Source organism: Chitinophaga sp. NPDC101104 (assembly GCF_050277495.1).
In the GTDB taxonomy this organism is placed as follows: domain Bacteria; phylum Bacteroidota; class Bacteroidia; order Chitinophagales; family Chitinophagaceae; genus Chitinophaga.
Genome location: NZ_JBNNSF010000001.1, coordinates 489,865 through 546,165, shown reverse-complemented (window position 1 = coordinate 546,165; position 56,301 = coordinate 489,865). Strand labels below are relative to the sequence as shown.

The window sequence follows — 56,301 nt, the reverse complement described above, 5'->3', positions numbered from 1 at the left end:
ACCCGCGAACAATTCAAACAACCCATCGCCAACTTCGGCGCCATCAAACATAAACTCGCCGAAATGGCCATCCGCATCTGGGCCTGCGATTCGGCGCTGTACCGCACGGCAGACCTCATCAACCAGCAGGAACATGAATTGCTCGCCGCCGGCAAAACCTTCAGCGAAGCCCTCCTCGGCGCCGCGGAAGAATATGCCGTCGAATGCGCCATCCTGAAGGTACTCGGCTCCGAAGTGCTCGATTTCGTGGTGGACGAAGGCGTACAGATCCACGGCGGGAACGGCTTCAGCGACGAATACGTCATCTCCAAAGCCTACCGCGATTCGCGCATCAACCGCATTTTCGAAGGCACCAACGAGATCAACCGCCTCCTCACGCTCGACATGACGCTCAAACGCGCCATGAAAGGCAAGATCGACCTCATGACACCCGCCATGAACGTGCAGAAGGAACTCATGAGCATCCCCGATTTCGGGAACGACGATGAGAGCGCGTTCGCCGCGGAAAAGAAAGTGATCGCCAACCTGAAAAAAGCCATCCTTCTCGCCGCCGGCGCCGCCGCACAGAAACTCATGATGAAACTGGAATCCGAACAGGAAATCCTCATGAACATCGCAGACATGGCCATCGAAACATTCGCCTGCGAAAGCGCGCTGCTCCGCCTCATCAAACTCACCGAACAAAAAGGCGAAGCCGCCGTTGCACTGCAAACGGATATGGTTAAAACCTATATCACAGACGCGGCAGACCGTGTGCATAAATCCGGCAGGGACGCCATCAATGGCTTCGCCGAAGGTGATGAACAACGGATGATGCTCCTCGGCCTCAAACGCTTCACCAAAACCGCACCGTTCAATACCAAGGACGCCCGCCGCCGTATAGCCGACAAACTTATTAGTGACGGCAGATACACTTTTTGAAGAGCGGCAGGTCATTAACACTTGAAATAGATAACTTTACAAGGAACAGGCACAATACCTGTTCCTTGTTTTTTTGGACAATAACCAGCGCGCTATGTCGAAATGGAAAATCGGGAGCCTGTTGATGGCGGCCTGCATCGCCACCCCATCTCTGGCCCAGGAGAAAAGTTTTTTGCGCCTTACCCAACCAGGCAAACTGAACAACAGCGTATCCACCGCACGGCAGTTTCTCGTGGGCTCCACCTGCAAATCGTGCCAGGTGTTCGTGAACGATGCGCCGCAGAAAGTATATCCCACCGGCGCTTTCGCCATAGAAGTGACACTGACGGAAGGCGGCAACGAATTCGTGGTGAAATCGAAAGGTCCCTCGGGCGACAGCTCCTCGCGTTCCGTCTGGTTTACCTACAACATGCCCCAGGCGCCGCAACCGGTTACCACCGTCAACATAGCGTCCATTCAAACTTTCCCCGAAGGCAACCTCACCGTGGCCCCGGGCGATATCATCCAGATCCGCGTGAAAGCCATCACGGGCGGCACCGTAAAAGTCGGCGACGCGCTCACGCTGCGGGAATTACCTGTTGGCGGCTCCCAGCAAATGCGGGGCATTTACCAGGGAACGTATACCGTGCAATGCGCCGATCCCCTCATCCAGGGCCGACAGTTGCCCGTTACGCTCGAATATGAAGGGCAACAGGTACGCCGGTCTACCCCGAACATCTTCACGCTCCGCGATCCGCAGGCGCAACCGCTCATCGGTAAAACGACCGGCGACGATCCCATTCTCAAATACGGCCTCGGCGCCGACCGTCTCGGCGGCGCGCGCATGGGCAGCCTGGATACCGGCGTGGTGCTCAATATCACCGGAAAGGCCGACGGCGATTACCGCGTTCAGTTGTCCAAAACCCTCAGCGCCTGGATCCCGCAGGAATTCGTGAAACTGCAGCCGCAGGGAACGTTTCCGCCATCGTCGCTCACCGGCTCATGGCGGGTTTGGGGCGATGAGAAATTCGATTACGTGTCGGTTGCCCTGAGCACCAAACTGCCGTACCGCACCATCCAGCAAACCGATCCTTCCCGCATCGTGATCGATATTTTCGGGGCTACGTCCAACACCAACTGGATCACGCAGCTGGAGAATACGAAGGAAATCAAGAACGTTTATTATGAACAGCCGGAAGACGATATGCTCCGGGTTATCATCGAACTGAAACACGCCCAGCACTGGGGGCACCAGGTCTACTATAACGGCAGCATTTTGACGGTAAAGGTGAAACGTCCGCCCGCGAAACCAGGCCTGGGCGATCTGACCATCGCCGTGGATGCCGGTCATGGCGGCAGGAATCTCGGTGCGCAGGGGCCCACGGGCGTCTACGAAAAGGAAATGGCGCTGGCCGTGGCCGTGGCCCTGCAGCAGGCGCTCCAGCGCGAAGGGGCCCGCGTCATCATGACCCGCGTCAATGATTCTTATGTCGACAACGGCTACCGCGTGGTTTCTTACCGCGACAAAGACCCCGACCTCCTCGTGAGTATTCATCTCAATTCATCGTCTGACCCCATCCGGATCCAGGGCACGAGCACCTACTACAAGCATATCGGGTTCCGGCCGCTGAGCCAGCATATCTATAAACGGCTGCTGGAGCTGGGTTTAAAGGAATTCGGGAACGTGGGAAGTTTCAACTTCGCGTTGAACGGGCCTACTGAATACCCAAATGTCCTGGTGGAAACGCTGTTCCTGAGCAATCCCGAAGATGAAATGCGGGTGCTGGACCCGGGGTTCAGGCAGGAAATGGCCGGAAAGATCGTGGCGGGGATCAAGGAATTTGTGGCGGAGGGCTACGCCAAAGCCCAATAAGGCCGGGATGGAACAGAAATGGCTCCCGCAGAGGGAGCCATGTAATACCGGTGAAGGTATTTCCATATCCAGAACGAATCTTTAGCGCGGGTAGCAAGGTGATGTTAACACGTATGCATCCTCGCCGTAAGGCGGTTAATATCTCATGTCTTCGTTAACGGTGAAACCGGGAAATTGGGGCCGAAAACCAGGCCCGGACTGAACCGGCGCCATAGTGCAAAGGTGCCCATTTGACTGCTGGCAGCAAATACCCACAAGTGAGTATTTTTAAAGTTTCCAATACCCTACCATCTTAGTAGATTAATGTTTATCTTTGTCAGACGGCTGACAAGGGGATATTTCGTACCTTTAACGTTATCCGTTGATAAATACAATCTTATGGGCCAACTGGTAGAAGAGTTCGACGCTTACCGGAGCAAAATGAACGAAGTGATCCTGGGAAAACAGAACCTGGTGCTCAACCGGCTGTTCAACCTCGATACGAATACATACGCCGAAGGGGCGCTGTCCGTAAAAACGAAGGAATTGCTGGGGCTGGTGGCCTCCATGGTGCTGCGTTGCGACGATTGCATCAAATATCATCTCGGAAAGTGTCATGAGCAGGGAGTTACCACGCCCGAACTGTATGAAGTTTTCGCGGTGGCCAATATCGTGGGCGGTACCATCGTGATCCCCCACACCCGCCGGGCAGCCGAATATTGGGAAGAACTGATCAATCCGTAACTTTACATTTCTAACTTTATATATATACATCAATGTCAACAGCTACCGCTTCTCCGCAGCCTTTAACGGCCAAAGATTTTGCAACCGACCAGGAAGTCCGCTGGTGCCCGGGTTGCGGAGACTACTCCATATTGAAACAGGTGCAAACCATCATGCCCGGACTTGGCATTCCCCGTGAAAACATCGTGATCGTATCCGGTATCGGATGTTCTTCGCGTTTTCCTTATTACATGAACACGTACGGCATGCACTCGATCCACGGGCGCGCCACGGCCATCGCTTCCGGGTTGAAGGCTACGCGCCCCGAGCTGAGCGTCTGGATCGTAACGGGCGACGGCGACGGGCTTTCCATCGGCGGCAACCATACCATCCACTTGCTGCGCCGTAATTTCGACGTGAATATCATGTTGTTCAACAACCAGATTTATGGTTTGACGAAAGGACAATATTCCCCGACTTCGGAAACCAATAAGGTGACGAAGAGCACGCCCTACGGCAGTATCGACCATCCGTTCAACCCGATGGCGCTGGCCATGGGCGCGGATGCGACGTTCGTAGCGCGCAGCATGGACCGCGATCCCAAGCACCTCCAGGAGATGCTGAAGCGTAGCCATGCGCACAAGGGGGCATCGTTCCTGGAAATTTACCAGAACTGCAACATCTTCAACGATGGCGCGTTCGAGGTATTCACCGAAAAATCGAGCAAGGCCGACAACACGATCTTCGTGGAACAGGGCCAGCCGCTGGTGTTTGGCGCGCAGAAGAACCTGGGTATCCGGTTGGACGGGCATAAGCCGGTGGTGGTGGACCTGAACGATGGTCAGTTCAGTGCTTCCGACCTGTGGATCCACGACGAGCAGGATTTCGGCAAGGCGCAGATCCTCACCCGCATGTTCGACGACGCGCGGATCGAAGGGCACCTGCCCCGTCCGTTCGGCGTGTTCTACCAGATTTTCCGTCCTACCTACGAAGAGATCATGGGCGCCCAGCTGGAAGAAGCGAAGGCGAAACGTGGTCCCGGCAGCCTGGACAAGCTCCTGGCCGGCAACGAGACCTGGACGATCGCATAAGCAACGAACCCGACAACATACGAAGGCCGCATACATTGCGGCCTTTTTTTATATCAGGATTTCCGGTCTACATCAAACTCGATCCCACATTAACTCTCCGCTTATTTCAACTGCTCAAAACCGATTTCCATCTCCGAAAACCCGAGATGCAATTTTAGGTGTATTGATCCCCATCAACGAGATTTGAATCGTTAATTCGATTGCCATTGTTTAAACCTGATTTATGAATCTGGATTCTTATCCGGTGATTTCATCTGATGATTTGTTAACGCACACTTTTGTGAGTGAGGGGCCCAAAGGGAAAATAGAGAAACATATTTCGTTTCAGACTATCGGTAGAAATTGTTTCAACCTTGCCTTTGGAGACTGGATGGATGAGCGAGAATCTATCAATGACAAAAACAGAAGCAACAATCTTGACCGGGAAAAAGTGTTGAGCACGGTGGCTAATACCGTTCAGGCGTTTATGCTACGTTATCCAATGTCGCGGATTTTTGTTCGGGGAAGTACGCAAGCAAGGACCAGGCTATATCAGATGCGGCTATTGTCGTACCTCCATGAAATAAACAAAGATTTTCTATTGGAAGGTTTCCACGAAAATGAATGGGAAACATTTCAACCAAACAATAACTACTCGTCGTTTTCACTAACGAAAAAAATGAAATTACCATGAATAAATGCAGCAGGATTATTAAAACACTCAGGCGCCCCATGGGGAAATGGCTATACAATAAGAAACTGAATTTCCGTTACCGAATTATGCCAAAGCGTTATTTTCGGGGCCTTAAGAATAGGGCATTCTTTAACATGAAATTGGGGGAAGCCAGGGCTTTTCTTGCCAAACATCCGATACCCAAACCGCAAATCAGATAATTACGATTGTCTCGAAGATTCGTCGAATAGGGACTGTTCTTTGCTGGATGTACATTACTACATCAAGCACTAATTCGGATTTAAATCCTTCCTGTGATTAATTTAGCACTTATGCGTGAATGGGTCGGACGGCGAAGGGATGCACATGTTGGTAAAATAACTCAATGCGTAAAATCCCCTCCGCCCAGGAGCACCTGGTACAACAGGGCCAACCCGAAGATGATCATACAAACACCCGCTACCCGGTTCAGCCAAAGCACGTTGGTCAAAGTCAGCTTGTGACGGATCTTATCGGAAACGAAAACCTTGAGGATATCGGCAGACAATACGAACAGCAGGCACACCGAATACATCGTGATGCGATAACTCACATCCAACGGCGCATTCGCCACGCAAACGCCCAGCCAGAAAATAATCACCCCCGGGTTAAGGGTATTCATCAGGAACCCGCCCAGCCAGATCTTCGCATAGTCGCGCGTCCGGAACATTTCCGGACGCTCGTCCCCCGTGGCAATACGCACTTTTTTGAATAACAGGCCGTAAACGCCCATTCCAATCAGCAGAATGCCACCCGAAATCCCGATCAACCGGGTATGAGAACCAAGACTGCCGACGAACGACGATGCCAGGTTCCCCAGCAGCACAAACATGATATCACTCACGGAAACGCCCAGGGCAAAACTAATCCCCGCACGCCAGCCGTTGCTGATGCTATACTTGATAATGGCGAAAATCACCGGTCCCACAGAAACCGATAAAAACACGCCCAATCCCAATCCTGCGATAATGGCGGCAGTCATTCCCGATAAAACACTTAGGCTTTCACGCCTGCTTTGGTGATGAGGAATTGTTCCCAGTCTTTGAGCTTTTCGCCCTTCAATACACGCGGAAACTTGTTCATGGCCCCTTCCTTACCCTTGCAACGCAGGTAATCGAGGAAAACCTGGTTCGGCATGATCTCCACGAAGATCTCCTTCAGCGCCGACGTTCGCTCCACCGCATAATCATCGTTCACATCGCTCAGCGTCTGGTCGATGATCTCCCTGACCTTGGCCGCGTCCACATTGGCAGCATCGGTCCCGATGTACCACCTGTGCGCGAACAGGTTCTCGTACTGGAAACCCGCCACCGTAAACTCACGGATCGTGATCCCCAGCTTCCGCTGCACGGTATCGATCGCCTTGTTCATGTTATCGATGCTCATGTGCTCGCCCGCCAGGCTCAGAAATTGCTTGGTACGGCCCACGATCACGATCTCATGCTCTTTCACCGAGGTGAACTTCACCACGTCGCCGATCAGGTAGCGCCAGGCACCGGAGCAGGTAGACAGCATCACGGCATATTCCTGGTCTTCCACCACTTCGTGGATCATGTATGATTTGGGATTCGGCTTCACTTCGCCGTCCGCGTCGAAATTTTCTTCGTTGAAGGGGATGAATTCATAGAAAATCCCCGTGTTCAGCACCAGTTTGATGCCTTTCACGCCCGGGCGCGCCTGGAAGCCGAAAGACCCTTCCGAAGCCATGTAGGTCTCGATAAAGGTGATGGGCTTGCCCAGCAGACGCTGGAAACTCTCGCGGTAAGGCTCGAAGCTTACGCCGCCGTGAATATAAATGGCCAGGTTGGGCCAGATTTCGTGGATGTGCTTGACGTTGTGGTACTTGATGATTTCCTCCAGCACGATCTGTACCCAGGCGGGTACGCCGCACACGGTGCCCACATCCCACTGCGGCGCCTTGCGCACGATCAGTTTGATACGCTGCTCCCAGTTCGGCTTGCGGGAAATCTGGCTGCCCGGCTTGTAAAACCGGCGGAACCATTTGGGGATGTTCTTGGCCTGGATGCCGCTCATGTCGCCCTCATAGTAATCCCCCTTTTCGAAGAGGGAAGTGGTGCCCCCCAGCATGAGGATGCCTTTGGTGAACGACTTCGGCGGCACATTGAAGTTAGCCATGGAATACAACTGCTTCACACCCACCTTTTTCACGGTACGCAACATGTCTCGCGTAACGGGGATATGCTTGCTGGCGGATTCCGACGTTCCCGAGCTGAGCGCGAAGTACTTGATCTTCTCCGGCCAGCTCACGTTCGCCTCCCCTTCCAGGCACTTATGCCACCACTCCGCGTGCATCTTGTTATAGTTATGCACGGGAACGCTCTGCCGGAAACGGGCTACCCAATTGGGGGCATGTAAAATGTCCTCAAATTGATAGTGTTCGCCGAACTGCGTATGCTTCGCTTTTTCCATCAACCTGCGCAATACCTGCATCTGGTATTGGCGAGGCGTCCCCAGCTTGAATGTGAACTGTTTCCTTATTCGTAGGGATCTGGATATCAGGTTACCAATAATGGCCATTAATCGCGGATTCTTAGTTTAAAAAGCAAAAATAGTTAATTCGTGGTAATAAAGGGGGAAGTTGGCGAAGCTTCGTACATTTGCGCCATGTTGAAAACAACGTTACTCAAAGCTACAGAAGCCGGGGCAAAAGTTCTGCAGGAATATTTTAACGGTACTTTCACGATTTCCCATAAAAGTACGGTCAACGACCTGGTGACCGAAGCCGATAAAAAAGCCGAAGCCGCCATCATAGACGTTATCCGGGCCGATTATCCCGACCATTTCATCCTCAGCGAAGAAGCCGGAGCCCTCGAAACCGCGTCTTCCGTCAAATGGATCATCGATCCCATAGACGGCACCGTGAATTTCGCCCACGGCATCCCCCTCTGCTGCGTGAGCATCGGCGTGGAACAAGACGGTGAAATGATCCTCGGCGCCGTGTACAACCCCATTATGAACGAGTTTTTCTTCGCCCAGAAAGGGTTTGGGGCCACCTTGAACGACCGGAAAATCTCCGTTTCGGCCAAGCCCCACCTCGCCAACGCCTGCCTCGTCACCGGCTTTCCCTACAAATTCGAAAATTCTACCCATAATCCCCTCGCCACCCTCCAGTCTTTCGTGCAGCAAGGCCTCCCCGTTCGCCGGCTCGGCTCCGCCGCCATCGACCTCTGCTGGGTTGCGGCCGGACGGTTCGACGGCTTCTGGGAACACCACCTCAACGCCTGGGACTCCGCAGCAGGATTCCTCATCGTCCAGGAAGCCGGCGGAAAAGTGACCGACTTCAAAGGGAATGCTTATTCCCCTTACCAACCGCACATCCTCGCCACCAACGGCCTCATTCACGACGGCATGCTGGAAGCGATCAACAATATTCAATAAATCATGGAAGAAAGAACTGAAATAAACGACCTCGGAGAGTTTGGCCTCATCGACCGCCTCACGCGCAACTTCGAAATCCAGAACGCCGGCACCGTGCTCGGCGTGGGCGACGATGGCGCCGTGATCGACCATTTCGGCAAACAAACCGTCGTTTCGACCGATATGCTCGTGGAAGGGATCCACTTCGACTTGATGTACACCCCGCTGAAACACTTGGGCTATAAGTCAGTGATTGTCAACCTTTCCGATATATACGCCATGAACGCCGTGCCTACCCAGATCACGATGAGCATCGCGTTTTCCAACCGTTTTTCCCTCGAAGCGCTCGACGAATTCTACGAAGGCGTGTATGCAGCCTGCGAACGCTACAATGTGGACCTCATCGGCGGAGACACCACTTCTTCCCAGAAAGGGTTCATTATCAGCGTAACCGCCATCGGTGAAGTGACGCCCGGCCAGTTCGTGAAACGCTCCACCGCACAGAAAGGCGACCTCCTTTGCGTTTCGGGCGACCTCGGCGCCGCGTACCTCGGGCTCACCCTGCTGGAACGCGAGAAAAAGATCTTCCTGGAAAACCCCAAAATCCAGCCAGACCTTGAAAATCAAACATATATCATCGGCCGGCAGCTGAAACCCGAAGCCCGGAAAGACATTATCGAATTCCTGGCCGAAAAGGAAATCATCCCCACTTCCATGATGGACGTGAGCGATGGCCTCAGCTCCGAAATCCTCCACATCTGCAAGCAAAGCGAAGTGGGCTGCGTCCTCTACGAAGACAAGCTCCCCGTTCATGACGAAGCCCGCCAGATGGCCATGCAATTCGGCCTCGATCCTACTGCCTGCGCACTCAGCGGCGGCGAGGATTATGAGCTGCTTTTCACCATGAAACAGGAAGATTATGATAAAATCGTACTAAATGAGGAAATTGCGGTGATCGGGTACATCACCGGGCCGGAAGAAGGCGCGCATATCATAACCCGCGGTGGAAACAGGCACGAAATCACCGCCCAGGGATGGAACGCGTTCAAATAGTGTAAAATCGCCATAAATAGAAAAACGCCCGGTTCAATGATCGAACCGGGCGTTTTTAGTTTAGAAATCTACTATTTTGAAGACAGGACTGTTGTGGGTTGGATCAAGGCCCGGCACTACGTCAAGTCCCAACTTGATCCGGTTTTTCATCATCCCCGTTTTCGGAATATGGATATCGACCGAATCTTTACCCATCAAATCCCGCAGATACATCCCCGTCTCAAAAACCTCCGGCGGTCCACCGGCTATATCCAGGATGAGGTAACGTAACGCGGGGCCATTCCCGATGACCGGCACCTGGACCCCGTAATGGTTTTTCACCGCAAACCGGTATTTTTCATCGACCGACTGATGAAATTCTTTTCGTGCGGGGATTAGTTGAAGGAGGCTGTAAGCATAGAAATCTGCCTGCGGTTTACCGTAAAACGTGCCCTGCGCCGTTTTTCTGCCTTCCGTCTCCGGGAAATAATTTTGGTCGGAGGACGCCAGCCAGATTTCCTTTCCCCACAATTTTTCCTCCATCGGCCAGAAATTGTACTGGCTGCGGCGGCTGCGGATGGTATTGAGACTGTAGGCAAATTCTCCCTGGTAGAACATGTATTTCGATGGCTGCTGGTAACTGTTGAGGAACACCACCGGCCGGCCGGCCGCCTGTTCCTTCACTACGGCCGTCCATTCGCGGTTGTGGTGGATTTCCGGGCGGATGCGCACGCCCGGCAGAAAATCCCACATCATATACACCCGTACCACCGCCACCAATACCAGCGACGGGATCCAGAGCGCCTTCAACACCTTCACCGAATACCCCTGCCGAACGATCCCCTGGTGGGCCAACACTAACAACGGCGCAAATACCATCACCGTCCAGTTGGCTTCCACGCGCCCTTTGATCGTGCTCAGCGCGAAAAACGCCAGCACCCCGATCAGCGAGAACTTCATCGCCCGCTCAAAACTGTCTTTCACCGGCACGCGGAAAGCGTAATACAGCAGCAGCCATCCCACCAGCGGTCCGAACAGCAGGAGCTGCCCCGCGAGGTAATCGAGCGTATAACTGTAATGGTAAGCCTTGGCGTTCCTTTCGAAAAGATGGTATTGAACAGACGGGAAATCGTGGGTGTATTGCCAGTAAAGGTGCGGGAAGAAGATGGCGGTCGTCACCAAAACCGCCGCCCAGAACCGTGGCAGCTTCAGCAGGTGCGGATTGGAGATCACGGTAAAAAATACCAGCAGTACGCCGTGGTATTTGCTGTAAAACATGAGCGCCATTCCCAAACCCAGTAGCAGCGTGTTTTTCCAGTTTTGCGCGGTGAGGAAGTTGCGATAGAGATAGAAATATAAAGCGGCGAAAAATATCAGCGGAATATCCGGAACCGCCAAAATCCCGCCAAGCTGCATGGCGCCCATTCCCGCCAAAATGAGGTAGAAAACGGTGTTGTTCTTTTCGGAAATGAGCTTGTCGGTCAGGATGAGCGTGCCCACATTCAGGACCACCATGCCCAGCCGAACGCCCAGTTCGTTATGGAAAAGCGCGTATCCCGCCTTGATCAGCAGGGCGATCATGGGCGGATGGTCGAAATAGCCCCAGTCGAGGTGCCGGGAATACACCCAATAGTACGCCTCATCGTCCATCAGCTCGGTAAAACAAGCCTGAACGATCGCCAGGAGGGCCCATAGTGCCAGTACGGTATTTTTGTACTGGTCCTTTGTGAAAAAGCGGATCATAGTGGGGCGAAGTTAGCCAAATCCCACCCGATTTTTTAGAGGATCATGAAACGGTCGGCGTCTTTCATGAAAGGGAATTTCGCGCGCAGTTCGTCGAGGTGCCGACGGCTGAGGGTGTAGGTAAACACATCTTCGTCGTGCTCCTTGCGGTAAATGATCTCGCCGACGGGGTCGATGAGGCTGGTATCTCCGCTGTGGTAGATGTTATTGCCATCGTTGCCGACGCGGTTCACGCCGATCATGTAGCACTGGTTTTCGATGGCGCGCGCCTGCAGGAGGGCTTTCCAGGGCGTACTGCGGCGCTCGGGCCAGTTGGCGACGTTGATGAGCACGTCGTATTCCGGCTGCCCGTCGTCTTTGATGGTGTTGCGGCTCCAAACGGGGAAACGCAGGTCGTAACACACGGTCAGGTTGATTTTCCAGCCTTTTACGGAAGCGATGAGGCGCTTGTCGCCCGCTTCGTAATGATCGTCTTCCCCGGCAAAGCCGAAGCGGTGACGTTTATTGTAGGTGCCGAACTGCCCGTTAGGCAGCATCCAGAGGAGGCGGTTGAAATATTGTCCGTTTTCCTCGATGATGAGGCTCCCGGTGATGATGGCATTCTTTTGCTTCGCTTTCTGCTTCATCCATTGTACGGCAGAGCCGTCCATCGTCTGGGCCAGCTTTTCCGGCGCCATGCTGAAGCCGGTGGAAAACATCTCGGGCAGCACGATCACTTCCGTCCTTTCCTTGATGGCGTCGATTTTTTCATCGAACATGGCCAGGTTGGCCGCAATATCTTCCCAATGCAAATTCGCCTGAACGAGCGAAACGGTTAAATCTGACATACAATTATGATTCTAGCGAAACGACCTCAAATTTACGCAGCAATAACTTAGAAAGTTTTGAAATCATGCAGGATTATTCCGTCTTTTTTGAAATTTCTTCAACCGCTTCGCGGGAAAGATCGGATTCGAAGCCCCTTTGCAGGAGGTACTGCATGGTTTTCCACGTCCGCTTCATCGGTTGTTCTCCCTTCAGGCTGGCGAATTTCCGTTTCGCGAGCTGCTTCAGCACCCGGTCGTAATCTTCCGGGTCGATTTCCGACAATCCTTTCCGGATGCAGTAATCCGACACCTGTTTCTGCTTCAGCATGAGGCTGATCTTCTTCCGCCCCCATTGCCGCATGCGGAACTTTCCGCCGGCGTAGGCGCGGGCGTAGCGTTCCTCGTTCACGAAATTATCCTGCACCAGTTGCGCGATGGCCTCGTCGGCCGCGTCTCCGTAAAGCCCCAGTTCCCGGCATTTCTCTTTCACTTCGGAATGGCACCTTTCCTGGTAAGCGCAATAGGTGCGCAACTTTTCCATATCGCTGCTGCTCATATTCTCAAAAAAAAGACCGGCCGTTGATCGGCCGGCCCGGGTGAGTAATGTTATGAAAAATTACTGCCGAACGATCATGAGTTTGGCGTAATTGAGCATGATCTTCTTTTCGCCGCCCGCCTTGGGGAACATCACCGTGGCGATGCGGTTGTTGGGCGCGCCTTCCATGCTGATGATCTTTCCGAAGCCGAATTTCTGGTGCTCCACGTCCATGCCCACTTCCATATTCGCCGGATCGTCTGCCGTGAAGTTGGCCGACGGCGTATGGTTCGTGGCAGCCGGGGAAGAGATCACGCGGGGCCGCGGCTCCTGCTGTGCAGGGCGGGAAGGCCCTGCCGGTGCGCCCGGCGTCTTGCGCTTGTCGAACATCGTGCCCCAGGAGGCACCGCCGCCGCCACCCATGCTTGCGCTGTTGCGGAGGCCGCCGCCGGCGTAGCTGCGATCGAGGTACTTCTCGGGAATTTCTTCCAGGAAGCGGCTCGGCTCGTTCTGCTGCAACTGTCCGAAACGGTAACGGCTATTGGCGTAAGTGATGAACAGGCGGCTCTTGGCACGCGTCACGGCCACATAGAAAAGCCGGCGCTCTTCTTCCAGCTCCTCGCGGGAGTTGATAGACAATCCACTCGGGAAAAGCCCTTCTTCCAGTCCCACGTTAAATACCACCGGGAATTCGAGGCCTTTGGAAGCGTGGATGGTCATGAGTTTCACCACGTCGCTGTTCTCGTCGTTGGTATTGTCTGCATCGGTGAGCAGGGTGATCTGCTGGAGGTAGATGCCGAGGGATTTATCGTCAAGCAGTTCGCCGTCTTCCGTCGGCGTTTCCGTGAATTCCTTGATGGAGTTCAACAGTTCCTGCACGTTTTCGTAACGGGCGAGGCCTTCGGTGGTTTTGTCGTTGAAGAGCTCCTTCACGATGCCGGTGCTTTTACCCACCTGAACGGCCACTTCGTAGGCGTTATGTTTGTCGAGCATCACGCGGAAGCTCTGGATCATGATCACGAAATTCGCGATGGCTTCGAGCGTACCGCCTTTGAAACCGAATTCGTTCGCTCTTTCCAGCACTTCCCAGAAAGTGATGTTCTGGTCGTTGGCGAGAATAGACACCTTTTCGATGGTGGTTTTACCGATGCCGCGGACGGGGTAGTTGATGATGCGCTTGAGGGCTTCTTCGTCGCGGGAATTGGCGATGATCCGCAGGTACGCGATGAAATCCTTGATCTCTTTGCGCTGGTAGAACGAAAGCCCGCCGAAGATCCGGTAGGGAATGGCCTGCCGGCGAAGGCTTTCCTCGAACGACCGGCTTTGCGCGTTGGTACGGTAGAGGATGCAGAAATCGCGGTTGGAGAAGTGGTTGCGCAGCTTCAGTTCGGCGATGCTGTCGGCCACCATTTTACCTTCTTCGTTATCGGTATTGGTGCGTACCAGCTTGATTTTGTCGCCCTCCACATTGTCCGTCCACAGGTTCTTTTCGATCTGGCCCTTGTTTTTCGAGATCACTTCGTTGGCGACGTGGAGGATGGATTTGGTGGAGCGGTAGTTCTGTTCCAGCTTTACCACCTTCACATCGTCGTAATCTTTCTCGAACTGGAGGATGTTCTGGATGGTGGCGCCGCGGAAGGAGTAAATCGACTGCGCATCGTCTCCCACCACGCAAATATTTTCATGGACGGCACCGAGCAGTTTCACGATTTCGTACTGCGCGGGGTTGGTATCCTGGTACTCATCGATCATGATGTACTTGAACTTGTGCTGGTACTTGGCGAGCACGTCGGGGAAGCCCTTCAGCAGCTGGTACATTTTGAACAGGAGGTCGTCGAAGTCCATGGCGCCGTTCTTGTAGCAGCGCTTCACGTACATGTCGTAGATTTTCCCGGTCAGCGGGCGGCTGGCGCGCTGATCTTCCTGCTGGAGGTAATAATCCACCTGGTACGCTTCCGGCCCGATAAGGCTGTTCTTGGCCGCGGAAATGCGGTTGTATACGAGGTTCGGTTTGTAGTGTTTATCGTCGAGGTTCAGCTCGTTGATGATGGTTTTCACCACGCTCTTGGCGTCGTCTGCGTCGTAAATGGTGAAATCGCTGGGGTAGCCCATCTTCGGGGCATCTGCACGCAGCAGGCGGGCAAACACGGAGTGGAAGGTGCCGATGTAGAGATTGCGGGCCTCGTTGCTGCCGAGGATCTTCTCCACACGTTCCTTCATTTCCTTGGCTGCCTTGTTGGTAAACGTCAGGGAAAGTATATTGAAAGCGTCCACCCCGTTACGCATCAGGTGGGCGATCCTCGTCGTCAGTACCTTGGTTTTGCCCGATCCGGCACCGGCAATGATCATCAGCGGCCCCTGCAGGGTCAATACCGCTTCTCTTTGCCGGTCGTTCAGGCCGTCTAAATAGTTTGCACTCATCACTGAAAAAATTTGCGAGTGGTAAAAGTACGATTTGACGGCCGGATCACGAAATAAGTGGATAAACAACGTGGCGCAAGGGCATAAAAAAAACGGCCCGGAGGCCGCTTTTCAGTTATTTCTCGTTCCTGTCCACCTTCAGCCGGTCTTTCCGGTTGGCGACCTCCCAGGCGGTGTAGAACACCAGTTTGGCGCGTTTCGCCAGGAGGTTGTAGTGGATTTTTTCCGGTTTGTCACCCGGGCGATGGTAATCCTCATGCACCCCGTTAAAATAGAAGATGATGGGAATTTTATGTTGCGCGAACATGTAATGGTCCGAACGGTAGTAGAAACGGTTGGGATCGTTGGGATCGTTGTATTTGTAATCCAGGGTCAGCCCCGTATGCTTGTTGGCGGCTTCGCTGATGGGGCGAAGGTCTGAGCTGAGCTTGTCGTCGCCGATGATGTACACGTAATTCGTGTCCGTCTTGTGATCGTCGTCTATCCGCCCGATCATGTCGATGTTCAGGTCGGTAACGGTTTGGGCGAGGGGATAGATGGGATGGTCGGTATAATACTGCGATCCCAGCAGCCCTTTTTCTTCACCGGAAACGGTCATGAACACGATGCTTCTGCGCGGTCCTTTACCGGCTTTCTTCGCTTTCATGAAAGCGTCTGCCATGGCGATAACGGATACCGTACCGGAACCGTCGTCGTCCGCGCCGTTATGGATCTGTCCGTTGATAATGCCCACGTGGTCGTAGTGCGCCGTCACGAACACGTATTCGTCTTTCAGATCGGTACCGGGCAGGATGCCGAGCACGTTGCTGGATTTTATTTCTTCCGTTCCCTTTTTGAATTCGAGGGCGGTTACCTGTCCGGTGATGGGCGTGGTGCCGGTTTTGGCGGCGGCTACCAGTTCCGGCCATTGTTTTCCGAAGATGGCGCTGGCCACTTCGGGAGACACGAAGTAGGTATTGGGGATGTATTCCATGGTTTTCATCATGGGCCAGTAGAGGCCGGTGCGGCGCATACGGGAGCCGCCGCGGCCGCCGAGGTTGTACCGCTCGCTGACCATGAATACCGCTACGGCGCCGTGCCCGGCTGCGTTGCGGAGTTTATCGGTGATCGCGCCTTTTTTGGCGCCATCTTCTTCTGCCAGTACCACGATCTTTTCGCTGCCGTCCATACCTTTCCAGGGGTCGGCCGTTTCGGTGGCAACGCCGTAACCGGCGAATACGGCGGGCGTGGCGCCAAGTTGCTGGCTAACGGCTTCTTTCACGGAGGCGTAATATTCCTGTCCGAATGAGAAGGTTTTGCCGCCGGCCTGGATGGAGCTTTGTGCCAGGGTGTCTTGCAGGAGCGAGAAAGGCTGTTCCCATTCGCCGTTGCCTGCACCGGGCTCGAGCCCCGCGGCTTTGAACTGTTCGATGATATATTTGGCGGCTTTATACTGGCCGGGGGTGCCGGTTTCGCGGCCTTCCATTTCGTCGCCGGCTACGATAAACAGGTGTTTTTTGAGCTTGGCGGCCGTGATGGTCTCCGCATAGGGCGTGGCGGCGGTGCGCTTCAGGGGCGTGGCGGCCTTCTGTGCGCAGGCGGCGGTCCCGATGGCAAGGAGGCAGGCCAGCATCGATTGTTTCTTCATTCGCAGGTTTTTAATGCGCTAAAATTAAGGTTTACGGCTGTTGCCACCGCTACCATTCAAATAAAAAGAGGCTGTTTGCACAGCCTCTTTGAAAAATATTTGCCGAAAGACCCGGCCCTGCGCGGTCTACATGCAGGCGATCTTCTTTACGCGGTTTTCGTGACGGCCGCCTTCGAAAGGGGTAGACATGAACACGTCCACCATTTCGGTTGCCGTAGGCACGCTTACGAAGCGCGCGGGGATGCAAAGCACATTGGCGTTGTTGTGGCTCCTCGCCAGGCGGGCAAGTTCGTCGCCCCAGCAAATGGCCGCGCGGATGCCCTGGTGCTTGTTGGCCGTGATGGCCACGCCGTTCGCACTGCCGCAGATCAGGATGCCGAAGGCATGTGTCCCGTCTTCCACGGCGCTGGCTACCGGGTGCGCGAAATCGGGGTAATCCACGGAGTCGACAGAATAAGTGCCGAAATCCTTTACCTGTATCCCTTTCCCTTCCAGCCAGGAAATCACTTCTTCCTTGTAATCGAACCCAGCGTGGTCAGACCCGATGGCGATCGGCAGGGAAAGATCGAATGTCGTTTGTTCCATACCCAATGGATTTTTATTTGGTGTTGATGGTAGTTGAATCTGCTGTCTTATCAGGACCACTCTTCGATTTCCGCTTTCTCTTTCTTCGCATACGTTCTGGCCGAGATCAGGATACTCACTTCATACAGCAGGTATAAAGGTACGAAAACGAGCAATTGGTCAAGTACGTCGGGCGGGGTGATGATGGCCGCCAGTACGAGGATAACGACGATCGCATGCCTCCGGTAGTTCCGCATGAAGGTAGGCGTAAGAATGCCCAGCTTGGTGAGGAAATATACGAGGATCGGCATTTCGAACAGTGCGCCCATCCCGAGGATGATCTGCGACATGAGCCCGAAATAATCGTCGATGAAGAAGTCGTTCTTGATCACTTCAGACACGGTGTAGCTGGCGAGGAAGTTGATCATGAACGGGGCGATGAGGAAGTAGCTGAACGCGATGCCCATGAGGAACTGGAGGCTTACCCAAAAAATAACGCCCCTGGAGCCCTTGGCCTCATTGTCTTTCAGGGCAGGGCGAATAAACCGCCACAGTTCCCAGCACACGTACGGGAAAGCGCCGATAACGCCGATGATCATGGCCAGTTTGAACTGGAGCATGATCTGGCCGGCCATTTTGGTATTCTGGAAAACGATGGGCGGCGGTGTGATGCACATTTTATCGCCCAGTCCGAAATAATGGCTGGCGGAGCAAATCCATCTGTAGGTGGGGAAGTCGGCCTGTGTGGGGCCGAAGATCACTTTGGTCAGGATCCAGTCTGTGAACACGAATCCCAGGATGCTCACGATCACGATCGCAGCTGCAGAGCGGACCAGGTGCCACCGGAGCTCTTCCAGGTGGTCGAAAAACGACATCTCTGCTTTTTCCTCGTTACTCGAGAATAACTTCTTTAACATGCGCTATCAGAATCAGGAGCACAAATATAACATGCCCCGAAGAGTTGAATGTGAAAAAAAACGGTGGCTAAGGTAATAAGAAAATTACGAGAAAGTAAGAGGAGATTGATATAGGGCAAAAAAAAGAGCCAGCCCGAGAAGAATCAAGAGCCGGCCTTTCATCCATTGTTTGTTAACCCCAAAAAAGTTGAATTCGAGAATGTCTTTTTCGCTTCTGTTGGATTGAAACTTGCACCCTTTAATGGCAAGCTATTCAGATGTAAGTCGCAATCGTGACTAAAGCATTCAATTTTCTAAAACAAAAATAGAAAGAAATATCGTATTATCAATGTTACAACAAAGTTTTTTACAACCTTTTAACAAAAATCAAATTATTGTGTTACGTATCAGCACCTAAAGGCTTTCCGTTCGTGTTAATTTCCTACCACTCTTGTAAAAAACGATTTTGCAGCCATTATATTATATTAAAAAATAAATATAACTGAAACCGTTTTCTAAATCACTGCCAATCAACCGATACACTTTGTTTTTGATGGAAACGGCGGACTTTCTCCCGTTTCCGGAACAGCTTGAAAATACAGCCATTCCTCTAAATTACAGCAACAATCAGGCCGGATTGCCTAATCCAGGATTTTCATTTTCACCATCTCGATCCGCGTATCCGTCACGTTCAGCACATCAAACTCGTAATTGTCGATAATAATGCGCTCCTTCAACCGCGGGATCGTCTCGTAATGGGAAATGATGTAACCGGAAAGGGTCTCGCTTTCATCTTCCGGGAAATCGAACCCGTACCGCTCGTTCAGGTAATCCAGCTCCAGGCGGCCGGAAAAAATGTATTCCTTCTCCGCTATCTGCTTCTCCACGAACTCCTCCACATCGTGCTCATCCTTGATATCCCCGAAAATCTCCTCCAGCACGTCTTCGATCGTCACGATCCCGGCCGTTCCGCCGAACTCGTCCACCACCCAGGCGATGCTTCTCCGCTCCTTGTTGAATTTCCCCAACAGGTCGATCGCGCTCATGGTTTCGGGCACGGCGAGGATGGGGTGGATGACGGTGCGAATGTCTTTCGGGTTCTTGAACATGTCCAGCTGGTGCACATATCCGAGAATATTGTCAATATTTTGTTCGTAGATGATGACTTTGGACAATTTCGTATCGATGAACTTCTTCCGGCAGTCTTCTATCGTGGCGGAAATGTCCAGCGCTTCGATCTCTTTCCGCGGGATGAGGCATCCGCGGATCTTGACGTGCACCAGGCTGAGGGCGTTTTCGAACAGCTCGGTGTTCAGTTCCTGGCTTTCGCCCATGTGCTGCTGGCTCTGGCGGATGAAATATTCCACGTCTACCCGCCCGAAGGAACTTTTGTTCTCGATGATGCGCACATTGAACAGGTATTTCAGTATCCACTCCGAAATTGACTCCAGCATGGCGCCGATCACGTAAAAAGGTTTCGACAGTACCGAAATGGGCCATGCGAAAAAGCTCAGCAGGGCTTCGGGGCGGGAGCGGAAGATGCTTCGCGGGATGAAAAACCCGAAAAACAGCACCAGCAGCGTAGCCGCGCAAATCTCGATGAAAAGCGTCAATGCCACGAACTTCGCCACCTGCTCTTCCGATTTCCAGATGGTGAGCCACAGTTGGTCCAGCCATCCGGCAACCAGCATACTATAAATAACGATGCTGATGGTGAGGCCGATGAGGCTGGTGGCGAGGATTTTGGCGGGGTGATCGCTGAAGCCGGCCAGGATCCTGCCGGCTACGCGGCCCTGTTTCTTCTTCAGCTCGATGCTCAGCCGGTTGATATTGGCGAACGCCGTTTCCATGCCGGCGAAGAAACCCGCCAGCAATATCACTAATACCAGTAAAACGATCGTGTAAATATCCATCCGTTCAAAGATATGTGTTTAAGGGCTACGGCAATCGCGCCCATCAATAACGGTTAACGGGCCAAAAAGGTTTCGATCAATTTCCTCACTTCGGCATAAGCCGTTTCCAGCACCTCATTTACAACAATATAATCAAATTCCCTGGCAAACGATAGCTCGTACCGTGCTTTCCCCAGCCTTTCGTCCAGGCTCGCCTGGGTTTCCGTTCCCCGCTCGCTGAGGCGTACCCGCAGCGCGTCGAGCGAAGGAGGCTGGATGAAGATGGTCAGCGCCGTTCCGTGGTATTTTTCCTTGATGCTCAGCGCGCCTTTCACGTCGATATCCACCATGGGCGTTTGCCCGTTGTCCCAGATCCGTTGCAGTTCGCTCTTCAGCGTTCCGTAATACTTCCCGGCATAAACCATTTCATATTCGGCGAAATCGTTCTGTTCGATATGCTCCTGGAAGGTTTCGGGCGACATGAAGTAATAATCCTTCCCGTGCGTTTCCGTTTCGCGGGGCGAGCGGGTGGCGGCGGAGATGGAGAAGGCGAGCTGCGGCATGTCTGCCAGCAGTTTGCGTACGATGGTGGTTTTACCCGCGCCCGAGGGAGCGGTAATAATAATGATCTTGTTGGATGCCATGTGGTTTAGACGCGCTTGATATCTGCTCCCAGGTTCCGCAGGCGCTCGTCGATATACTGGTAGCCGCGGTCGATCTGGTCGATGTTATGGATGGTGCTTTTCCCCTGTGCGCTGAGCGCGGCGATCAGGAGCGAAACGCCGGCACGGATGTCGGGGCTGCTCATGGTGATGCCCCGCAGGGGGTGCTGACGGCCGAGGCCGATCACAGCGGCGCGGTGCGGATCGCAGAGGATGATCTGGGCGCCCATGTCGATGAGCTTGTCTACGAAGAACAGCCGGCTTTCGAACATTTTCTGGTGGATCATCACGCTGCCTTTCGCCTGGGTGGCCACTACGAGCACGATGCTCAGCAGGTCTGGCGTAAAGCCGGGCCAGGGGTGGTCGGAAATGGTGAGGATGGAGCCGTCGAGGAAGTTCTGGATCTCGTAGCTTTCCTGTTCGGGGATGAAGATATCATCGCCCCGGTATTCCATTTTGATGCCCAGCAGCCCGAATTTTTCGGGGATGATGCCGAGGTTTTTGATGCCTGCGTTCTTGATGGTGATCTCGGATTGGGTCATGGCGGCCAGGCCGATGAAAGACCCGATCTCGATCATATCGGGCAGCATGGCGTGCTCGCAGCCGCTCAGGCTGGAAACGCCTTCGATCTCGAGGAGGTTGGAACCTACGCCCTTGATCTTAGCGCCCATGCTGTTGAGCATTTTGCAAAGCTGCTGCAGGTAAGGCTCGCAGGCGGCGTTGTAAATGGTGGTGGTGCCATTGGCCAGCGCGGCGGCCATCACGATGTTGGCGGTGCCGGTTACGCTGGGCTCGTCGAGCAGCATATAAGTGCCGTTGAGGCCGCTTTTGGGCGACTCCAGGCGGAAATAGTTATCGTCCGTATCGTACACGAAGGAAGCGCCCAGGCGCTCGAACCCGATCACGTGCGTATCGAGCCGGCGGCGGCCGATTTTGTCGCCCCCGGGTTTGGGGATATACGCTTTACCGAAACGGGCCAGCAGGGGGCCGGCCATCATCACGGAGCCGCGCAGGCGGCCTGATTTCTTTTTGAACTCGGGGCTTTCCAGGTAATCCATGTTAACGGCATCGGCCTGGAATTCGCAAACGGAGCGGGAAACGCGGTTCACTTTCACGCCGGCGTCTGCCAGCAGCTCGATCAGCAGGTTCACGTCCACGATGTCGGGGATGTTGCTGATGGTCACTTTTCCGGGTGTCAACAGTACCGCGCTGATAATCTGTAATGCTTCGTTTTTGGCTCCCTGCGGTATAATTTCTCCTTTCAGACGGTTGCCGCCTCTAACTTCGAACGCGTTGATCACTTGTTCCTGTTTTTGTTGTATTTGTGTTTGTTCTTGTTGCTCTTGTTCTGCTTGTAGTTGTTCTGCTGGAACTGCTTACGCTTGTTGTTATTGTTGTTGCTGTTCGGAGCAGGCGCGGTGGTGTTGCCGGGAGCGCGGAACTGGGTTTCCATACTGATCACGGGCGCCGGGTTGGCGTTGCCGGATGTGGGATAGTATTGCAGTTCGCCGTGGGTGATAGCCGACAGTTCGGCGCGGATGGCGTCGTCATGCACGTTTTCCTTATGCCAGTTACCGTATGCCAGTTTCATGTAATTGCCGATCACCTGCACGAACCCGTCTTTCATCTCGGGATTATCGGTGGCGAGCGCTTTATCGATCACACGTTCGAGGTTTTTCCCGAAGTGGCGGTGGCGGGGATGTTTTTTGGGATAGGGCAGGCGCTCGGGTTTGGAGCGCAGCGTTTCCCGGGTGGGGATGGGGTATGGGGAGTCCACGTCCAGCCTGAAGTCGGACACCAGGAAGAGGTGGTCCCACAGTTTATGCCGGAAATCTTCCACGTTGCGGAGGTGCGGCTGCAGGATGCCCATCAGTTCGATGACGGCGGAAACCTGCTGCTGACGGTGCTCACGGTCTTTCAACGTCAATATGTATTCGATCATCCGCTGTACGTTCCGGCCGTACTCCCGCATGATGAGGTGATTGCGTGCGGTGTTATATTCCATTAATCTAATTTGTAATGCTGTAAATGTCTTGTATTTCAGCCGTTCTATCGCGAAGTAACAAAAAATATACCTATTTCCTGAACGGCCTGGGTGCAGTTTTATGTATTGCAAACCTAATGAAAAAAAATCATACGCCGTGCGGGGATCGGGGCCGATTCCTTACTTTTACCGCATGAACATCGCGCTGACAGGTAAAACCGCCGTAATCTGCGGGGGCTCCCAGGGCCTGGGGCTCGCATCCGCCCGGGAAATCGCCCTGCTGGGGGCCAGCTGCATCCTCATCGCCCGCAGCGAGGGGCCGTTGCAGGCCGCCGTGGCTTCGCTCGACGCTTCCCAGGGCCAGCAGCACGCCTGGTTCACGGCCGATTTCAACCAGCCCGAAAAGGTGCAGGCCGTCATCCGCGCCATTACCAACGACCGCGTCGTTCACATCCTCGTCAACAATACCGGCGGCCCCTCGGGCGGCCCGATCCTCGCTGCCGAAGGCGGCGCTTTCGTATCCGCGTTCCAGGCCCACCTGGTCTGCAACCAGCTGCTGGCCCAGGCCGTAGTCCCGGGAATGAAGGCAGCCGGATACGGTCGCATCATCCAGATCATTTCCACTTCCGTCAAAACCCCGCTGCGCAACCTCGGCGTCTCCAATACCATTCGCGCCGCCGTCGCCAACTGGGCCAAAACCCTCGCGGGCGAACTGGCGCCTTTCGGGATCACCGTTAATAATGTGCTCCCCGGGTCCATGAGCACCGACCGCCTCCGCAGCCTCTTCCGTGCCAACGCCGAAAGCCGTGGCGTTTCAGAAGCCACCGTGGCCGAAGAATGGCGGCAGGAAATCCCCATGCAACGCTTCGGCGATCCCGCCGAATTCGGCGCCGCCGTCGCTTTCCTGGCTTCGCCCGCCGCTGCTTATATCACCGGTATCAACCTGCCGGTGGACGGCGGCAAAACACCCTCGCTTTAAACCGACGCCATGAATATCTGGAAAAACATCATCAAAAGCCCAACCTGAACCACTCCCGACCGTTATACTGCTGAACGGCCGCCAGTGCGGCCCTTTCCTCAATTTATCTATTTAACACATGCAACAAACGAATGTGCAGTACGGCCCGTACCTGCAACTGGACGCCATATTGAACGCGCAACACCCGGAATCCGACAAACTGGGGCTTCCCGCGCACGACGAGATGCTCTTCATCGTCATCCACCAGGCTTATGAACTGTGGTTCAAACAGCTGCTTTTCGAAGTGGAATCCGTCGCCGATATCATGAGCAAACCCGCCGTGAACGACAATTCCCCCGAATTGCAGACGGTCGTTCACCGGCTTAACCGCAGCGTTACCATCCTCAAGCTGCTCGTGCAGCAGATCGATATCATGGAAACGATGACGCCCATGGACTTCCTCGATTTCCGCGACATGCTCCGCCCGGCGTCCGGTTTCCAGAGCTGGCAGTTCAAAACCCTCGAAGCCAGGCTGGGCCTGCAATACGAAAACCGCTTCGGACAGGAATATTACATCTCCCAGCTCACGCCCGACAAGATCGAAATTATCCGCCGGGCCGAGCGGGAACCTTCCGTGCTGAAGCTCCTCAACGACTGGCTGGAGCGCATGCCCTTCTTCGAGGAGCCCGGCAACTGGGCCGATTATCAGCCCGCCACCAGCGCCTCTGCCGCCGGCGATTCGCTGTGGTTCAACGATTACCGTAACATCTATATGGCCGGCCTTGCAGATGCCGAACAGGCCAACCGCGCGTATTTCGACAAAGTTTTCGGCGACGGCGAAGGGGCAGGCCACCTTTCTCCGAGAGCCAGCCGCGCGGCGCTGTTCATCATGCTATACCGCGGCTATCCCTTGCTGCAACTGCCTTTCCAGCTGCTGAACGCGTTGCTGGAGATCGATGAACAACTGAGCACCTGGCGTTACCGGCACATGAGCATGGTGCAGCGGGTGATCGGCACGCGGATCGGAACGGGCGGAAGTACGGGGAGAGATTATCTGAAAGGCGCGCTGGACAAGCATTACATCTTTGCAGACATTGCGCGGCTGACGAGTTTCCTCATTGAAAGAAGGAAGTTGCCGGAGCTGAGCCCGGCGATGGGGAGGAGATTGGGATTCAGGTGATCCGCATAAAACGGCAAAAAGGGCGACGGCGACCGTCTCCCTTTTTGCCTTTCGCTCATAACGTGAAACCTGCGACCTTACTCTACTACGTTGATGGTGCGCGTGAAACTTTCCTCGAGGGAAATGAACGTTTCGGTGCGCTCGATCCCTTTGATTTTCTGGAGCTCGTCGTGCAGTACGCGGCGGAGGTTGGAAATATCTTTGCAGATGATTTCTGCGAACATGCTCCAGCCGCCGGTGGTATAATTAAGGCGAACGATCTCGGGAAGCTTGCGCAATTCCTTCGCCACAGTGTCATACATGGAGCTTTTTTCGAGGAAAATGCCGATGAAGGCAATGACGTCGTACCCGATCATTTTTAAATCTACATGTAATCTCGTACCTTTAACGATACCCAGCTCTTGCAGTTTCTTCATCCTTACATGGATCGTACCGCCTGATACGAACAGCTTCTTCCCCAGGTCAGCATAGGAGATTTCAGCGTTAGACATCATCTCGCTGATGATCTGCAGGTCCAGTTTGTCAATATTCAAATTGTGGCTCATTTTGACAAAGTGTTTTTGAATGTTTTAAACTTACATGCAAATATTTAAAAAATCTCGAAATTTCCAAAATTTCTCTTAAAAAATTTGCAAAAAATACCCCTTCTCTTTAGATTTGCATCATAATCGTTGAAAACAACGCTTACCCAGCCAAGGGAATTATCAACTTTGTGGGGTGATGAAATTGGCAGACATGCCCTCTCGTCTCGGGGGTGAGGATCACGGGATAAACGTAGCGTAATGGGTTGACCACTAATCTTATTTGTGCTATGGCTAACTGCCTCGTGTAGGTTCGACTCCTACCCCTACAGCATCTCAACGCACCGGTTTACGCCGGTGCGTTTTGTTTTTCCCCATCACAACTCCATTTCTGACCGTTTTGCACCCGCAAATCCGACCTTTCCGGCCCACCCGGCGTCCGCAAGATAGGGGTTTTGATCCCTTTTCGTACTTTTGCGCCCTCATGGGACACAAGAAATTACAGCGATTCGCGGAAATTGAGACCTTTCCCAACGTGCTCATCTATCCGAAAGACATGCCGGGGAAATGGAACAGCCATTTCGGGAACAGCCACCCGCTCACCCTCGAACTGGCCTGCGGTAAAGGCGATTACACCCTCGGCCTGGCACGGAAATACCCTGAAGAGAACTTTATGGGGGTAGACCTGAAAGGCAACCGCATCTGGAAAGGCGCAAAAACCGCCATCGATCAAAAGATAGCCAATGTAGCCTTCCTGCGCACCCAGATCGAGCAAATCACCGATTATTTCGCGCCCGGCGAAGTGAAAGATATCTGGATCACCTTTCCCGACCCCTTCCTCCGGCAGTCCAAGGCCAAAAAACGCCTCACCCACCCCCGGTTCCTCGCGCTCTACCAGCAGCTCCTGGGAGACGGCGGCACCGTGAACCTGAAAACCGACTCCACGGAGCTATACACCTTCACCAAAATGGTGATCGCCCGGATGGGATGCCGCCTCATCACCGACGTTCCCGACGTATACGCCTTGTCCCCGGTTCCGGAGCTCCTCCAGATCCAGACCTATTATGAAGGCATGCACCTGGCAGACGGCAGAACCATCCGGTTCCTTAAATTTGCATTACCGGCTGCGCCGATCGACTGGAAAGCCGCGAACCTCGCAACGGATGAAGAAGCAGCTGCAGGAAAATATTGATTTTTATTACAACGAGCAGGGATATGTTGTGCTGACCGAGCATTTCCACCGGGAACGGGGATATTGCTGCGGCAACGGCTGCCTGCATTGCCCGTTTGATTATGAAAACGTCCCCGAAGAAAAAAGAAAGCGCCTCCTCGAAGCCCGCCGCCCAAAAGACGGAGCCTGATTTCATCGAGCGGGTATTCAGCATCGCCCGGAAAATCCCCCGCGGGCGGGTCACCAGCTACGGCGCCATCGCCGAAAGGGCCGGCATCCGCCTCACCGCCCGCATGGTGGGCTGGGCCATGCACCAGGCCGGGAAAGCCCATCCGCCCGTTCCGGCCCATCGCGTGGTCAACAGCAAAGGCCTCCTGACCGGCGCTGTCCACTTCGCCACCCCCACTTTAATGCAGGAATTATTGGAACAGGAAGGCGTCGAAGTACGCAATAACCAGGTCGTCGGCTTTACGGATAAGTTCTGGAACCCGCCGTTGACCAAAAAGAACACAGCGTTGCCCAAAAAGAAAAAATAGGTGCCAGACCTTTTTCGATAACTTTACCGCATGTCTGTACTTAAATTGAAGCTGGACCAGGACGCACTGGTGGAAGATTTTTTCGAAGACACCTGGCTGGCAGGGATCATTTCCCAGGCCAAAGACTATCAGCTTATCTGGCAACTCAACAAACAACTCGGGTTCGATTTCCGGGTGAACAACACCCTGGAGATCAATCTCGCCAAGAACCGCCGCTCCTTTTTCTTCACCGTGTACGAGCACCAGGAGATCACCAAGGGCGCCGGGCATTACTTCTACAACAATCATTGCAAAGCGGAATTCCTGCTCCCCGAACTGAAGCACGTGGATTACCTCTGGCTCATCAAGGGCAATTACTACCAACAGGCAGACGTGAAAGCGCTCATCGAACAATGCAGGAAGGCAGAACTGGTACAAATGGCGTCGCTATTGGATATGCGCGACATCAAGAACCGCATTAACCTGATATTCTGATAACTTATTCCCCAACCGTCCACCGCAAAAACAACGCACCATGTGGCAGGAAACCGAGCGGCACCTGTACCGCGCCTTCACCTTTCCCGACTTCCGCGAAGCCTTTGCTTTCATGACCAAAGTAGCTTTGGCTGCGGAGAAAATGGACCATCATCCCACCTGGACCAACACCTGGAACAAAGTGGAGATCTGGCTGAGCACCCATAGCGCCGGCAACACCGTCACGGAAAAAGACCGCGCGCTCGCCCGCGTCATCGATCAATTCATCCCCAATTCATAAGCCATTCAAGTGAAGCGCCTATCCCTGATATGCCTGATGATTTGTTCCGTTCTCCTGTGGACGGAACGCGCCGGCGCCCAGGATACGCTGCAACTCGACTTTTCCCGGCCGGTTGACAGGCTCGACCTCCGGCACCAACTGTCTGTTTTTACGGGCGAAGCCACGCCCGCCACCGCCGCGGCGCTTCCCTTCGGGAAAGACACGTCCATCTTCCACCCCAGGAAAAAACTCCTCCACCGCCAGAACGATTGCTGGCTGCGGCTGACCATCCGCAATACCGGGCCGGTCGATTCCATGCTGTACCTCTTCGCAGGCTGGCAGGAACAGCTCCGGTTCTATGCGCAAAACGCGTCCGGCGGGCTCCGGCTCCTTTCCAGCGCAGGCATGATGATGTACGAGCCGGAAGGGGACCGCTGGGACCGGTACGCCTTTCCCGTTCATGTGCCTGCCGGCCAGGTGCGCACTTTCTTCCTCCACATCACCAACCCCTACTACCGCGAAAACGAGCTCATGCCCGTGCTGTACGACGCCATTCACTACGCGCAGTTCCGGCACCACGAGGCAGACCTGTATAAAGCCGAAGTGCTGGTGATCCAGATCGTTATCGGTATGCTGCTGGTTTTGCTCAGCATCACCATCATCAATTACATCCAGCTGCCAGACAGGCCGAGCATGTATTTTTCGGTGTATTTGCTGGGCCTGATCCTGTTTTTCTGCCTCCGGCTGGAAACGAAGCCCTATCAGCTGTCGTTCTTCCACGGCATACCGCTGCTGAAATATTTCTGGGACGTTCCGGCCCTCATCGGCTGTTTCTATTTCATGTCCATGCTCTTCGGCAGCGCGTTCCTGAACCTCCGGGAAAGGTTCCCCCTCATGGCGCGGTACTATTTTTACAGTAATATTTTCTATGCCGGGTGCATCCTTGCCTGCTTCGTGTCTATGGCCATGGGGAACTTCGTTCTCCCCGGCGGGATCTTCACCTGGGCCACCTTTGCGTCGCTGATACCTTTCGGGATTTCTTTCATAGCCCTGGGGCGGCGGATGCGCCATCATCCCCTCATCCGGTTTTTCCTTTACGGATCGCTCAGTTTGTACATCCTGTCTATCTGGTCGTTCCTCCGCAATACCGAGCCCGTTCCCTTCACCCCGCTTCCCGAGCTGGTAAGCCCGTACCTGCTGCTGGTGGTGGGCGTGCTGCTGCAATCCCTCTCATACGCCGCAGGCCTCAGTTACCGGAACAAGCTCGTGCACCAGGAAAAGACCCGGACCCAGGAGCTGCTCATCAAGCAACTGAACAAAAACAAGGAGCTCCAGCGCAAGCTCAACGAGCAGCTGGAAGAACTGGTGCGGGAACAGACCACCGAGATCGTCCGGCGGAAAACGGAACTGGAAGAACAGCGCAAGCTCCAGATGGAGGCCGAATACAGCAAGAAATTCGCGGAAATCGAGCTCAAAGCCATCCGCGCGCAGATCAACCCCCATTTCATCTTCAACTGCCTCAACTCGATCCAGCTGTTCGTCATGCAGCGCGATTACGAGCACGCACAGAAATACCTGTCCGATTTCTCGTACCTGATCCGCAAGACGCTGGACTTCTCCCGCCGCAATTTTATTTCCCTGGCCGACGAAATAACCTATTTAAATACTTATCTTGGTCTTGAAAAGATGCGGTTTGAACAGAAGATGAGTTACGAGATTTTGATGGACCCCACGCTGAACACGGCAGAGCTGGAAGTGCCTGCGATGCTGTTACAGCCTTATGTGGAGAACGCCGTCAAGCATGGGATGAACAACGAAGAGCACACAACAGGACGATTGACCATTCGCTTTACCATGATCGCCCACGACATGCTCGAATGCCTGGTGGAAGATAACGGCATCGGCATCGAGCGCAGCCGCCAATTGCGGACGCTCCCCGGCCATCACCAGTCGTCCGGCATGGAAATCAGCTTCAACAGGGCGGAGTTATTGAACAAAATGTACAATACCGGCATCCAGATCGAAATCATAGACAAATCCACCCGCGAGACACAGGAAAGCGGCACCATCGTGAGAGTGCTGATCCCCCAGTTGTAAAAACGGGACCAAATTGGAAGACCCATGATCCGTGCAGTAATCATTGACGACGAGCGGAACAGCCGGGATATTATTTCCCTCATGCTGCAACGCTATTGCCCCGACATCGAAGCGGTGGCACAGGCGGGGAATTGCCGTGAAGGGATCGCCCAAATCCGCGAGCAGCGCCCGCAACTCGTGTTCCTCGATCTCGAAATGCCCGACGGCACCGGGTTCGACGTGCTCACAGGCGCCTACGACTCCACTTTCGAAACCATTTTCGTAACCGCGTTCGAGAAACGCTATCTCCATACCATCCGCTTCAGTGAAGTGGAGCTGATCCTCAAACCCATCGACCGCGAAAGCCTCCAGCAGGCCGTGCAGGCCGTTCGCCAGCGCCTCGGATCGCCCGGGCGCCAGGAGCGGTACGATGTGCTCCTCCACAACTTCGGCAAAACCTCCCGCGACGTTCACCAGATCGTGATCCCCCTTACCGGCGGCGGCGAATTCGTAGCCCCGGTGGAAAATATCGCGTACGTCGAAGGCGGCACCGATAAAACCCTCTTCAGCCTTTCCAACGGCGACCTACTCCAGTCGCGCCGCCCCTTCCGCTATTACACGGAGCTTTTCGCCGGGATGCGCTTTTACCAGGTCAACAATCACCAGATGGTGCAGTTGCCCCACATCCACCACATCGACCACGACCGGCTGCAATTGCATTTGCACAACCAGTCGGTACTCGACATCACGGAACGCCGGAAGCGGGAACTGGCCAGCGTTTGGCGGCAACAGGCCTGATTACAGGAGCGCGCCCGCCAAAATGCAGGCGATAACGATCACGGGGGAAGGAAGTTTCGTAAAGCAAAGCAGGCACAACGTAGTGACCATCAGCAGCACGTTGTACCAGGTAACGGGGATGGATATGAAGAGGAAGATGGTAGCCGCCCACATCACGCCCACCACCACCGCATTGATCCCTTCGAGGGCGCGGTAGATCACCACATGTTTTTTCAGGTTGTTCCAGATAGGGAAGAAAAACAGTACCAGCAGCATGCTCGGCAGGAAAATAGCCACCGGCGCGATGATGCAGCCGAGGAACTGGTACCCCGGCCCCAAACTGCGCATGACCATGCCGCCCACATAGGCAGACACCGAAAAGGTGGGGCCCGGCATCGCGCGCATGATCCCCGCGCCGGTCAGCAGCTCTTCGGCAGACATGAACTGGCTTTTGGAGCGGAACACGTACTGTTCCAGCATCATGGCGATGAGAATGTCGCCCCCGCCGAAAACGAGGCTTCCGAAACGGTAAAAGTTCTCGAACAGGTTGAACGGCCTCCGGGTGATCCAGTTATTGGTACGCGCCATTTCCGACATCACGCCCGCCGCCACGAAAATGAGCGCAAACAGCCAGAGGTTGCCCCACTGGATCTTCTTTCTCGGTTCGTTGATATCGGGGATGCGCTTGTCGCTGAAGTTGGAAATGGTGCCGCCGAGGATGATGAGCGCGGGGAACGTCCACGGGGATTTGAAAAAGAACGCCGCCGCCATGGCTACCACCATGATGACGAAAGTAGCGGTATTGCGGATACTGATCTGGTAGGCGCGGATGCCGCCGAAGGCGAGAAAGCCCACGGCCATGGGCTGCACATATTTGAAGATATCCACGCTGAGGGCCCGTTTGTCCATGAATTGCAGCAAAAAGCTGAGGGAGCCCATGAGCAGGCAGGCCGGTGTGATCCAGATGGCGAGGGTGGCTACCGCGAGGGGAATGCCGCCGCGTTTGTACCCGATGAGGGTGAGGGTCTGGGAACTGGAAGCGCCCGGCAGCAACTGGCAGAACGCATTATATTCCATCAGTTCCTTCTCCGTAACATCCCGGCGCTGTTGCACAAAGGTTTTCATCATCATGGCCAGGTGCCCCTGCGGGCCGCCGAATGCCGTGAAGCTGTGCAACAAGACTGCTTTCAAAAATGAGATGTGACGTAAAAACACGTTGGGATATCAGTTCGCCCCTCAATTTCCAGTAAAATAATGAAATATTCAAATCCCGCCCCTAAATGTGCCTGATAATCCGTGGGTTAGCAAGGCATAAATCTTGTACGTACAAACTGGCGAAACATTTGGTTTCGTTTAGGCGTTAAAGAAATAACAGCATTCCCATGAAACGTCTTCTGACAGGCTTTTTCCTTGCGCTGGCCTGCGCCGCCCATGGACAGCTTTCCAACTACAACAGCCAGGCGTACTGGTCGCGGTTCACGCTGCAGTCCCAACAGGAGCGACCCGCCGGCAGCGATACTTCGCTCGTTTTCGTCACCAACCGGTTCATACATCCCGACAGTCTGCGTTTCGTGGACGAATTCATAGACACCTCGGCCCTGAAGTACTTTTTCCTGGAAAAGCAGCAGGGGACCTGGAAAGTGTACCCAGAGCCCACGCTCGCCGAAGCCATGGGCCACCTCCCGCGCCACCGCGACATCGTCGTATATGCCGAGGGGATGGGCAAAATCTTCACATCCAACGTGGAACGGGCACAGCTGATGAGCGCGCAATACGCCGTGAACGTGGTCATGTTCGACTACGCCAGTATCAATACCACTTACAAACCATCGAAAAACTTCCGGTTCGCGCGGCAGAACGCACGGCTTTCCGCGCCGCAATACCTGCAATTGCTGCGTACCATACAGGCCGCCCGGGAAAACGGGGAGCCCTGGACCGAGGGCGTCTCCATTTCCACGTTCTACCACAGTATGGGCAATATCATCCTCGAGCAAATGATGAAGGGGAAAGACACGGGCGTGCTGGCGGCGAACGCCTCCCCGTTCGTAGACAATCTCATCATCAACGCAGCCTGCGTGCCTATGCGGCGGCATGCCCGCTGGGTGGAAAAGATCCACTTCGCGAAGAACGTTTTCGTGCATTACAACAAGCGCGATCTGCAGCTGAAAGGCGCACATCTGCTCACGCTGAAGCGGCAGTTGGGAGAAAAGGTGCCCAGGCGCCAGCGGGCTTCCAATGCGCAATACGTCAACTTCCTGGAACTGGCGCGCTGGCAGCATAGTTATTTCATGAATTTCCCCTACAACGAATACCGCCTCAATGCCGCGATGGTCGCTTATTTCAACCGGTTGTTCAATGGCAAGGGAGTAACCGCGGGAGAGCTAACGGCCCTTCAGGCGAGCGCCCCCGCAGCTACGGCCAGCAACTAGCGGCCGCCCATCATGGCAGCCACGTCGAGGCCCGGCGGTTCGATGCGCGGGCCGGTGGTGCCGGTTGATTCGGTGCGTAATCCGGTAGTTGGATCTTTCGGGTCGCCGTTCCTGACGGGTGGCAATGTGGGCAGATCGCCCGTTGCTTCGTCTACGGGAGTGCCGCCGGTGATGATCCTCATGTCATCCATCGCCAGCGGGATAAATTGATGGGTATGCATGCCGGAAATAACGCAATTCTGCCCCCTTCGGTTTTCGTTCATTCCTGTTCATTCCCTGAACAGAGTTTCATAGTTGTTCAGGAGCAGGCACAAAATACCCGGAACGCGGGCTCCGGGCAGGTCAATGATTCTTATTTTTTCAGGCCGATCTCGCGCAGGCGCTCGTCCAGGTACTCGCCGGCCGTAATGGGCTCATATGCTTCGGGGTGACTGCCGTCCACACATTGCGCCAGGCACGTAAGATCCATGTCTGACTTGGGATGCAGGAAAAACGGGATGGAAAACCGCGAGGTATTCCACAGCTCGCGCGGCGGGTTTACGACGCGGTGCGTGGTCGATTTCAAACGATTGTTGGTGAGGCGCTGGAGCATGTCTCCCACGTTCACGACGATCTGGTCGGGCAACGACGTGACCGGCACCCATTCCCCCTGTTTATCCAGAATTTGCAATCCGTCGGCCGAAGCGCCCACGAGCAAAGTAATTAAATTAATATCCTCATGCTGCTCCGCCCGGATGGCCGAAGCAGGTTCCTGGGTGATGGGCGGGTAATGGATGGCGCGCAGGATGGAATTGCCGTTGTGTATCTTTTTATCGAAGAAATGCTCGTCGAGCCCGAGGTACAGCGCAATCGCCTGGAGGAGCGAATTGCCCGCGGTTTCGAACCCGCGGTACGCCTTGTACAGCGTAGGCGTGAATTCCGGCACTTCTTTTACCGTCACGTTATTGGGATAGCTTTCCTTTATGGGGTCATCGTCTTCCACCGACTGCCCGAACTGGAAAAACTCCTTCAGATCGGGCGCATCGAACCCCTTTGCGTGTTCCTTCCCGAAAGAAGTATATCCGCGCTGGCCCGCCAGTTCAGGGATTTCGTACTTGCTTTTGGTGCTGGCCGGCAACTGGAAGAAAGCGCGGACATTGTCGTACAGCTGCTTGATGAGCTCATCGGAAATGCCATGGTTTTTCACGGCTACGAACCCGACTTCTTCATACGCTTTGCCCAGGGCTGTCACGAACGCTGCTTTCTTTGCGGCATCGCCGGAGCGGAAATCCGCCAGGTCAACGGAGGGGATGGAATGAACGGTTGCCATATCGATAGTGTTTTGGAACACTAAAGGTAAGGGAAAAACCCTCCCACCGCGCGCCCTAACGCTGCAACAATTTCTCCTCCTGCGGTGTTATGTCGGCCAGCGAATACCGCGCCACGCGGTTGATCTTCATCTCGTCGAGCGCATCCACCACATTGCCGTAACTGGCGCCGTTCTCCGCTTTTATCAACACGATCAGTTCTTCCGGATCGCCCCATTTTGCGGCTACGGCGCGCTGCCGGGAGCGGATCACTTCGCCGATACCGTTCTGCGCGGAAAACGTGCTATGCTGCAGCTGTGGCGGCTTCGCGGGATCGTCGCCCGTTCCTTCGTACCACGAAATGGTGCGGTCGCTGCGAACGAGCAGGGTGATGGATTTGCTTTCGGCTACCGGCGTGAAAGCCCCGTCTGCCGGCATGATCAGCGGTAAGGCCTTCGGTTCGGCGAGCGTGGTGGTCAGCATGAAAAACGTAATGAGGAGGAAGCCGAGATCTACCATGGGCGTCATATCCACACGGGTAGAGCGTTTCGTACTGCGGCGGCCTTTGCCTTTTTGCGGGGAAGTGATCATTTCTGCCATAGGGAAAGGTTTGAAAAGTGAAGAAATTCCGGCGGCGGGAGCGAAACCCGCCGCCGTGATTACACACACTGTATTGTTTTGCTCAATTACCTCTAGGATGCAGCCGCCGGGCTTTTCCACAAACATACTTGCATAAAAAAAGCAGGCGGGATGCGCCTGCTTTCTTATATAGATAATTGTATCCGGCTAGAATTCCGCGCTCTTGGGCGTGCGGGGGAAGGGGATCACGTCGCGGATGTTGGTCATACCGGTCACGAACAGCACCAGGCGCTCGAAGCCGAGGCCGAAACCGGCGTGGGGCGCGGTGCCGAAGCGGCGCGTGTCCAGGTACCAGTACAGCTCTTCCACGGGGATGCCCAGTTCGTTCATGCGGGCCACGAGCTTGTCGTAGTTCTCTTCCCGCTGCGATCCGCCCACGATTTCGCCGATTCCGGGGAACAGGATATCCATCGCGCGGACCGTTTTCCCGTCGTCGTTCTGTTTCATGTAGAACGATTTGATGGCGGCGGGATAATCGGTCAGGATCACGGGTTTCTTGAAGTGTTTCTCCACGAGGAAGCGTTCGTGCTCGCTCTGCAGATCGGCGCCCCAGGCATCGATCGGGTAGGTGAACTTCTTGTTTTTGTTGGGCTTGCTGTTGCGGAGGATCTCGATGGCCTCGGTGTAGGTGATCCGCTCAAACTCGTTGTTGAGCACGAATTCGAGTTTTTCGATCAGCCCCATTTCGCTGCGCTCGGCCTGCGGCTTCTGTTTTTCTTCGTCCGCGAGGCGCTGGGTGAGGAATTCGAGGTCTTCGCGGTTATTGTCCAGCGCGAATTTGATGACGTATTTGATGAACTCTTCGGCGAGGTCCATATTGTCTTTCAGTTCATAGAAAGCCATTTCCGGTTCGATCATCCAGAATTCCGCCAGGTGGCGGGCGGTGTTGGAGTTTTCTGCCCGGAAGGTGGGGCCGAAGGTGTAGATATCGCCGAAAGCCATGGCGCCGAGCTCGCCTTCCAGCTGACCGGAAACGGTGAGGTTGGTGGAGCGGCCGAAGAAGTCTTCCTTATAATCGATTTCGCCGGCCTCGTTGCGGGGCGGGTTCTTCATGTCGAGGGTGGTGACGCGGAACATTTCGCCGGCACCTTCTGCGTCAGACGCGGTGATGATGGGCGTATGGAGGTACACGAACCCTTTCTGGTGGAAGAACTGGTGAACGGCGAACGCCAGGGAGTGGCGGATCCGGAATACGGCGCCAAAGGTGTTGGTGCGGAAGCGCAGGTGGGCGATTTCGCGCATGAATTCCAGGCTTTGTTTCTGGGGCTGGATGGGATAGGCTTCGGCATCGCAGTCGCCCAGGATCTCCAGGCTGGCGGTTTTCAGTTCCACGCGCTGGCCTTTTCCGAGCGAGGGGATGATCTCGCCGGTGACGCTGATGGCGGCGCCGCGGGTGATACGCCGGAAGGTGGCGGGGTCCATGTCGGCCTCGTTTACCACTACCTGAAGATTATTATTGGTTGAGCCATCGTTCAGCGCTATAAACTGGTTATTGCGGAAGGTGCGCACCCATCCTTTAACCGTTACTTCATAGTTTGTCCTTTCGTCCTGGAGGACCTGCCTGATTTTTACTCTTTGGCTCATATCAATATGTGTTTTGAATTGAGTTGCAAAAATAGACAAATTCGGATGACGAAAATCGGCTTTTTGAACAGGGGCGGGGATTACAGGCGGGCCAGTGCATGAGCGTAAATCGTTATGCGTTAGGGCGGAGGGTTCAACATTTTTTTGGAGAATCGTAAAATTAGTGCTAAACTTGTGTCCTCAATCTGTCTGATTAAGTTCCTTTTTTGCCATCTTCATCAGCAGTCACCTAACCACAGGTGATCCCATCAAATTAATGATCAAGACTTTATTATTGACACAAAACAATTATTTGTTAATTGGTGTATGTTGGTATGCAGTGGTACCCGCCTTACGACACTTCTAAATTTTACAAAAACAGATGATGTACGACATCTTACAACTGAACGACATGCTCGTTCCTGAACTACTTGACATCGCCGAGAAGCTGGAAATTCCCAACGCAAAGAAACTGGACAAGCAAACACTCATTTATAAAATACTCGATAAACAAGCCGTGATAGCCTCAGAAGATAAACCAGGTAACGGAGATGAAAAGAAAGTGAGGAAAAGGAAACCGGTAGGAACGAAAAAAGACGAACCCGCCCCGGCCCCCGCTCCTCAGAAATCCGCTCCCCACCCCGAAGAAGAAGACGAAAAACCCGCCGCCAAGAAAAGCCGAAAAGCCGCCACCACAAAAGTTTCCAAACCAGAAGACGAAGAAGAGATCAAAGCCCCTCCGGCTAAGCGCAAGATCGATATCGACCTCGACATTCCGTCTTTGACGTTCGATGACGACGACGACATCGTGCTGCCCGCGCTTACCGAAGAGGAAGAAGAACCGGCCATCATTCCGGAAGAAGAAGCGGAAGACGACTTCGTAACCGTAGCGGAACCCGTAGCGCCCATCAAGCCGCAACAACCTGTTGCCAACAATCCGCAACAGCAACAACATAAATACCCGAAAAAAGAACCGGTATTCAACATCGAGTTCGACGGCGTGATCCTCTCCGAAGGCGTCCTGGAAATGATGCCCGACGGTTACGGCTTCCTCCGCTCCTCCGATTACAACTACCTCAGTTCCCCCGACGATATTTACGTTTCTCCCAGCCAGATCAAACTTTTCGGTCTCAAAACGGGCGACACCGTTCGCGGCTCCGTTCGTCCGCCGAAAGAAGGCGAAAAATACTTCGCCCTGCTGAAAGTGGAAACCATCAACGGCAAAACGCCAGAGGAAGTGCGCGACCGCGTGCCTTTCGACTACCTGACGCCGCTGTTCCCCTTCGAGAAACTGCACCTGACCACTACGGCCAACAACTATTCCACCCGTATCATGGACCTCTTCACGCCCATCGGTAAAGGCCAGCGCGGCCTTATCGTGGCGCAGCCGAAAGTAGGTAAAACCATGCTGCTGAAAGAAGTTGCCAACGCCATCGCCACCAACCACCCCGAGATCTATCTCATGGTAGTGCTGATCGATGAACGCCCCGAGGAGGTGACCGATATGGAACGTTCCGTGAAAGCGGAAGTGATCGCCTCTACGTTCGACGAGCCCGCCGAAAAACACGTGAAAGTTTCCGCCATCGCCCTGCAGAAAGCGAAACGCCTCGTGGAATGCGGGCACGATGTAGTGATCCTGCTCGATTCGCTCACCCGTCTCGCCCGTGCCCACAATACCGTGGCCCCTGCTTCCGGTAAGGTGCTCTCCGGTGGTGTGGAAGCGAACGCCATGCAGAAACCCAAACAGTTCTTCGGCGCCGCCCGTAAAATCGAAAACGGCGGTTCCCTCACCATCCTGGCTACCGCGCTGATCGACACCGGCTCCAAAATGGACGAGGTGATCTTCGAGGAATTCAAAGGTACCGGTAACATGGAGCTCGCGCTGGACCGCCGCCTGGCCAACCGCCGCGTATTCCCGGCCATCGACGTTACCGCATCTTCTACCCGCCGCGACGATCTCCTGCTGGAAAAAGACGTGCTCCAGAAAGTATACATCCTCCGCAATCACCTGGCAGACATGAACACGGAAGAATCCATGAACTTCATGCTCCAGCACATGCGCGGAACACGGAACAACGAAGAATTCCTGATCACTATGAACAGATAGGAGAACAGGTTTCAAGGATAATGAAAAGGGCCGGTACCACGAGGTATCGGCCCTTTTCGTTATTCATCGGTCTACTACGGAATTATCGATTTCCGGCGAATGAACATTTGATAATTTTCACATGCTACGTAAAAAGTACCTATTTCCACCCTTCCAAAAACACTTCCAAATTGACGTTGGGTAAACGTTTCTTTCTCCACGATTGTACCGCTTGCATTTTTGATGCATAACTCGTATTCATCGTCTAAATTAATACTAGTTAAAAACTGTACATCTACCCGAAAGCTATAACTGTGTGCAGGAGGCATCCCCGGATGGAAGATGTACGAAAGCGCTACCGCCGAATTATATGGATACGACAGGATTACACTTTCCTGAAACGCAGCCATATCAAATATCCACATCCCGGTAATTCTTGGTCCGAATGGATAAGTATTGTCAATTGTGAGGTAACTACCGCACCTCGGCTCACTTGGCTGAGGTGATTTAAAGGACATTGACGTCAGGACAAAGACGGGCAACATTAAAAGCAGGAGCTTTTTGATCATAGGTGTTTTATTTTATCGGGTTAAAAAATATCGGGTTTCCGTATATCCGTTTTATATAGTAATTCAAAGATAAAAAAAGAGACTGCAATATGCAGTCTCTTTTCCTTTTTTACACTGATTTCCGTTTATCGATGCGGGTATGCTATGGTAAGTTCCGTGTGCGTCGCTTCTTCCATCGGGCCGTGCGGAGGGCGCGGCGGTGCCGGTGGTGTGGGCGGTCTGCCATGGTGGTGGCGCGGTGGTTTCGGCGGCCTTGGCGGCCGGGGCACCGCGCACGATGCGGCAAACATGATGGTTGCCAGTGCAATGACTCCTCCGGTTTTCCAATTCCTTTTCATATCCCAACATTTTTAATTTCTCATTAGTGCTTGTGCTTTTTTTGCTGGCCCGGCGCGAAGGGTTTGGCGGATTTGGTGCCGTAAACTTTCTTCGCCTGGCCAGGCGGCATGCCGTGCGGGTGGCTTGGGTGACTGTGACGTTCTACCACGCAACTGCCGAACATTAATGTGCCGGCCAATGCAAAAAGCAGGTGTACTCGGTTAAATTTCATAGCTGGTTAAAATTAATCTATGCTTGTAATGCAAGTAGCAAGCCAAAATTCTCAACAGGCGTAAAAAATGAAAAAAGGCGTTGTCTATCAGAGACAACGCCTTTATAAAAAACGCTAATATCAAGTATTAGAACAGGAAGGAAGCACCCACCCGGAAAGACTTGATGAAGTTGAAATCGAACTCGCTTCTCTTTGTTTTTACTCCACCTACTTCAGCTTTGTCAGTCAGATTTTCGTAGGAAATACCGCCGAGGTTACCTTCCAGCATCAGGTGTTTACCTACCAGGTAAGAAATACCAGGCATGAGGTTAGCTTTAATACCGGTGGTTTTGAAGGTTTTTACGTCGTTTACTTCTGTGCTACCGAAACCATAAGAAACATTCGCTTCGCTTGTGAAGTATACTTTGGAATCAGCAATCTGGCAATAGTTACGTACGAATACGCCAGGAGCAATGAAGTTGTCTTTGTCTTTGGTTTCCAGGGAACCTACTTCTTTTTTAGTAGAACCGAAGGTACCGTCTACGAATACACCTACCATCCATTTGTCGCTAAGTGCGTAACCAGCTTTAGGGCTCAGCGTAATGTCGGAAACAGTAGTTTTGTTGTCAGCACCGTCAACTTTCACGGTGTTGGATTTGAAACCGAGGGTACCACCTACCAGGAAGTTACCTTTCTGCACCTGAGCTTTGGCGAATTGAGTTCCGAACAGGGCCAGTGCGGCCATAACGATCATCTTTTTCATCTGTCGTACAATTTTGAGTTTAATATGTCAATGATTGAATCGCTTAATTCATGTTTCTACATACATGTCTAGCAATCGGGGAGGAAAGCAGGTTTCGGTCGAATAAAATGGTTTTCGGATATAGTTTTCCGGGTTATCGCAAACCGTTGAAGAAAATGGTTAACACACTTCTTTCGCGGTTCATGAATTCTTTTATATTGTCGGCGTTTTGAAGGTCGAAATCCGCGGCCTGCCACTTGCACCAGTTGATCCAGAATCCGAACAACACCTGTACAAGTAAATCGGCCGTATAGGCAGGATCATGCTTTTCCGAAACTTCACCCAGTTTGATCCCTTTCCGGATCCAGCTGGAAATGAAGCAGATTTCCGACTGGTGGACCATTTCCCCGATCTGCCGCATGAGGCTGCTCGGTTTGTCGCTCACCCACATATGAATGCCGAACAGGAAATGATATTCCAGTAAAATCCTTTCTTTTACCGACAGGTAGCGGTCCAGCACCTCACTCACGGAAACCGCCGTTTCGAGGAAGCTGCTGATATCCTTGAAGCTCCCGCTCACGATCCGTTCCACTACCGCCACATAAATGCGCTCCTTGTCGGAAAAATAATAATACAAAGACCCTTTGCTGATCTCCAAATCCTTCGCGATTTCGTCCATAGTCGTCTTGGCCAGGCCAAAGCGTTTGAACCGCTTCAGCGCCGCCTCCAGTATCGCTTCCCTCTTTTGATCCTGTTCGGCCATTGTTGGACTTTGCAAAACCGCGTTTGACTTTTTGACTTTGCGGGTCAAATGTAGGAAGTTTTTGGAACCTGCAAAAAAAATTTCTGCCTGATTTTAAAGAACTACAAAAATTGTGAATATGTAACACAATTGCTCTGCAAACATAAAGAAATATTTAATATTTCGCATATGTATCTTGAAAGATTTTGTTAAAACGGCAGCGTAGGGAGTTTCGGGGCTTCGGGGTCGGGTATTCGGGGAAAAAAGGAGGCCGCATCATGCGGCCTCCAGGGAAAAATATTTGCTTACCAGCCGAGCAGGTAGGCGAAGATGAGCGGCGCCACGATCGTAGCATCCGACTCAACGATGAACTTCGGCGTATTGATATCCAGCTTGCCCCAGGTGATCTTCTCATTGGGAACGGCGCCGGAATAGGAACCGTAGGAAGTTGTAGAATCGGAAATCTGGCAGAAATAGCTCCAGAACGGAACGTCCGTCCACTCAAGGTCCTGGTACATCATGGGCACCACGCAAATGGGGAAATCGCCCGCGATGCCGCCACCGATCTGGAAGAAGCCTACGCCCTTGCCAGCGGAGTTATTGCGGTACCAGTCGCTCAGCCAAACCATATATTCGATACCGCTCTTCATGGTAGAAGCTTTCAGCTCGCCTTTGATCACGTAGGAAGCGAAGATGTTGCCCATCGTGCTGTCTTCCCAGCCCGGAACGATGATGGGAATGTTCTTTTCAGCGGCGGCCAGCATCCAGCTGTTTTTCGGATCGATCTCGTAGTTTTCCTTCATCACACCGCTCAGCAGCAGTTTATACATGTATTCGTGCGGGAAATAACGCTCACCGGCGGCTTCCGCATCTTTCCAGATTTTATGGATGTGCTTTTGGATGCGGCGGAATGCTTCTTCTTCAGGGATGCAGGTATCGGTTACCCGGTTAAAGCCCTGCTCCAGGAGGTCCCACTCTTCCTGCGGGCTCAGGTCGCGGTAATTAGGCACGCGCTTGTAGTGCGTATGGGCCACGAGGTTCATGATATCTTCCTCGAGGTTGGCGCCTGTACAGGAAATGATATCGACCTTTCCGGCACGGATCATTTCCGCGAATGAAATCCCCAGTTCAGCGGTGCTCATGGCGCCTGCCAGGGTTACCATCATCTTGCCGCCCTCCAGCAAATGCGTCTCATATCCTTTTGCTGCATCTACCAGTGCCGCCGCATTGAAGTGGCGGTAATGATGCTGGATAAATTGTGAAACAGGTCCTTTAGTCATTACAGTACGTGTTTTACTTGTGTATACAAGCCGCAAAGGTACACTTTTCAAGGGCACAAAATGTCAAAAAGATCATAAACCACCGCCCCGGTCCATTGGTGACCAGGCACAAAAAAACCGTCCCGGCGTTACCCGGGACGGTCATACTGACTGAAACTAAAACTAAAACTCGGTTATGCTTTCTGCAATTTCTTCAGGCGGGTGAGGTTACCGTCAGAATCGGATTTCAGCACCGTCCAATGCGTGTCGCTTTCCAGGGTCACAACGTAAGTGGTAGAACCTTCTGCTTCATATTCCACGATGTTGTTGATCTTCTGGTCGGGATACTTCTTCATGAGGCGGGTGATCACGTTCAGCGGCAGGTCTGCATCGCCGATATAACGGCTCGTGGCCAGCAGGTTGCCTTCGCGGTCGTAATGCGCGGTCACTTTCCGGGCGTGCATGGTGAATTTGGCCACATACTTGTCGGAAGTCGTGTACCAGGACACGCTTTCGGCCGTAGCGAACTCCTTCTTGAAGGATTCCAGCACTTTTTTGTTGTCAATGGTTTCGTCGAAGGCAAAAGCGCCCGTCGCGAATACGGTTACCAGGGTCAGAATGGCGATAATCTTTTTCATGGCGGAAAAATTTTAATCAGGATTTAAAATGTTTTAGAATGCGGTGTGTGATTTGATGCTGTAAAATTAGTGCGGCCCTTAGCGGTTGACAAGGGAATAGTTATGACTGGCACGCCCATGTGAAGCCTATGTTATGTGCGTTATAACGCATACGTAAAACGCATAGTTACCGCAGCGCGAAACCCGCCGGGGCCGCGGGGTTGAGCGGAAAGAAGAAATGTTGCACGCGCCAGGGTTAAGACTTTGTTAAAGTGATCGGGCGGTGACGACCGGCAGTGGCTGGAAAAGCTTTTCCGAAAACGGACAGCGTGTATCGGAAGCGGACGGTGCGGGGAATAATACCTATCTTCGGAGGAGCGGAAACGCTTGATTGTCGTGCTTTTGCCGCTTATCTGTGTGAAATGCCGCTTGTATCGTATGAATTATCTCGCCCACGCATATTTATCTTTTCATGATCCGGATGTGATGGCCGGACAGCTGATCGCCGACTTCGTGAAGGGGAAAAAGACGGAAGATTACCCGGCGCCCCTTCGCAAAGGGATCATTCTCCACCGTGCGCTCGACGATTATACCGATCATCATCCCGCCTCCAAAACGGCCCGGGAGCTCTTCCGCCCCAGTTCCGGCCTTTACGGCGGCGTATTCCTCGACGTGGTGTACGACCATTTCCTGGCCAACGACCCGCAGCGGTTCTCCCTCCCCGCGCTCGCCCGGTTCGCGGACGAGACCTATGCCGCGGTGAACGGGCGCCTCCCGCAGCTGCCCCCCGCATTCCGCCAGATGTTCTCGTTCATGCAGTCGCAAAACTGGTTATACCATTATCATGAGCGCATCTCCATCTTCCGCAGCTTCGGTGGCATCGTGCGCCGGTCCAAATATTACCCGCACCCGGCAGACGTGCCCTATGGCGTGTTCAACGACCATTACGCAGCCCTCCGCGATTGCTATAACGCCTTCATCCCCGACGCCGAAAACTTTATGAAATCTCTCACATCTGAACTTTCCTGATTTTCGGAAAAACACGTAGGTTTGGGGCCGAATTCAACCTATCATTCAAAGTATATGAATACGCTCAAATCTCTGCTCGTTATAGCCGGCCTCGCCGTTTGCAGCATCGCCGGCGCCCAGGACCGTAAAATGCCGCCGGTAGACCCCAGTCCCATGGACATGGCCTATTACCCTGTCATGTACCCGTACGTGTGCAAGGTGAAGGGCGAGCCCGGTGCGCTTGTGGCCAGGGCCATTTTCAGTCGCCCGCAGAAAAAAGGCCGTCCCATCTTCGGGAACCTCGTGGAATACGGAAAAGTTTGGCGCCTCGGGGCCAACGAAGCCACGGAAGTGGAGTTCTTCCGCCCGGTGAACATCGGCGGCAAATCCGTTCCCAAAGGCCGGTATACTATTTACGCCATCCCCAGCGAAACCAAATGGACGGTCATCCTGAACAAACAGACCGACATCTGGGGCGCCTATAAATATGAGCCTCAAATGGATATAGTGCGCACGGAAGTGCCGGTGATCGCTTCCCCCGAAGAGATCGAAGCGTTCAGCATGGTGTTCGAAAAGGCGGCTTATGGCGCCAATCTGCTCATGGGGTGGGACAAAACCCAGGTATCCCTCCCCATCCGCTGGTCGGATGCCAAGGTGGTGGCTTCGGCAGACAAGCCGAAATCCGGCAAGCCCGGCCGTAAATAAATCTCCGGAAATCAACGATATGCAAAAAGGCAGCGGGTACGCTGCCTTTTTTTTATGACTACAGTTTGAAACATGGGGCCTAAAGAAAAAAGCGGTAAGAATACCGCCTTCAGAAAATTTTAACCATATCCTATGAAAAACCTGAGTTAAAATTATCGGAAATCTTCATACATCCCACCGCATTCTAGTGAACGCGTGCTTTTATCTCGTAAGCGATGGAAATGGGCGGGCGTAGTTCGGATAAGTGTTCAAAATCCCCCCAAATCCGCACTGCGGCACGATTTCAGCGGAAACGGGATAGCACGTACGTGTAATATTGGGCCGGAATGTTGGGGCGGGTAAATTCGTTAACTTTGGTATTCCCATAAAATACAGCAAAACATGAAGTTAGGTACAAAGCTGATCCATGCGGGCGTTGAGCCGGACCCGTCTACCGGGGCCATCATGACCCCGATCTTCCAGACGTCCACCTATGTGCAGGCCGCGCCGGGCGATCATAAGGGCTACGAGTACGCCCGTACGCAGAACCCCACCCGCGACGCCCTCCAGAAAGCGTTGGCTGCCATTGAGAACGGCAACCACGGGATCTGCTTTGGCAGCGGCCTCGCGGCCACGGACGCCATCATGAAGCTCCTCGCCCCGGGCGATGAAGTAGTGGCTTCCAGCGACTTATACGGCGGCACCTTCCGGATTTTCACCAAAGTCTTCGCCAAATACGGGATCAGGTTCCATTTCGTGGACCTGCAGGACGCCGCCCAATTGAAGCAGCACCTGAATGCCGCCACGAAGCTCGTGTGGATCGAGACGCCCACCAATCCCATGCTCAATATCATCGACATCGCCGCCTGTTCCGCCATCGCGAAGGAAAAGGGCGTGCTGCTGGCGGTAGACAATACCTTCGCATCGCCGTACCTCCAGAACCCGCTGGATTTGGGGGCCGACATCGTGGTGCATTCCGCCACCAAATACCTCGGCGGGCATAGCGACGTGGTGCATGGCGCGGTGATCGTGAAAGACGGCGCGCTCGCCCAACAGCTGGCCTTCATCCAGAACAGTTGCGGCGCCGTGCCGGGGCCGCAGGATTGCTTCCTGGTGCTCCGCGGCATCAAGACGCTCCATGTGCGCATGCAGCGCCATTGCGAGAACGGCGAGGCCGTGGCCCGCTTCCTGCGGGCGCACCCGAAAGTGGATAAGGTGTACTGGTGCGGGTTCGAAGATCATCCCAACCACGACATCGCCAAAAAGCAGATGCGCGGTTTCGGCGGCATGATCTCTTTTACGTTGAAAGACGATAGTATGGACGCGGCCCTGAAGGTTTTGAGCGGCACTCACCTTTTTTCGCTGGCAGAATCGCTGGGCGGCGTGGAGAGCCTGATCGGGCATCCGGCGTCGATGACGCACGCGTCTATCCCGCGCGAGGAGCGGCTGAAGAACGGGTTGACGGACTCGCTGATCCGTTTGAGCGTGGGCATCGAAGATGTGGAAGACCTGGTGGCCGATTTGAAAAAAGCGATCGGCTGATTGGATTGTTGCGTCAATCTGCTTACTTTTAGCGCATTACACCTACATGCCCCCCCGTTCTTGCAAAGGGCCGGGGGCATTTTTCCATATACTATGACCATGAAGTTCCAGCAACTGAAAGAATTTTTGGATGCCAAAGCGGAGCATTACGACCAGCCGGGATTTATCGCCGGCGACCCGGTGAGCATCCCGCACCGGTTCACGAAGCTCCAGGACATTGAGATCGCGGGACTTTTCGCGGCCATTCTGGCCTGGGGGAACCGTACCACCATCATCAACAAGTGCACCGAGTTGATGGGGCTGTTTGACAATGCTCCGTACGATTACATCGTAAACCACGAACCGAGGGACCGGATGAAGCTCATGCATTTCCGGCACCGCACGTTCAACGGGCTGGACCTGCTCTATTTTACAGAGTTCCTCCAGCATTACTATTCCAACGTCACTTCCCTGGAATTCGCGTTCAGCGGGTATCTCCAGCCGGAAGACACCAACGTCGAGAACGCCCTCACCGGGTTCCAGAAGATGGTATTCGCCATGGAGCATCCGGAACGGACCCGCAAGCACATTTCCACCCCCGCGCGCAACAGCGCCTGCAAAAGGCTGAACATGTTCCTTCGGTGGATGGTCAGGCAAGACAAAAATGGCGTGGATTTTGGACTATGGAAGCAAATTTCTCCGTCGCAACTCGTGTGCCCGGTAGATATACACGTCAGCCGCGTGGCCGCAAGGCTCGGCCTCATCCAGAGCGCAGACGCGAACTGGAAAACGGCCCTTGAGCTCACCAGCCAGCTGCGGCTCATGGATCCCGCAGACCCCGTGAAATATGATTTCGCGCTGTTCGGGCTCGGGGTCATCGAAAAATACGTTTGATCAAAGTACGAGATAATGAAGAAACTCACCGGACTGGTAGCGATGTGCTGCCTCGCTTTATCCCTCTCCGCGCAGGATTATGTGGAGCTGAACTACAACTTGAAGACGGGTAGCGAATTTACGCTCAGCCAGGAAAGCCGCAGTGAAACCTACATGACGGTACAGGAAGTGGTGCAACGGACAACCCGCGATTATAATAATAAAATGTCCGTCAAAGTCACGGACGCCGCGCCCGGACGGTTCACCATGCATTGGTCTTACACCGATATCAAATTCAACTTCAACGCCAAAAACCAGAATATTTACGTAGACGCCAAAACCGACCATCCGGACGAGCCCCTGCAAGGCGCCCTCAAGCTCATGCTCAACCAACCCTTTACCGTTGAGATCCAGGGCAATGGCACCATCAACAAGGTGGAAGGGCTCGACCAGCTCATGGAAAAAGCCGCGGAAGCTTTCGCCAAGCTGAAATCGGACGAGCGCGACGCGTATAAAAAACTCCTCAAAGACCAGTTCGGCACAGACGCATTCCGCGGATGGCTGGAGCAACTGCTTGTCATTTACCCCGTTCACGGCATCAAGAACGGCACCCAGTGGGAGGAAAGCGTTCCCCTGCGCGGGGGGCTCAAAGGCCGGGTAGACCTGTACTGGAACCTCCAGCACTGGGACGGGCAAACGGCCAAGGTCAACGCCGAAGGCAATATCAAAACCGACCGGGTCGAAACCTTCACCATTGAAGACGGTATCCAGGCCACGGCCGCCATCGAAGGGAAGCTCGTCACCAATTACCTCATCCTCCGCGAAAGCGGGTTCCCCAGCATCGCCGTACAAAACACGGAAATGAACGGTAAATACGTTTATCTCGCCAATCGCAAAAAGCAATTGAAAAAGGACCTGACCGTGCCGGTAAGAATCGTGACGAACGCATCCTACAAGATCAAGCAGGTTAAATAATGGAAAAGAAGTACCTGGAAGCCACAGGGTCCTGGCTGCAGGAAAACGCCGGCATCCAGCTGCCTTCCGCATTTTCCCTCGAAGACCTCGAACGGGCCCTCGCGGCGCAGATCGAGATGCTGGTGGAACGGGATTTCCAGCAATTCGTACTGTTGCTCTACCAGGTGGATGTGTCGGAAAGAAAGGTGAAAGACATCCTCGCTTCGCAAAATTACCCCGAAGTGTACCGGTCTATCGCCCGGCTGATCATCGACCGGCAGACCGAAAAGATCATTTCCCGCGAAACGTACCGCCAGCCGCCCGATCCGCAGGCCAGCGAAGAAGAAAAATGGTAAAACGAATATACACGCGAACGGCTCCGGAATCCCCGGAGCCGTTCGCTATTTCAGTTGTATCGTGTCACTTTTCGAACATGAGCGATTTCACTTTGTCTTTATCTTCCTTCTCCTTTTCCAGGTCGAAGAAAGTCCCGAAAACGCGGTCCCAGAAAGCGGAGCTCACCCCGAACCCCTTTTCTTCGCTTTTGTAGTGGTGCAGGTGATGATTGCGCCAGAGCGGCTTCATGAACCGGAACGGCGGGTTCCAGGCGTGGATGGCGTAATGCATGCTGCCGTACATCAGGTAACCAAGCAGGAAACCGGGGAAAAACATGAACGTGTATTGCCGCAGGAAGATATACTGCGCCCCGAAGATCAGCGAAGCCAAAATCAGGCTGGGCACCGGCGGCATGAAGAGCCGCTGCTTGTCGCGCGGGTACTCGTGATGGTTACCATGCAGCACATAAATGAACCGCGTCATCCGCGGACTGTCCGATATCATATGAAAAATGAACCGGTGCATGATATACTCGAAAAACGACCAAAAGAACATGGCCCCCAAAAATATCAGCGCGATGCGGCCAATGCTGAAGCCCAACGTGTCGTAACTGTAAAACAGCGAATATCCGATCAGCGGAAGGTACATCCCCCAGATCACGAGGGGGTGGGTTTTGGTCAGCATTTCCAGATACCGGCTTTCAAAAAGTCTTGCCTGTCCTTTATTCTTGATCTTCTCAAACTTCATGACTCCCAAATTTTAATTAAACCATTTAGTTAATCAGTAACAGGAGTAGGGAACTAAATGTTTTGGTCATTGTCTGGGCAACAACCGGGGCACAATCACCAATTCGTAATCTTTCAGCTGCAAATATCGGATCAATTTACGCAATTGAAAATAAAATTTATCGTTCCGCCTGGCGTCCGTTCCCGCATGCAAAAGGAGCAAAAATCCGTCCAACCCGCCCGGATGGCCGGCTTCATATTCCACGATGGATGCATAAATCCGGTCGCTGGAAACGTAGGATTTACCCATTTCGGGATAGGTATAATCCGCATTGGAGCGGGTCCCGGGCGTAAAATTGACGAGTTGCATCCCCAGGTCGTGCGTCCACTGCACAATGGTATCGTTGTACCATTCATACGGCGGCAGAAAGAAATGCGGTTCCGGAAGGCCCAGGCGCGCCATGGCACGGAGGTTCATGTCAAGATCGGATTCGAATTGGGGCCGGGTAACGAGCAGGCTGTCGCGCTTTTTCCAGTCGCAGTACAGCAGATGCCGCCCGGAATGGGGGCCCAGGTAATTCCCGTCGGCCTGCAGGCGGCGGACCAGCGGCGCGAAGGCCGGATTTTCATAAAATTCGCCCGTAAAAAAGAACGAGCCCTTCACGCCCAGGCTTTTCAGCGTTTCCGCGATATGCATCCCGCCATCCGCAAACTCGTGTGCGGTAAACACGAGCGCCAGCCGCTTTTTCGTTGTATCCCCCCGCGTGATGGCTTTCGGTTTTTCACCCAATCCGGCCACGGCCTCCTGGAATTTAGAGAGGTTGGGCCGCTGAAGGGGGCGATGTTCCAGCGTGTAGTTGTACAGGATATCCCCCACTTCGCGGAAGAACGGGTACCCCACTTCCTCGTATTCGTATTTACCGTCGTTCAGCACCCCGTCGCGGTTCACGTAAATGTTCCCGGAAACCATGAATTCGACATCGTTTTTAAAGTCCGCGAAATACGCCACGTCGGTCAGGTAGCCGTAACTCCAGCCCGTTTTGTTGAATACGCGGATGTGACCGGGAATTTTCCGGCGGCCGTCTTTAAATCGGAAAAACTTGGTGTAGCTATCGAAAAATTCGGAGGTATCGTATCGAGGATGGTCGCTTTCGGAGGGCAGTGCCGCCATCCAGCGGTATAAAAACCGGTAATCTTCTTCCTGCAGATCGAATTTCCCTTTGCCGGCGCTTTCCGGGAAGATCACGGAGCGGAGGAGGCGGTGCAGATCTTCCAGCGGGAAATAATTATGTTTCGTAAAATCCATGGGCGCATGGATGAGGCTGTCGTTTTTATCCCAATGCGAATGGCCTGCCAAAATCTTTTTGCTATAATCGAAAGCCTCCGGATTGTAGGCTGCCGGCTGGTTATAGATTGTTTCGCCGTTTTGCGTGAAGCGCACGGGATTGGTGTGGCGGTTCTCTTCTTCGGTCATGGGAACGAAGCGCCGGACGATGCGCACATCCTCGTAACCCTTTGCCCGCAGCTGATCGTGGAGGTATTGCTGGCCGAGGAATTCGTACAGCCGGTTGTAGGCGTCGTTATCGGAGACGAGGAATATTTTTTTGATGTAATGGGCGATGGAAGGGAGGCCGTTGGCGGCGGATGTGTCCGTCAGCACCCGGGTTTGCCCGCTCCAGGCGCTGTCTGTGAGCATGGGCGTCCATTTCCAGATGCCCAGTTTCCGCAATTTTTCCAGTGCGAGGAAGGCCAGCGGCATTTTGACGGTGGACGCGGGATTGAAATACTGATTCCGGTCGGTCTGGAAATGCCAGTCGCGGAACTGCGGTTTGCCGGAGGTGTTGCGGGTGATGGTGGTGAAGATCAGCTGAATGTGGAACGAGTCCGGATTGCCGAGCACATGCCGCAGTTGCGGGGAGGCGCGTTGGAACAGGAGATCGCGGAAAGGCGCGTCTGTCCGGCCTTGCGCGGCCGCACTGCCGCAATAGCACAGCAAAAGGCAGAAAAGGAACGGTCTTGGCATATCTTAAAGCTATAAAAATCCGATATATTTGGCGGCAGAACACCAAAACGTATTTCATGAAACTCGTTACCTATGTACGGGAAGACGTTGACCAGCTGGCCATGCTCGTTAACGGCACCCTGTACAATATGCAGGACCTCCATCCCGAATTGCCTTCCACGATGCATATGTTTTTGCAGATGTGGGAAGAGGTGATCGACCTCGCCAAGGCGATAGACGCCCGGCTGAAGGAAGGTCATTCCCCCCGCTCCAACGTTCACGGCGTGCCGTTTGCCGGCGTGCAGCTCCTGGCGCCGGTGCCTTTCCCGACCAGTTGCCGCGACGGGTACGCGTTCCGCCAGCATGTGGCCGCGGCGCGGAGGAACCGGAAGGTAGACATGATCCCCGAGTTCGATCAATATCCCATCTTCTATTTCACCAATCATAACGCCATCCAGGGCCCCGGCGATATTTTCTGCATGCCCGACCATTTCGACAAACTCGATTTCGAGCTGGAAGCTGCCGTCGTGATCTGTAAGCGCGGCCGCAACATTACCGCCGCGGAGGCCGACGATTACATCGGCGGGTACATGATCATGAACGACATGAGCGCCCGCACCCTGCAGATGGAAGAAATGAAGCTCAATCTCGGGCCCGCCAAGGGCAAGGATTTCAGTACCGTCATCGGCCCCATGCTCGTTACGCCCGATGAGCTGGCCCCCTATCTCATCCCCGCCAAAAACGGCCATACCGGCAACAACTTCAACCTCGGCATGCGCTGCCGCGTAAACGGCGTGCAGGTGAGCGAAGGCAATATGGGCGATATGGACTGGACGTTCGCCGAGATCATCGAGCGTTGCGCGTACGGGGCGGATATCCTTCCAGGGGACGTGATCGGCAGCGGCACCGTGGGCACAGGCTGCTTCCTGGAGCTCAACGGCACCGGCAAGCTCAATGATCCCAACTACCCCGAACAATGGCTGCAACCCGGCGATGTGGTAGAAATGGAAATCGATGGATTGGGTATTTTGACGAACACCATCGTGGCGGAAGAAACGGAATTTTCCATCCTGTCTTTAAAGAAAAATATTTAACCGCACGGCATGAGAGTAGATCCCTCGGAAGTCAAAACCTCCGTATTGCACGCGTACCTCCTGGGTGCGGTGGCGCCGCGCCCCATTTGCTTCGCCAGCACGGTGGATGCAGACGGGCAGCCGAACTTAAGCCCATTCAGCTTCTTCAACGTATTCGGCTCCAACCCGCCCACCCTCGTGTTCTCACCTTCCCGCCGCGTGCGCGACAACACCGTCAAGCACACCCTGGAAAACATTTACGCCACCCGCGAAGTGGTGATCAATGTCGTGAGCTATGCCATGGTCCAGCAAACCTCGCTTTCCAGCTGCGAATATCCCCGAGGAACGGACGAGTTCGTGAAAGCCGGCTTCACACCGCTGCCTTCCGAAAAAGTGAAACCTTTCCGCGTGGCGGAAAGCCCCGTCCAGATGGAATGTAAAGTGAGAGACATCATCGAGACCGGCACCGGTGGCGGCGCGGGCAACCTCGTTATCTGCGAGCCCGTTCTCCTCCACGTCAACGAAAACATTCTCGACACTTCCGGAAAAATCGATCCGCAGAAGATCGACCTCGTGGCGCGCATGGGGGCCGATTATTATTGCCGCGCCTCCGGAACGGCGGTGTTCGAAGTAGCCAAACCCAATACCCAACTGGGTATCGGCGTAGATGCGCTGCCGCCCGCCATCCGCAACAGCCACATCCTCACCGGCAATAATCTCGGGCAACTGGGCAACGTGGAAACCCTCCCGCCGGTAGACCCCGCTTTTGCCGACGAGCACCTCACCAACATCATCCAGTATTTTTCCATCAATCCCGAAGAAATGGAAAAAGAACTGCACCGCTACGCCAAACAGCTCCTCGATTCCCGCAAGGTAACCGAAGCCTGGCAGGTGCTGCTCGCAGGAAACCTGCACTGACAAAGGATCTCCACAAATAAAAAGCGGTCCCGGCATTACCGGGACCGCTTTTCTTTATCAACAAATCCGTGATTTAAGATTTACCGCCGAACACTTTCTTCAGCAGCTCGGAAGTGCGGGCCGCAGGATTGTTGCGGATCGCGGCCTCTTCCTTGCCGATCTGGTCGAACAGGGCGCTGACCGCCTTGTTGGTCACATATCCTTTCAGATCGGGATCGAGTTTGGTGAAGGAAGTGGGGAGGCTATTGTATTTGGTGACGATATCGCCATAATATTTGGTGGCCATGGTCTGGTTCAGCGCCGAATCGATCACGGGTGAAAATGCGGCGATGAGGCTGGCGGTCGTTTTCTCCTTGAAGAAGTTGGTAGCGGAGTTTTGTCCGCCGGTAACGAGTTTCAGCGCATCGGTGATGGTCATTTGCTTGATGGCGTTCACGAAGATGGGGGCGGCGAAGCCTACGGCGTTTTCGGCCGAGCGGTTGATCTGGAGGATCGCTTTGTCGACCAGGCTGCCCATTCCGATGCTGCGGAGCGCTTTTTCGGCTTTCAGCGCGTCGGGCGGGAGGAGCACTTTGTAGAGCTGGTTCCCGAAGAAACCGTCTTGTTTGTTGAGGAGGCCGATGCCTTTGAGGACGCCTTTTTCCAGTGCTTCCTTGATGCCGCCGGCGGCTTCGTTTTCAGTTACGTTGCTACCTGTGGTAGCCGTGCTGCCGGAATTGAGGACGTTGCCCACTTTCTTGAGGATCTGGGCATTGGCCGTGGTGTGGAGGACGAGGGCGCCCGCCGCGATAAGGATGGTACGTTTTAACATGATGCTGTTGTTTTGTACAGGGTGCTATTCATGGATAGACAAAAGCGGAACATGCGTCTGGAACGCGATCCGCGAAGTATTGCTGCGTTTGAAGATGCTGTCGAACAGGCCGTGCTTTTTCGGGATGATGAGCAGCAGGTCGGCCTGCAGCCCCTGCGCGAAATCCGTAACGGCCTCCGGCACGTTGGGCCGGTCGATGAAATGATATTGCGGATTGTAGTCGTGCAGCATGTTGTCCAGTTCCTGGTTTTCTTCCGGGCGGATGTGCTCGCGGCCTTCTTTCTGGATGTTCACGACATGCAGTTCGGGTTTGAAGATATCGAGGAAGCGGAGGAGCGGCTCGCGGCGGGTGGTTTTGGCCACTTTGCGGAGATCGCAGGCGAACACGACTTTTTTTATGGGTTTGAAGGCAGATTCCGTGGGTACCACGATCACGGGGTAGGCGGAGGTTTTCACGACGTCGACAGTGTTGGAGCCGACGAGGATTTCTTCCAGCTGGCTGCCGCCGGTGATGCCCATTACGACTACGTCTGCCAGTTCTTCGCGGCAAACCTGGTCGATATTGGCGGCGAGGAGGTGATTATCTGCGCGGATATCGAGGGTGATATTGGCCGGGACCATCGGTCTGAGCTGGGTCTGCATGTTGCGGAGCCCTTCCATGCTGGATTCCCGGAGGTCGTCCATATTGACGATGGGCACGGCGGTGGGGAGGTCCGGAATGGGGACGATCAGTTCGTAGGCGTGGTAGAGCACGATGCGGGTGGCGCCCGTCTGGCCGGCGAGGCCGATGGCGTATCTGGCCGCATTGTAAGCCGTTTCCGAAAAGTCCGTTGGTACGATGATGGTTTTCATGCCGGGTCAGTTTTGTCTGGTTTAAAGGTACGCAATAACCGCACCAATCGCTGACATGAAATCATAAATAAATTATAAAAACACACCATGCGGGGCCGTTGGGAAGGGATGCCGCAAATGCGGCCGAAATCGATTATTTTTGCCGTCTCGTAATGCCGGGGGATCGTTGTCCCCCACAAAACAGTACTAATCACGACAATGAGCGTAACTACCCAACAACAGCTTTCGGAACAGGAGATTATCCGCCGCGACAAGCTGAAAGAGCTGCAAAATCTGGGGATCGACCCGTATCCCGCCGCGGAATACCCGGTGAACGCGTATTCCACAGATATCAAGGCCGGTTATTCGGAAGAAACGAAAGACCAATACCAGGAAGTTTGCCTGGCTGGCCGTATTATGAGCACCCGCGACATGGGCAAGGCGAACTTCGCCGTACTGCAAGACAGCAAGGGTAGGATCCAACTGTATATAAAGCGGGACGATATTTGTCCCGGAGAAGATAAAACCCTTTACGACACCGTTTGGAAGAAACTGACCGATATCGGTGATTTCATCGGCGTGAAAGGCTACGCTTTCGTGACCAAAACCGGCGAAACCTCCGTGCATGTGAAAGAGCTCACCATCCTGGCGAAGGCGCTCCGCCCGCTGCCGGTGGTGAAAGTGAAAGACGGGGAAGCGTTCGACGAGGTGACCGATCCCGAGTTCAAGTATCGTCAGCGTTATGCCGACCTGGTGATCAATCCTGACGTGAAGGAAGTTTTCATCAAGCGTACCCGCCTGATGCAGACGATCCGGGATTTCTACAATGCCATGGGGTACCTGGAGGTGGAAACGCCCATCCTGCAAGCCATCCCCGGCGGAGCCGCCGCGCGCCCCTTCATCACGCACCACAATGCGCTCGATATGCCGCTGTACCTCCGCATCGCTAATGAACTGTACCTGAAAAGGCTCATCGTAGGCGGCTTCGAAGGCGTGTACGAATTCGCGAAAGATTTCCGGAACGAAGGGATGGACCGTACCCACAATCCCGAATTCACCGTAATGGAAATGTACGCCGCGTACAAGGATTATAACTGGATGATGGACACCACCGAGCAACTGCTCGAAAAAGTAGCCACGAACGTGAACGGCACTACGAAAGTAACCGTGGGTGAGCGGGACATCGACTTCAAAGCCCCCTATCCCCGCGTTCCCATCTACGAAGCCATCCGCCAGCACACCGGTTTCGACGTTTCTGAAATGGACGAGGCCGGCATCCGCGAGGTTTGCAAACAACTCGGCATCCACGCCGATCCCAACCACGGCAAGGGCAAACTGATCGACGAAATCTTCGG

Annotated in this window: 56 protein-coding genes (2 of these 56 cut by a window edge); 27 read left to right on the top strand and 29 right to left on the bottom strand. The window is 54.0% G+C overall.

All coding sequences use genetic code 11. From position 1 onward, the window contains the following. From ACQKLP_RS02380 to ACQKLP_RS02360, 5 genes are all read left to right on the top strand, one after another. Positions 1-921: the 3' portion of an acyl-CoA dehydrogenase family protein gene (locus ACQKLP_RS02380; RefSeq protein WP_427319697.1), read on the top strand. 873 nt of this gene lie to the left of the window's left edge; the window shows 921 of its 1,794 coding nt (coding positions 874-1,794); its start codon lies off the left edge, out of view; it ends in the stop codon at positions 919-921. A gap of 94 nt (positions 922-1,015) precedes the next feature. Beyond that, complete coding sequence (locus ACQKLP_RS02375; RefSeq protein ID WP_427319695.1) at positions 1,016-2,773, top strand: N-acetylmuramoyl-L-alanine amidase; 1,758 nt, start codon at positions 1,016-1,018, stop codon at positions 2,771-2,773. A 378-nt stretch (positions 2,774-3,151) separates the two neighbouring features. After that, a complete protein-coding gene (locus ACQKLP_RS02370; RefSeq protein WP_427319693.1) occupies positions 3,152-3,496 on the top strand; it encodes a carboxymuconolactone decarboxylase family protein in 345 nt (114 codons plus the stop codon). 32 nt (positions 3,497-3,528) lie between these two features. Then, positions 3,529-4,566: a 2-oxoacid:ferredoxin oxidoreductase subunit beta gene (locus tag ACQKLP_RS02365; protein WP_427319691.1), complete on the top strand. Its 1,038-nt coding sequence runs from the start codon at positions 3,529-3,531 to the stop codon at positions 4,564-4,566. Between the two features lie 223 nt (positions 4,567-4,789). Next, positions 4,790-5,239, top strand: a complete 450-nt coding sequence (locus ACQKLP_RS02360) for a DUF6934 family protein (RefSeq protein ID WP_427319689.1) — start codon at positions 4,790-4,792, stop codon at positions 5,237-5,239. A 361-nt stretch (positions 5,240-5,600) separates the two neighbouring features. On the opposite strand, the gene ACQKLP_RS02355 is transcribed toward ACQKLP_RS02360, so the two are convergent. Both ACQKLP_RS02355 and ACQKLP_RS02350 read right to left on the bottom strand, forming a co-directional pair. Next, on the bottom strand, positions 5,601-6,239 hold the full coding sequence (locus ACQKLP_RS02355) for a LysE family translocator (RefSeq protein WP_427319687.1): 639 nt from the start codon (positions 6,237-6,239) through the stop codon (positions 5,601-5,603). Positions 6,240-6,253: 14 nt separating this feature from the next. Beyond that, positions 6,254-7,795, bottom strand: a complete 1,542-nt coding sequence (locus ACQKLP_RS02350; protein ID WP_427319685.1) for a GH3 family domain-containing protein — start codon at positions 7,793-7,795, stop codon at positions 6,254-6,256. A gap of 87 nt (positions 7,796-7,882) precedes the next feature. On the opposite strand from ACQKLP_RS02350, the gene ACQKLP_RS02345 reads away from it, so the two are divergent. Beyond that, entirely contained in the window at positions 7,883-8,656 is a 774-nt protein-coding gene (locus ACQKLP_RS02345; RefSeq protein ID WP_341842452.1) for an inositol monophosphatase family protein, read from the top strand. A 3-nt stretch (positions 8,657-8,659) separates the two neighbouring features. Further along, positions 8,660-9,688 carry a thiamine-phosphate kinase gene (thiL, locus tag ACQKLP_RS02340; RefSeq protein WP_126245765.1) on the top strand — a complete coding sequence of 343 codons (1,029 nt, stop codon included), beginning with the start codon at positions 8,660-8,662 and terminating at the stop codon, positions 9,686-9,688. Positions 9,689-9,748: 60 nt separating this feature from the next. Here the strand turns inward: thiL and ACQKLP_RS02335 are convergent, their stop codons facing one another. The 11 genes from ACQKLP_RS02335 to ACQKLP_RS02285 all read right to left on the bottom strand — a co-directional run bounded on the left by ACQKLP_RS02335 (position 9,749) and on the right by ACQKLP_RS02285 (position 22,818). Beyond that, the gene (locus ACQKLP_RS02335; RefSeq protein ID WP_427319682.1) at positions 9,749-11,410 is read right to left on the bottom strand and encodes an ArnT family glycosyltransferase; all 1,662 of its coding nucleotides are present in this window, start codon (positions 11,408-11,410) and stop codon (positions 9,749-9,751) included. A gap of 35 nt (positions 11,411-11,445) precedes the next feature. Then, entirely contained in the window at positions 11,446-12,237 is a 792-nt protein-coding gene (locus ACQKLP_RS02330; RefSeq protein WP_427319680.1) for an amidohydrolase, read from the bottom strand. 73 nt (positions 12,238-12,310) lie between these two features. After that, on the bottom strand, positions 12,311-12,772 hold the full coding sequence (locus ACQKLP_RS02325; protein WP_427319678.1) for a regulatory protein RecX: 462 nt from the start codon (positions 12,770-12,772) through the stop codon (positions 12,311-12,313). 60 nt (positions 12,773-12,832) lie between these two features. Continuing rightward, the gene (locus ACQKLP_RS02320) at positions 12,833-15,172 is read right to left on the bottom strand and encodes an ATP-dependent helicase (RefSeq protein ID WP_427319676.1); all 2,340 of its coding nucleotides are present in this window, start codon (positions 15,170-15,172) and stop codon (positions 12,833-12,835) included. A gap of 115 nt (positions 15,173-15,287) precedes the next feature. Continuing rightward, positions 15,288-16,799, bottom strand: coding sequence for a M28 family peptidase (locus ACQKLP_RS02315; RefSeq protein ID WP_427319674.1), 1,512 nt, complete (start codon positions 16,797-16,799; stop codon positions 15,288-15,290). Between the two features lie 126 nt (positions 16,800-16,925). Beyond that, positions 16,926-17,384 carry a ribose 5-phosphate isomerase B gene (rpiB, locus tag ACQKLP_RS02310; protein WP_427319672.1) on the bottom strand — a complete coding sequence of 153 codons (459 nt, stop codon included), beginning with the start codon at positions 17,382-17,384 and terminating at the stop codon, positions 16,926-16,928. A 50-nt stretch (positions 17,385-17,434) separates the two neighbouring features. After that, a complete protein-coding gene (tatC, locus tag ACQKLP_RS02305) occupies positions 17,435-18,280 on the bottom strand; it encodes a twin-arginine translocase subunit TatC (RefSeq protein WP_427319670.1) in 846 nt (281 codons plus the stop codon). A 620-nt stretch (positions 18,281-18,900) separates the two neighbouring features. After that, complete coding sequence (locus ACQKLP_RS02300) at positions 18,901-20,172, bottom strand: hemolysin family protein (protein WP_427319668.1); 1,272 nt, start codon at positions 20,170-20,172, stop codon at positions 18,901-18,903. Positions 20,173-20,225: 53 nt separating this feature from the next. Further along, positions 20,226-20,795 carry a guanylate kinase gene (gene gmk / locus ACQKLP_RS02295; RefSeq protein ID WP_341842442.1) on the bottom strand — a complete coding sequence of 190 codons (570 nt, stop codon included), beginning with the start codon at positions 20,793-20,795 and terminating at the stop codon, positions 20,226-20,228. 5 nt (positions 20,796-20,800) lie between these two features. Then, entirely contained in the window at positions 20,801-22,114 is a 1,314-nt protein-coding gene (gene murA / locus ACQKLP_RS02290) for a UDP-N-acetylglucosamine 1-carboxyvinyltransferase (protein WP_427319666.1), read from the bottom strand. Further along, positions 22,111-22,818 carry a DUF4290 domain-containing protein gene (locus tag ACQKLP_RS02285; RefSeq protein WP_427319665.1) on the bottom strand — a complete coding sequence of 236 codons (708 nt, stop codon included), beginning with the start codon at positions 22,816-22,818 and terminating at the stop codon, positions 22,111-22,113. Before ACQKLP_RS02285 ends, murA begins: the two co-directional genes overlap by 4 nt. A 172-nt stretch (positions 22,819-22,990) precedes the next feature. On the opposite strand from ACQKLP_RS02285, the gene ACQKLP_RS02280 reads away from it, so the two are divergent. Together ACQKLP_RS02280 and ACQKLP_RS02275 are read left to right on the top strand one after the other, a co-directional pair. Then, positions 22,991-23,776, top strand: a complete 786-nt coding sequence (locus ACQKLP_RS02280; protein WP_427319663.1) for an SDR family oxidoreductase — start codon at positions 22,991-22,993, stop codon at positions 23,774-23,776. A 118-nt stretch (positions 23,777-23,894) separates the two neighbouring features. Then, positions 23,895-24,935 (top strand): tryptophan 2,3-dioxygenase, encoded by a 1,041-nt coding sequence (locus tag ACQKLP_RS02275; protein WP_427319661.1) that lies wholly within the window; start codon positions 23,895-23,897, stop codon positions 24,933-24,935. A 77-nt stretch (positions 24,936-25,012) separates the two neighbouring features. On the opposite strand, the gene ACQKLP_RS02270 is transcribed toward ACQKLP_RS02275, so the two are convergent. Further along, a complete protein-coding gene (locus ACQKLP_RS02270) occupies positions 25,013-25,480 on the bottom strand; it encodes an Lrp/AsnC ligand binding domain-containing protein (protein WP_126245778.1) in 468 nt (155 codons plus the stop codon). Positions 25,481-25,940: 460 nt separating this feature from the next. Between ACQKLP_RS02270 and trmB the strand changes: the two genes are divergently transcribed. The 7 genes from trmB to ACQKLP_RS02235 are packed head-to-tail and all read left to right on the top strand — an operon-like array spanning position 25,941 to position 30,770. Then, positions 25,941-26,648 carry a tRNA (guanosine(46)-N7)-methyltransferase TrmB gene (trmB, locus tag ACQKLP_RS02265; RefSeq protein ID WP_427319658.1) on the top strand — a complete coding sequence of 236 codons (708 nt, stop codon included), beginning with the start codon at positions 25,941-25,943 and terminating at the stop codon, positions 26,646-26,648. Then, on the top strand, positions 26,620-26,817 hold the full coding sequence (locus ACQKLP_RS02260) for a DUF5522 domain-containing protein (RefSeq protein ID WP_126245780.1): 198 nt from the start codon (positions 26,620-26,622) through the stop codon (positions 26,815-26,817). Before trmB ends, ACQKLP_RS02260 begins: the two co-directional genes overlap by 29 nt. Beyond that, positions 26,750-27,163: an MGMT family protein gene (locus ACQKLP_RS02255; protein ID WP_427319656.1), complete on the top strand. Its 414-nt coding sequence runs from the start codon at positions 26,750-26,752 to the stop codon at positions 27,161-27,163. Before ACQKLP_RS02260 ends, ACQKLP_RS02255 begins: the two co-directional genes overlap by 68 nt. A gap of 30 nt (positions 27,164-27,193) precedes the next feature. Beyond that, entirely contained in the window at positions 27,194-27,637 is a 444-nt protein-coding gene (locus ACQKLP_RS02250) for an IPExxxVDY family protein (RefSeq protein WP_427319654.1), read from the top strand. 40 nt (positions 27,638-27,677) lie between these two features. Further along, positions 27,678-27,917, top strand: coding sequence for a 4a-hydroxytetrahydrobiopterin dehydratase (locus ACQKLP_RS02245; RefSeq protein ID WP_341842433.1), 240 nt, complete (start codon positions 27,678-27,680; stop codon positions 27,915-27,917). A gap of 36 nt (positions 27,918-27,953) precedes the next feature. Then, entirely contained in the window at positions 27,954-29,993 is a 2,040-nt protein-coding gene (locus tag ACQKLP_RS02240) for a histidine kinase (protein ID WP_427319652.1), read from the top strand. Between the two features lie 24 nt (positions 29,994-30,017). After that, on the top strand, positions 30,018-30,770 hold the full coding sequence (locus tag ACQKLP_RS02235) for a LytR/AlgR family response regulator transcription factor (protein ID WP_427319650.1): 753 nt from the start codon (positions 30,018-30,020) through the stop codon (positions 30,768-30,770). Here ACQKLP_RS02235 and chrA read toward each other — a convergent pair whose 3' ends face one another. Beyond that, entirely contained in the window at positions 30,771-31,940 is a 1,170-nt protein-coding gene (gene chrA, locus ACQKLP_RS02230; RefSeq protein WP_427319648.1) for a chromate efflux transporter, read from the bottom strand. It lies immediately after the preceding gene. Positions 31,941-32,131: 191 nt separating this feature from the next. Here chrA and ACQKLP_RS02225 point away from each other — a divergent pair, with 191 nt between their 5' ends. Then, complete coding sequence (locus tag ACQKLP_RS02225) at positions 32,132-33,178, top strand: hypothetical protein (protein ID WP_427319646.1); 1,047 nt, start codon at positions 32,132-32,134, stop codon at positions 33,176-33,178. Here the strand turns inward: ACQKLP_RS02225 and ACQKLP_RS02220 are convergent. The 4 genes from ACQKLP_RS02220 to asnS form a co-directional block, all read right to left on the bottom strand. Continuing rightward, positions 33,175-33,399 (bottom strand): hypothetical protein, encoded by a 225-nt coding sequence (locus ACQKLP_RS02220; RefSeq protein ID WP_427319644.1) that lies wholly within the window; start codon positions 33,397-33,399, stop codon positions 33,175-33,177. The genes ACQKLP_RS02225 and ACQKLP_RS02220 overlap by 4 nt on opposite strands. Positions 33,400-33,530: 131 nt before the next feature. Further along, positions 33,531-34,487, bottom strand: a complete 957-nt coding sequence (locus ACQKLP_RS02215; protein ID WP_427319642.1) for an isopenicillin N synthase family dioxygenase — start codon at positions 34,485-34,487, stop codon at positions 33,531-33,533. 55 nt (positions 34,488-34,542) lie between these two features. After that, positions 34,543-35,064 (bottom strand): ExbD/TolR family protein, encoded by a 522-nt coding sequence (locus tag ACQKLP_RS02210; protein ID WP_427319640.1) that lies wholly within the window; start codon positions 35,062-35,064, stop codon positions 34,543-34,545. Positions 35,065-35,250: 186 nt separating this feature from the next. Continuing rightward, positions 35,251-36,687, bottom strand: a complete 1,437-nt coding sequence (gene asnS / locus ACQKLP_RS02205; protein ID WP_427319638.1) for an asparagine--tRNA ligase — start codon at positions 36,685-36,687, stop codon at positions 35,251-35,253. Between the two features lie 364 nt (positions 36,688-37,051). On the opposite strand from asnS, the gene rho reads away from it, so the two are divergent. Then, positions 37,052-38,773 (top strand): transcription termination factor Rho, encoded by a 1,722-nt coding sequence (rho, locus tag ACQKLP_RS02200; RefSeq protein ID WP_427324353.1) that lies wholly within the window; start codon positions 37,052-37,054, stop codon positions 38,771-38,773. A gap of 74 nt (positions 38,774-38,847) precedes the next feature. Here the strand turns inward: rho and ACQKLP_RS02195 are convergent, their stop codons facing one another. The 6 genes from ACQKLP_RS02195 to ACQKLP_RS02170 form a co-directional block, all read right to left on the bottom strand. Further along, positions 38,848-39,321, bottom strand: coding sequence for a hypothetical protein (locus tag ACQKLP_RS02195; protein ID WP_427319636.1), 474 nt, complete (start codon positions 39,319-39,321; stop codon positions 38,848-38,850). Positions 39,322-39,682: 361 nt separating this feature from the next. Continuing rightward, a complete protein-coding gene (locus tag ACQKLP_RS02190) occupies positions 39,683-39,871 on the bottom strand; it encodes a hypothetical protein (protein WP_427319634.1) in 189 nt (62 codons plus the stop codon). Positions 39,872-39,998: 127 nt separating this feature from the next. Further along, a complete protein-coding gene (locus tag ACQKLP_RS02185; RefSeq protein WP_427319632.1) occupies positions 39,999-40,613 on the bottom strand; it encodes an outer membrane beta-barrel protein in 615 nt (204 codons plus the stop codon). A 133-nt stretch (positions 40,614-40,746) separates the two neighbouring features. After that, on the bottom strand, positions 40,747-41,355 hold the full coding sequence (locus tag ACQKLP_RS02180) for a TetR/AcrR family transcriptional regulator (protein WP_427319630.1): 609 nt from the start codon (positions 41,353-41,355) through the stop codon (positions 40,747-40,749). A gap of 284 nt (positions 41,356-41,639) precedes the next feature. Next, a complete protein-coding gene (locus ACQKLP_RS02175; RefSeq protein WP_427319628.1) occupies positions 41,640-42,614 on the bottom strand; it encodes a deoxyhypusine synthase family protein in 975 nt (324 codons plus the stop codon). A gap of 173 nt (positions 42,615-42,787) precedes the next feature. Further along, positions 42,788-43,231, bottom strand: a complete 444-nt coding sequence (locus tag ACQKLP_RS02170) for a hypothetical protein (protein ID WP_427319626.1) — start codon at positions 43,229-43,231, stop codon at positions 42,788-42,790. A 417-nt stretch (positions 43,232-43,648) separates the two neighbouring features. Between ACQKLP_RS02170 and ACQKLP_RS02165 the strand changes: the two genes are divergently transcribed. The 6 genes from ACQKLP_RS02165 to ACQKLP_RS02140 all read left to right on the top strand — a co-directional run bounded on the left by ACQKLP_RS02165 (position 43,649) and on the right by ACQKLP_RS02140 (position 48,606). Beyond that, on the top strand, positions 43,649-44,239 hold the full coding sequence (locus ACQKLP_RS02165) for an ACP phosphodiesterase (RefSeq protein WP_427319624.1): 591 nt from the start codon (positions 43,649-43,651) through the stop codon (positions 44,237-44,239). A gap of 54 nt (positions 44,240-44,293) precedes the next feature. Then, complete coding sequence (locus ACQKLP_RS02160; RefSeq protein WP_427319622.1) at positions 44,294-44,923, top strand: DUF2911 domain-containing protein; 630 nt, start codon at positions 44,294-44,296, stop codon at positions 44,921-44,923. A 381-nt stretch (positions 44,924-45,304) separates the two neighbouring features. Further along, positions 45,305-46,444, top strand: coding sequence for a cystathionine gamma-synthase (locus ACQKLP_RS02155; RefSeq protein ID WP_427319620.1), 1,140 nt, complete (start codon positions 45,305-45,307; stop codon positions 46,442-46,444). 93 nt (positions 46,445-46,537) lie between these two features. Continuing rightward, on the top strand, positions 46,538-47,317 hold the full coding sequence (locus tag ACQKLP_RS02150) for a TIGR02757 family protein (protein ID WP_427319618.1): 780 nt from the start codon (positions 46,538-46,540) through the stop codon (positions 47,315-47,317). 15 nt (positions 47,318-47,332) lie between these two features. Beyond that, complete coding sequence (locus ACQKLP_RS02145) at positions 47,333-48,271, top strand: DUF6263 family protein (RefSeq protein ID WP_427319616.1); 939 nt, start codon at positions 47,333-47,335, stop codon at positions 48,269-48,271. Continuing rightward, entirely contained in the window at positions 48,271-48,606 is a 336-nt protein-coding gene (locus tag ACQKLP_RS02140) for a hypothetical protein (RefSeq protein WP_427319614.1), read from the top strand. Before ACQKLP_RS02145 ends, ACQKLP_RS02140 begins: the two co-directional genes overlap by 1 nt. A 64-nt stretch (positions 48,607-48,670) precedes the next feature. Here the strand turns inward: ACQKLP_RS02140 and ACQKLP_RS02135 are convergent, their stop codons facing one another. Next, positions 48,671-49,333 carry a sterol desaturase family protein gene (locus tag ACQKLP_RS02135; RefSeq protein ID WP_427319612.1) on the bottom strand — a complete coding sequence of 221 codons (663 nt, stop codon included), beginning with the start codon at positions 49,331-49,333 and terminating at the stop codon, positions 48,671-48,673. 66 nt (positions 49,334-49,399) lie between these two features. Next, positions 49,400-51,334, bottom strand: coding sequence for a serine hydrolase (locus ACQKLP_RS02130; RefSeq protein ID WP_427319610.1), 1,935 nt, complete (start codon positions 51,332-51,334; stop codon positions 49,400-49,402). Positions 51,335-51,390: 56 nt separating this feature from the next. Between ACQKLP_RS02130 and ACQKLP_RS02125 the strand changes: the two genes are divergently transcribed. Together ACQKLP_RS02125 and ACQKLP_RS02120 are read left to right on the top strand one after the other, a co-directional pair. Further along, the gene (locus tag ACQKLP_RS02125; protein WP_427319608.1) at positions 51,391-52,407 is read left to right on the top strand and encodes a fumarylacetoacetate hydrolase family protein; all 1,017 of its coding nucleotides are present in this window, start codon (positions 51,391-51,393) and stop codon (positions 52,405-52,407) included. 9 nt (positions 52,408-52,416) lie between these two features. After that, on the top strand, positions 52,417-53,304 hold the full coding sequence (locus ACQKLP_RS02120) for a flavin reductase family protein (RefSeq protein ID WP_427319606.1): 888 nt from the start codon (positions 52,417-52,419) through the stop codon (positions 53,302-53,304). A gap of 73 nt (positions 53,305-53,377) precedes the next feature. Here ACQKLP_RS02120 and ACQKLP_RS02115 read toward each other — a convergent pair whose 3' ends face one another. Next, positions 53,378-54,115 carry a DUF4197 domain-containing protein gene (locus tag ACQKLP_RS02115; RefSeq protein WP_427319604.1) on the bottom strand — a complete coding sequence of 246 codons (738 nt, stop codon included), beginning with the start codon at positions 54,113-54,115 and terminating at the stop codon, positions 53,378-53,380. Between the two features lie 24 nt (positions 54,116-54,139). Next, positions 54,140-54,967, bottom strand: coding sequence for a universal stress protein (locus ACQKLP_RS02110; RefSeq protein ID WP_427319602.1), 828 nt, complete (start codon positions 54,965-54,967; stop codon positions 54,140-54,142). Positions 54,968-55,165: 198 nt separating this feature from the next. Here ACQKLP_RS02110 and lysS point away from each other — a divergent pair, with 198 nt between their 5' ends. Next, positions 55,166-56,301, top strand: partial view of a lysine--tRNA ligase gene (gene lysS, locus ACQKLP_RS02105; RefSeq protein ID WP_427319600.1) — the 5' portion only. Its footprint extends 403 nt past the window's final position; only the first 1,136 of its 1,539 coding nucleotides appear in the window; the start codon lies at positions 55,166-55,168; its stop codon lies off the right edge, out of view.

What these genes read in the sequence shown, in the direction of transcription:
- ACQKLP_RS02365 (WP_427319691.1), top strand. Translation starts at nt 3,529, where the DNA reads ATGTCAACAGCTACCGCTTCTCCGCAGCCTTTAACGGCCAAAGATTTT.
- ACQKLP_RS02195 (WP_427319636.1), bottom strand. Translation starts at nt 39,321, where the DNA reads ATGATCAAAAAGCTCCTGCTTTTAATGTTGCCCGTCTTTGTCCTGACG.
- ACQKLP_RS02315 (WP_427319674.1), bottom strand. Translation starts at nt 16,799, where the DNA reads ATGAAGAAACAATCGATGCTGGCCTGCCTCCTTGCCATCGGGACCGCC.
- ACQKLP_RS02120 (WP_427319606.1), top strand. Translation starts at nt 52,417, where the DNA reads ATGAGAGTAGATCCCTCGGAAGTCAAAACCTCCGTATTGCACGCGTAC.
- ACQKLP_RS02320 (WP_427319676.1), bottom strand. Translation starts at nt 15,172, where the DNA reads ATGAGTGCAAACTATTTAGACGGCCTGAACGACCGGCAAAGAGAAGCG.
- trmB (WP_427319658.1), top strand. Translation starts at nt 25,941, where the DNA reads ATGGGACACAAGAAATTACAGCGATTCGCGGAAATTGAGACCTTTCCC.
- ACQKLP_RS02225 (WP_427319646.1), top strand. Translation starts at nt 32,132, where the DNA reads ATGAAACGTCTTCTGACAGGCTTTTTCCTTGCGCTGGCCTGCGCCGCC.
- ACQKLP_RS02125 (WP_427319608.1), top strand. Translation starts at nt 51,391, where the DNA reads ATGAAACTCGTTACCTATGTACGGGAAGACGTTGACCAGCTGGCCATG.
- ACQKLP_RS02375 (WP_427319695.1), top strand. Translation starts at nt 1,016, where the DNA reads ATGTCGAAATGGAAAATCGGGAGCCTGTTGATGGCGGCCTGCATCGCC.
- ACQKLP_RS02300 (WP_427319668.1), bottom strand. Translation starts at nt 20,172, where the DNA reads ATGGATATTTACACGATCGTTTTACTGGTATTAGTGATATTGCTGGCG.
- ACQKLP_RS02170 (WP_427319626.1), bottom strand. Translation starts at nt 43,231, where the DNA reads ATGAAAAAGATTATCGCCATTCTGACCCTGGTAACCGTATTCGCGACG.
- ACQKLP_RS02360 (WP_427319689.1), top strand. Translation starts at nt 4,790, where the DNA reads ATGAATCTGGATTCTTATCCGGTGATTTCATCTGATGATTTGTTAACG.
- ACQKLP_RS02165 (WP_427319624.1), top strand. Translation starts at nt 43,649, where the DNA reads ATGAATTATCTCGCCCACGCATATTTATCTTTTCATGATCCGGATGTG.
- ACQKLP_RS02285 (WP_427319665.1), bottom strand. Translation starts at nt 22,818, where the DNA reads ATGGAATATAACACCGCACGCAATCACCTCATCATGCGGGAGTACGGC.
- ACQKLP_RS02335 (WP_427319682.1), bottom strand. Translation starts at nt 11,410, where the DNA reads ATGATCCGCTTTTTCACAAAGGACCAGTACAAAAATACCGTACTGGCA.
- rho (WP_427324353.1), top strand. Translation starts at nt 37,052, where the DNA reads ATGTACGACATCTTACAACTGAACGACATGCTCGTTCCTGAACTACTT.
- ACQKLP_RS02235 (WP_427319650.1), top strand. Translation starts at nt 30,018, where the DNA reads ATGATCCGTGCAGTAATCATTGACGACGAGCGGAACAGCCGGGATATT.
- gmk (WP_341842442.1), bottom strand. Translation starts at nt 20,795, where the DNA reads ATGGCATCCAACAAGATCATTATTATTACCGCTCCCTCGGGCGCGGGT.
- ACQKLP_RS02160 (WP_427319622.1), top strand. Translation starts at nt 44,294, where the DNA reads ATGAATACGCTCAAATCTCTGCTCGTTATAGCCGGCCTCGCCGTTTGC.
- ACQKLP_RS02345 (WP_341842452.1), top strand. Translation starts at nt 7,883, where the DNA reads ATGTTGAAAACAACGTTACTCAAAGCTACAGAAGCCGGGGCAAAAGTT.
- ACQKLP_RS02110 (WP_427319602.1), bottom strand. Translation starts at nt 54,967, where the DNA reads ATGAAAACCATCATCGTACCAACGGACTTTTCGGAAACGGCTTACAAT.
- ACQKLP_RS02255 (WP_427319656.1), top strand. Translation starts at nt 26,750, where the DNA reads ATGAAAACGTCCCCGAAGAAAAAAGAAAGCGCCTCCTCGAAGCCCGCC.
- ACQKLP_RS02175 (WP_427319628.1), bottom strand. Translation starts at nt 42,614, where the DNA reads ATGACTAAAGGACCTGTTTCACAATTTATCCAGCATCATTACCGCCAC.
- ACQKLP_RS02145 (WP_427319616.1), top strand. Translation starts at nt 47,333, where the DNA reads ATGAAGAAACTCACCGGACTGGTAGCGATGTGCTGCCTCGCTTTATCC.
- ACQKLP_RS02270 (WP_126245778.1), bottom strand. Translation starts at nt 25,480, where the DNA reads ATGAGCCACAATTTGAATATTGACAAACTGGACCTGCAGATCATCAGC.
- ACQKLP_RS02135 (WP_427319612.1), bottom strand. Translation starts at nt 49,333, where the DNA reads ATGAAGTTTGAGAAGATCAAGAATAAAGGACAGGCAAGACTTTTTGAA.
- ACQKLP_RS02275 (WP_427319661.1), top strand. Translation starts at nt 23,895, where the DNA reads ATGCAACAAACGAATGTGCAGTACGGCCCGTACCTGCAACTGGACGCC.
- ACQKLP_RS02220 (WP_427319644.1), bottom strand. Translation starts at nt 33,399, where the DNA reads ATGCATACCCATCAATTTATCCCGCTGGCGATGGATGACATGAGGATC.
- ACQKLP_RS02155 (WP_427319620.1), top strand. Translation starts at nt 45,305, where the DNA reads ATGAAGTTAGGTACAAAGCTGATCCATGCGGGCGTTGAGCCGGACCCG.
- ACQKLP_RS02355 (WP_427319687.1), bottom strand. Translation starts at nt 6,239, where the DNA reads ATGACTGCCGCCATTATCGCAGGATTGGGATTGGGCGTGTTTTTATCG.
- ACQKLP_RS02350 (WP_427319685.1), bottom strand. Translation starts at nt 7,795, where the DNA reads ATGGCCATTATTGGTAACCTGATATCCAGATCCCTACGAATAAGGAAA.
- ACQKLP_RS02190 (WP_427319634.1), bottom strand. Translation starts at nt 39,871, where the DNA reads ATGAAATTTAACCGAGTACACCTGCTTTTTGCATTGGCCGGCACATTA.
- ACQKLP_RS02215 (WP_427319642.1), bottom strand. Translation starts at nt 34,487, where the DNA reads ATGGCAACCGTTCATTCCATCCCCTCCGTTGACCTGGCGGATTTCCGC.
- ACQKLP_RS02130 (WP_427319610.1), bottom strand. Translation starts at nt 51,334, where the DNA reads ATGCCAAGACCGTTCCTTTTCTGCCTTTTGCTGTGCTATTGCGGCAGT.
- ACQKLP_RS02245 (WP_341842433.1), top strand. Translation starts at nt 27,678, where the DNA reads ATGTGGCAGGAAACCGAGCGGCACCTGTACCGCGCCTTCACCTTTCCC.
- ACQKLP_RS02370 (WP_427319693.1), top strand. Translation starts at nt 3,152, where the DNA reads ATGGGCCAACTGGTAGAAGAGTTCGACGCTTACCGGAGCAAAATGAAC.
- ACQKLP_RS02150 (WP_427319618.1), top strand. Translation starts at nt 46,538, where the DNA reads ATGACCATGAAGTTCCAGCAACTGAAAGAATTTTTGGATGCCAAAGCG.
- ACQKLP_RS02280 (WP_427319663.1), top strand. Translation starts at nt 22,991, where the DNA reads ATGAACATCGCGCTGACAGGTAAAACCGCCGTAATCTGCGGGGGCTCC.
- tatC (WP_427319670.1), bottom strand. Translation starts at nt 18,280, where the DNA reads ATGTTAAAGAAGTTATTCTCGAGTAACGAGGAAAAAGCAGAGATGTCG.
- ACQKLP_RS02140 (WP_427319614.1), top strand. Translation starts at nt 48,271, where the DNA reads ATGGAAAAGAAGTACCTGGAAGCCACAGGGTCCTGGCTGCAGGAAAAC.
- ACQKLP_RS02250 (WP_427319654.1), top strand. Translation starts at nt 27,194, where the DNA reads ATGTCTGTACTTAAATTGAAGCTGGACCAGGACGCACTGGTGGAAGAT.
- thiL (WP_126245765.1), top strand. Translation starts at nt 8,660, where the DNA reads ATGGAAGAAAGAACTGAAATAAACGACCTCGGAGAGTTTGGCCTCATC.
- rpiB (WP_427319672.1), bottom strand. Translation starts at nt 17,384, where the DNA reads ATGGAACAAACGACATTCGATCTTTCCCTGCCGATCGCCATCGGGTCT.
- ACQKLP_RS02240 (WP_427319652.1), top strand. Translation starts at nt 27,954, where the DNA reads ATGATTTGTTCCGTTCTCCTGTGGACGGAACGCGCCGGCGCCCAGGAT.
- ACQKLP_RS02260 (WP_126245780.1), top strand. Translation starts at nt 26,620, where the DNA reads ATGAAGAAGCAGCTGCAGGAAAATATTGATTTTTATTACAACGAGCAG.
- asnS (WP_427319638.1), bottom strand. Translation starts at nt 36,687, where the DNA reads ATGAGCCAAAGAGTAAAAATCAGGCAGGTCCTCCAGGACGAAAGGACA.
- ACQKLP_RS02180 (WP_427319630.1), bottom strand. Translation starts at nt 41,355, where the DNA reads ATGGCCGAACAGGATCAAAAGAGGGAAGCGATACTGGAGGCGGCGCTG.
- ACQKLP_RS02330 (WP_427319680.1), bottom strand. Translation starts at nt 12,237, where the DNA reads ATGTCAGATTTAACCGTTTCGCTCGTTCAGGCGAATTTGCATTGGGAA.
- ACQKLP_RS02185 (WP_427319632.1), bottom strand. Translation starts at nt 40,613, where the DNA reads ATGAAAAAGATGATCGTTATGGCCGCACTGGCCCTGTTCGGAACTCAA.
- ACQKLP_RS02115 (WP_427319604.1), bottom strand. Translation starts at nt 54,115, where the DNA reads ATGTTAAAACGTACCATCCTTATCGCGGCGGGCGCCCTCGTCCTCCAC.
- ACQKLP_RS02325 (WP_427319678.1), bottom strand. Translation starts at nt 12,772, where the DNA reads ATGAGCAGCAGCGATATGGAAAAGTTGCGCACCTATTGCGCTTACCAG.
- ACQKLP_RS02210 (WP_427319640.1), bottom strand. Translation starts at nt 35,064, where the DNA reads ATGGCAGAAATGATCACTTCCCCGCAAAAAGGCAAAGGCCGCCGCAGT.